Below are 57,671 nucleotides of genomic sequence, written 5' to 3'. Positions count from 1 at the left end.
CGATAGTCGCGGATTCGTCTCTGAGTTCCTTCTCGATCGCCGACACACCGAAATCCTGATTACCGGCTATGACGTGAAACGCCGCGCCGCCGTTATCGACCGCTGGTTTACTCTTGAAACCGGTAACACTCAGGCAGTAGCCGCAATTCCCGACCTCAGTCGCTTGGATATCTTGCAGATGGCTCTCGATTCCGAGCAAGGCCGCATTGCTGAAAAGCAACGTGCTGATACGGCCATTCGTGCCAAAGGACAGATTAGCCGGAAACGTGAAGCCTCAGCCATGGGAAAACTCAGCGCAGCAACACGCCGCTGCCGTGAGCTGGAGGAACGTCTGGGTGAAAGCACCAAGGATGCCACGATCACTAAAGTTGAGAACGCGACAGGTCTTAAGAAAACATTCAAATACGCAGCGCTTCGCAAATGGTGTCGGGATAACGGCACGGAGGCCAGAAGTGTCGCTGATGAACGTTATGGCAGCGTGAAGTCTTGGCCTGCGGGTGCATGGCTAACAGTTTATGGGATCGACCTTACTTTACTTTTCGGGGAGAAGAAATAATGCAAAAAATTAACTATATCGTGACTTTCACTGGTGATTACCCTTGTGGCGGCCGTCACCCACTCATTATTAAAACAGCGGCATCAGACGTTGATTCTGCAATCTCTGCCGCGCGCAATGCCATTGAAGATGATCGCATTGAAGCGACTAATTTGATGCTGCTTTCCGTTGTGCCTGAATCATGTCCAGCCGCCACTGAGGACGTGAACGTTAACGGCGCACTGAAGCCCTGCCCGTTTTGCGGCAATCCTCACATCAGTCTGGTTGAGACAATCCCCTACCTCGGCGGTGAAAACATGCATTTCGTGAACTGCGGATGCTGTAACGCCTCACAACTGCCAGACACCAAAGAGGGGGCAATCTACAACTGGAACCAGCGCGACGAGGTGCTGAATGAAGAAGGTATTTGAGCTGATTATGTGGACGTTGTTCTTCTCCACCCTCGGCGGTATTGGGCTTGTTTCTGGCTTTGTTGTGTGGTTTGGCATGGTGATTTGGTTACGGGAGGTGCTGGCATGAAACACGATTATTCAGATGTTGTTCCTGAGAATTTCTATACACCAGAAGGTCATATTAATTTTGAGACACTGGTTACTCGTGAGGATCACCTTTGCGCTCTGTCAGTTGCAACGCGCGCACTGGACAATATTGAAGAATATATCAGTGGGAACCCAAACGGCAGTGAAGAATGGCGGCAAAAGGCAGATGCAGCCCACAAACGCTGGACTTGGTTACTCGCACGTATCAGAGAGAGGTTGTCTGTTTTTAAGTCCAGAGAGAAGAATGTCAAACTGTCTCGTAGCGTCCTGATCAGAAAGTATCTGGTGCAAGAACTGAAAAAGCATGTTCCCCACTCTGTTTATAAAGAATGTGAACGCACCGCCAGAAACCTTGCACGTGAAGAAGCAAATAGGCAGCACTCAATCAAGGAGTCTACTAATGGGTAAGCAAGCCGATATCCATGATACCCAAGTGCGAGCCACTGTGATTGTTGACGATGGGTGCGACTGGACGAAATACCTTAACTGGTCAGCCAAAGCAAAGTACCGCATCCGAAACGGGATAAATGAAGCGCCACCAGCCAGGCCAAAGGTAGCACCGGTAAGTTTCAAGTCGATTAATCAGCCCCGTAAAAAGGGCTTTCGAGTGGTTCAGAAAGCGATAGGGGCGGTGTGAAAATGGAAATGATTAAAACCAATAATCCAACGATGCTACAGCTCAAAAGTTTAATGACTGTCACATACGGATTTTCTCGGTGGCATGTTGCCTGCGCTGTTGAAGCGTACCGCGATGAGCCATCGATTAACCCCACATCAGCCTCGTATATCTATGCTGGACGGGCCATGAAGCAAGGCATCAAAGATGGTGAGATTGATAAATTGCATAACGGTGGCCGCTATTATTGCTTCGTGGAGGTGAAGCCGTGAAATTTAAATGTACAGGCAAGTGGAACGGTGAACCATTCGAGCGGGTTACTGAGGCAGAAGACGAAGCTGATTGCTACGGGCATTGGCACTGGTGGGCGGCAATGGGTGAAGCCACTATCACTGATTTTGTTATGGAGGTATGCGCAGATGAGCAACCGTCAGCAGTTTGAAAAACGTTGTCACTACGTAGGCGGTCTTGATTTAACCCGCCTCGGCAACGGTTACGCCAGTTATAGAACAGACTTAGGCTGGACGTGGTGGCAAGCGGCAATAAAAACGCCGGTTAAGCTCCCTCCCATGATAGATATCGAAGGGCTTGAGGGTGAGGATCTGAACGCCGCGAACCATTTCAACGCCGCCATTGCTATGTGCTCTATAGCGATCCGGCAGGCGGGCTATACGTCAGAGTGTTCACCAGTGTTTTACCCTGCAGATAAGCAAGGCGGCTAATTATGATTACATGTGAATTATTAACAATTGAACGGGTAGAAAAGGCTGTAGGGTATGACCGCACAACCATCTACCTGCGCATCAAAGAAGGGACATTCCCAAAACCAGTTAAAGACGGGCGCAACTCTCGTTGGCCGTCAACGGTGATTCAGGAATGGATTGATAACCTTATTGTGGAGAATCAGAAGCAAGCAGGCCAGTAACCCACTGGCCCCACTCTTCCATTAACTGCCGTCTCTCTGGCATGTACTCGGCGTGATTGTATGCGGCTGACACACGGTTTTTTTCAACGTGTGCTAGCTGCCGCTCGATAACTTCATGCCGATATCCCATTTCATGCAACCTGGTTGAAGCTGTAGCGCGGAAATCGTGAGTTGTTATCACCGTACGAGCGTATCCCAACTGCACAATAGCCCTATTTAAAGTGGATGCTCCCATGTAAGTGTTGTTTAGCCTGGTATTGGGGAACAACCAACGCCTATTACCCGTAATTTTCTTCAATTCATTTAGCAGGGATATTACTGGGGCCGACAATGGCACCCTATGCATTCGCCCCATTTTCATTAGTTCCGGGGGAATAACCCATTCCGCATTATCAAAATCAATATGTGACCATTCAGCCGAACGTAATTCAGCTTGTCTAACAAATACTAGCGGTAAGATTCTTAGCGCTATAATAGTCGCTTGGTTACCGGTGGAGCTATCAAGACGCAAATAATAATCACGTAACTCATCACCAGTGAGCGGTCTAGAATGTTCGGTTTTAGGGACTATAATAGCCCCCCTTAATGCCGCGGCCGGATCGGAGTCTGCGCGTAATGTCGCTACGCCATAGCAAAAAACAGCAGAGCACCACTGCCGTACTTTAACCGCTACGGATTTAGCGCCCCGACTCTCAAGGTCTCTAATTATTTTTAATATATGAGAGGCGTTAATTTCCCGCATAGGCATAGCGCCAATAGCGGGGAAAATATCGTTATACATAAAACCAGTGATCTGATTTTTTGAATTTTTGGCCCAATGCTCCCCTTTTTTATCCAACCATTCTTTTGCCACTATTTCGAATGTATTGGCGTTCTCAGCTTTTGCGATATCCCGCTCAACTGCCTTGGCTTCCTTGGGGGCGATGCCGTTTTTTACCTGCTCCCTAGCCCACTCACGCAATCGACGAGCTTCGGCCAACGATACGGCAGGGTAACTCCCGATAGTGTAGCGTCCGTCCTTTGTAGGCGTGATCCAGTAGCGATAACGCCATGTCTTTACACCCGAGGGGCGCACATCCAAGTACAGGCCGTTACCATCCTGCAATTGATAGGCTTTTTCTTGAGGTTTAGCGTTGCGGGCTTTGGTATCAGTTAACTTCATGAGGCCACCGGATAACCGTTTATTTATCCGGTAGCTTGTCCGGTTTATTATTCGCTGTCAATCAATGTTGTTAGATGCCAATAAACACAAAGCCCCGCAATAGCGAGGCCTTGACAGATTTATTCGATGTTAACGGATTCTATTAAACATCAAAGTTTATTCCGCAGCAAAATGGTTATCCAACAAAGCCTGACATGAAGGCGGCAATGGTGGGGGTAAGGTTTTACCCGGTTTAGCACTCGGTTGATGGGGCTGGAACCAGCTTTCCAGTTCTGCACCACAACCATCCCCCGCAGGAGGCGTGTCTTGATCCAAACACTCCAGGCTATCTGCCGGGCAGCGCAATCTTACATGCATATGTGCACGATGGCCGAACCACGGGCGCACTTTATGCAACCAATTACGATCCGTTCCGGCATCCAGACACAGTTGCTTTTTAATCGCCGGATTGACGAAAATACGCGTCACTTCGTTATCGTTAGCCGCTAACTTGATAAGGCTCTCGACCTGAGGTTGCCACAGTGCGGGGACGACCCGTTTGCCGTCGGCTGCCACCAAATCAACAGGTTGCGGTTTCAGCAATTGCTGTTGGCTCCAGCGCTGTACTGGCAGTTGTAACCAGATATCCACATCCAGACCAGATTGATGGCTGGCATGCCCACTACTAAAGCGCCCACCGGCGGGCATTGCCATATCGCCAATCAATACCGTTCCCAAGCGATGTTGCTCAGCCTGCGCACTCAGACGGTGGATAAAGTTCAGTAAATCAGGATGACCGAAATAACGGCGCTGATCCGGGCGCATCACCTGATAATCTGCCGATTGGAGCGGCAAAGGCATTGCACCAATAACGCAGCCGTTGGCAAAACCACCAATCGACTGTGGAGAACCTGCAACCGGGTTGGCTATCTGTTGCCATGGCGTCGCCGCCATGACCGGGGCTATAGCGGTGAGTGCTACGGTAGCGGCAAGTGCCACTGCACCCACAATCCATTTGTTCATTGTGCCTACCAGCGCGGAACGTCGGAAACCACATCACCGCACTGTGCACGCTGGCGCAGCAAGTGATCCATTAACACAATAGCCATCATGGCCTCAGCAATAGGGACGGCGCGAATACCGACACAAGGGTCATGGCGACCACGGGTAACCATCTCAACCGCCTCACCCTGCCGGTTAATGGTTTGCCCTGGTACCATAATGCTGGATGTCGGTTTCAAGGCGATATGGGCCACAACCGGTTGCCCGCTGCTGATGCCGCCTAAAATGCCCCCGGCATGATTGCTCTGGAAACCTTGTGGGGTAATCTCATCACGGTTTTCACTACCACGCTTAGTAACAACAGCAAAACCATCACCGATTTCCACCCCTTTCACCGCATTGATACTCATCAGCGCATGGGCCAAATCTGCATCTAAACGGTCAAATACTGGCTCACCCAAACCAACCGGCACGTGTTCAGCGACCACGGTAATTTTGGCTCCAATAGAGTCACCGGCTTTTTTCAGTTCACGCATCAGCGCATCCAGCGGCTCCAACTTACTGGCATCTGGACAGAAGAACGGATTTTGTTCAACCAAATCCCAATCAATCAAATCACAACTAATATCGCCAATTTGTGCCAGATAGCCACGCACCTGCACCCCGAATTTCTGCGCCAGATACTTTTTAGCAATGGCACCGGCGGCAACACGCATCGCGGTTTCACGGGCTGAAGAACGGCCCCCTCCCCGATAGTCACGCACGCCGTATTTTTGTTCGTAGGTATAGTCAGCATGGCCTGGGCGGAAGACATCTTTAATCGTGCTGTAATCCTGTGACCGCTGGTCAGTATTCTCAATCATCAACCCGATGCTGGTACCGGTGGTTACTCCCTCAAACACGCCAGATAAAATACGCACCTGATCCGGCTCGCGGCGTTGAGTGGTATAGCGTGAGGTACCCGGGCGACGCCGGTCGAGATCCAACTGAATGTCAGCTTCAGTGATTGGAATGCCCGGCGGGACGCCATCAATAATACACCCCAAGGCGATGCCGTGAGATTCACCAAAAGTGGTGACGCGGAAAAACTGCCCAATACTGTTGCCAGCCATCACGGCTCCTTACCATTTAGTCATAAACAATCTGCCAGCATGATATTTATCACACTGACAGACTTTATAAGCAGAGATCGATTAATCGCGGTACATACTAAAATGCGGAGCGCAGTCAATCAGTTGCTGTTTGGTCAGCATAAATACGCCATCACCGCCGTTGTCGAACTCCAGCCAGGTGAAAGGCACATCAGGATATATGTCCATCAAATGCACCATGCTGTTGCCCACTTCGCAAATCAACACGCCATCATCTTGCAAGAAGTCCGGGGCGCAAGCCAGAATACGGCGAGCCAGTTTCAAGCCATCGCTGCCAGCAGCCAACCCAAGTTCAGGCTCGAAGCGGAACTCCTGCGGTAAGTCGGCCATATCTTCGGCATCAACATACGGTGGATTAGTGACAATCAAGTCATATTTGATTGGCGGTAAATCACGGAACAGGTCAGAGCGAATCGGTGTGACCTGATGTTCCATCTCATGCTGTTGAATATTATGTTCAGTTACTGCCAGAACATCATTAGAGATATCAACAGCATCCACTTCAGCGTCTGGGAAGGCATAGGCACAAGCAATAGCAATACAACCACTACCGGTACACATATCCAGAATATGCTTAGGCTGGTGTCTGATCAGACCATCAAAGCTGTTATTAATCAATTCAGCTATCGGTGAACGTGGCACCAATACACGCTCATCAACATAATATTCCATACCGCAGAACCAAGCTTTATTGGTCAGATAAGCAACCGGAATTCGCTCGTTAACCCGGCGGATCACCCGTTCGACAATACGGTGCCGCTCGCTCGACGTCAGGCGCGCACTGCGCATATCCTCAGGGATATCTATCGGTAAAAATAGGCTTGGGAAAACCAGTTGTACTGCTTCGTCCCACGGATTATCAGTACCGTGACCATAAAAAATATTGGCCGCATTAAACCGGCTAACTGCCCAGCGCAGCATATCCTGAATGGTGTGCAGCTCATTTACTGCTTCATCGACGAAAATCTTGTCCAAGGTATTCTCCAACAACGGTGCGAAAAATCATTATCTATCCCCTAGTTTGCCATGAAGCCCGCGACAAATCAGCAGCAATACATCAGTTGAATGATAACCGAATAATGAAAAGCACATTAACATTGAAAATTGTATGGATAACCGCTTGATTGCGAGAACAGCCAATACACCTACACCTTGAAATATGACGACATACCTATACCCAATAGATTTCGAGGCGTAGGAAGGCGGCAACCGAGATAATCCCGATGAGCTTACACAAGTAAGTGATTCGGGTAAGCGAGGGCAGCCAACACACCTACACCTTGAAATATGACGGGTATAGACATTTATTTAGACAGATGACGTTCAACAGGTAAACTGGAGGTAATCAAATAAGTACAACGAACTGATGATGAAAAATAAATATCACCTCACGACTGATGATTTACAGCTATTTAAGGAGTCAATAGTTGGGGCGAAGAAGCTGAAACAAGATACGATTGTTCTGCATACACCGCCCAAGTTGGGCAAAAGAATCGCACCGGAAAAATTACTGCAAGAGCAGGTTGATGCCAGTTATTATTTTTCCGATGAATTCCAACCGCAGTTGGATTACGACGGTCCCACCCGCTATGTGCGGCCTGGCGTTGATCATTTTGAAGTTAAAAAGCTGCGGCGCGGTGATTACTCGCCCGATATGTTTTTGGATTTACACGGATTAACCCAGAAACAGGCCAAACAGGAGTTGGGCGCACTGATTGCTGCCTGTAAGCGGGAGCATGTGCATTGTGCCTGCGTGATGCATGGCCACGGCAAACATGTTCTGAAGCAGCAAACCCCTTTGTGGCTGGCGCAGCACCCTGATGTGCTGGCATTCCATCAAGCCCCTAAAGATTGGGGTGGGACTGCGGCATTACTGGTCTTAATTGAGTTAGAAGAATAGACGCGAAATACGGTTTGACAGAAAAACAAAGGCGCGACAGAGATGCCGCGCCGATTGAATATTCACTAACACTGTTTTAACCGTGGCAAGTCTTTGCCAACAGTTGTGACGGGCTGACCTGCCAATCAAGTGTCCCCTTCCCGGTATCACCATTAAGATCAACACAGGCGATTGCCGAGGTGGCAAACATTGGTGGGCATTGCCCTGGACAAAGCTCAGAAACCAGATACCCGACCAGCGGCAAGTGCGAAATGACCAGCACTGCGGCACAATCTTCTTTTGCCAATGCCTGCAAATAGCAGCAGACAAAAGCGGCATCCCCACCCGGCGTTAATTCTGGCATCACTTCCTGCTCTGCCGGTAGCGTAATCACCTCACGCGCGACGTCTAATGTTTGCGCTGCGCGTAGATAAGGGCTAACCAAAATCTGATCGATATCAACAGACTGCTCGCTTAGCCAGCTTGCTATCTGACGTGACTCATCCTGACCACACAGAGTAAGAGGCCGTTGTGCATCACTTGCTGCATCAAGGGCCGCGTCACCGTGACGCATAATGAAAACTTGCATATTGCACCGTTTTTGTTAACAAAATAACGCTATACAGAAACGCTTTGCGTGCTGTACCGCCGAAACCTTTGCCATGGGCAAAGAAACTTCATAACGATAACGCGCCGTCTCTCTATGGCGGCCGGGCATTTTGCCTGAAACTTAAGGTAAAGAAAATGGCTGCTTTTTACACCGAGCATACCGGCAGCCAACCTTGAATGGTTACATAATAACCATATCAACAGCTTAATCTAAACTTTATCACCTGCGCAATAAGTGCCTATTAATACATTTTGGCACGAATAGTCACTTAACGTGATTCTGGTTAAGGTAGCGCGGGTTGCCCCCGGTGTACAGCCACCTAATCCCTTAGAATTGCAGGTGGTGATCCTGCTCACACTCTTAAGAATAGGTGTTAGTCGGCCGCCTGTTTAGTGGAAAAATGCGACCAAGCCCCGTGAGCAATACCCTTTTGCAAACTCAGCGCTCTTCGCCAGGCACCTCATCTGGATTACGTTCCTGCGGGTAAAACGTCTGTTGCTGTTCGGCCATGCTCACCAGCAGTTGGCAAGGTTCAAAACGTTCGCCGTATTGTTGTGCCAACAATCTGAGTGTTTTCACGACCTTCTCCACCCCCAGACTATCCAGATAGCGGAAAGGCCCCCCGAGGAATGGCGGGAAGCCGATGCCAAACACAGCACCAATATCACCATCGCGTGGGTTACGAATTATCGATTCATCCAGACAACGTGCTGCTTCATTCAACATCATCATGGTACAACGCTGTGCTATCACCGAGGACTCGATATGGGCTTTCGGCGTCACACCCAGCAAGACATAAACACTGGTATCGACTTGTTTATCCTGTTTTTTCTTCCAGTTAATACCTTTGGTTGCTGCCGGATAGAGATAAAAGCCACGGCCATTTTTACGCCCTTTCCGTCCATCCTTCAAGATGACATCAAATGATGGAGGTGCAGCAAAACGCGGCCCTAGTTGCTCAACCAGAATCGGCATGATTTTGGTACCTACATCAATACCAACTTCATCCAACAGTGTGATCGGCCCAACCGGGAAGCCAAAATTCACCAACGCTTTGTCAACAGAATCGATAGGTTCACCGTCCAGTACACAGCGAGCAGCTTCGTTGATATATGGAGCCAGAATTCGGTTTACATAAAACCCAGCGCAATCAGCCACGACAATAGCTGTTTTACCTTGTTTACGCGCCAAAGCTACTGTGGTTGCGATAGTTTCTTCGCTGGTTTTTGCATGAGGAATCACTTCAACCAGCGGCATTTTATCTACCGGGCTAAAGTAGTGCAGGCCGATCACCTGTTCTGGTCGCTGTGCCTGCGCAGCAATTTGGCTTATCGGCAATGAGGAGGTATTGGAGGCAAAAATGGTATGTGCTGCGCCAAAACGTTCGATATCAGCAACCATTTGCTGCTTCAATGATAAATCTTCAAATACAGCTTCAACTACGATATCAACCGAGTCAAAACCGCAATAATCTGTGCTGCCGGAAATCAGCATCATCTGGCGCTGCCGTTCAGCCGGGCGCATACGCTTACTGCGAACCCGCTTGCCTAAGGCATCCCAAGTGTATTTTAGCGCCTGATTAATCCCTTGCGGATTAATATCTTTGATACGTACCGGCAAGCCTGCGCGAGTGGCCGTTACATTGGCAATTCCGCCCCCCATCAAACCGCCACCCAAGACCCCAACACGATGAATAGCACGAGGCTGCGCTGTACCACCGGTCTCCTTTTTCAGTGATGTTGTGGCAAAGAACAAGCTACGCAAAGCAGATGACTGGGGAGACATGGCCAGATCACCAAAGGCTCTGGCTTCCGCTTCATAACCACTGGGGCCACCGTAGTCCAATCCTTTACGCACCACATCAATAATGCGCTCCGCCGCCGGATAATGGCCCTTGGTCTGCGCCAGCGTTTTTTTACGCACAATCTTAAACAGTAATGCTTTACCCAATGGGCCGCTAAGTAGACGTTCCTGCCAAGGTAAAACTGGCCTATCGAGCCAACCCGCTTTGGCCCGTTTGACCGCCACATCTAACAAGATATCGAGGGGCACCGCATCGTCCACCAGCCCCATCTTAAGCGCCTGGCGCGCACGGACTTGTCTGCCGGTAAGAATCATATCCAGTGCTTTGCTGACACCAATCAACCGCGGCAAGCGTTGTGTACCACCCGATCCGGGCAACAGACCCAGTTGAACCTCTGGCAAACCGAGTACCGTTTTGTCATCTAGCGAACAGATGCGACTATGGCACGCTAGCGCCAGCTCCAAACCACCGCCCAGGCAAGCACCATGGATAGCAGCCACCACCGGTATGGGGAATGCAGCGATCTGCGCTAGAACAGATTGCCCTTTCTGTGCCAATACACGCGCATCGTGCGCGGTACGGCAAGCGGCAATCATGGTGATATCAGCACCTGCAATAAAAGAGTCTGGCTTGCCAGAAATAATAACCAGCCCCTGCAATTGTGATAAAGCCTGCGCTTGTTGCAGTATCTCGGCAATTTGCTCTGCAAATTCAGCCTTTAAGGTATTCACTTTGTCACCAATAACATCAATGGTGATCACACCGATATTGTCTGGCCGCACATTGAGGGTAAAGACCGAATCGGTTGGGGTACGGCTATCCCCTGAGGCTGTTTCACTACCGCTGTTAAGTAAATTTTCCTGACCCATTACTCCACCTCCAAAATCATCGCGGCACCCAACCCACCGGCAGCACATGCCGTCGTTAGCCCTAATCCTCCGCCACGGCGACGCAATTCATTTAATGTTTGGGTAATCATCCGGGCGCCTGTGGCCGCAAAGGGGTGACCGTAGGCAATCGAACCACCCAATACGTTGAATTTGCTCATATCAACTTCACCAATAGCCTGGCTACGACCCAATTTTTCACGCGCGAAAGTATCACTGGCAAACATTTTCAGGTTAGCCAGTGTTTGTGCCGCAAATGCTTCATGCATATCGATAAGGGTCAAATCAGCCAGCGTGATGCCGGCACGGTCTAGTGCCAGTGGCGTGGCATAAGATGGGCCTAGCAGCATATCTTGCCAGACATCGATGGCGGAAAAGGCGAAACTGCGCAGATAACCCAACGGTTGCAAACCTAACTCTTTTGCTTTCGCTTCACTCATCATCATCACGGCTGCGGCACCGTCCGTCAAAGGGGTGCTGTTGGCCGCCGTGACACTGCCATGTTGGCGATCGAATGCGGGGCGTAACTTGGCATATTGCGCCATAGTGGAATCTTTGCGGATATTGTTATCTTCGGTAATAGCATCACGGTAAGGCGGGATATAAGCCGTCATCACCTCATCGTGTAATAACCCTTGCTGCCAGGCAATCGCTGCCATTTGGTGCGATCGTAGCGCCAGAGCATCCTGATCTTCACGGCTGATACCATAGGTTTTTGCCATCTGCTCTGCGGTATCCCCCATGCGCAAGCCGGTAGAGTATTCAGCCACTGCCGGGGCAACAGGAAGCAAATCGCGTAACTTTAAGCGGCTGAACAACTTCAGGCGCTGGGAGAGGGTTCGCGCTTTATTAACATCAACCAAGGTTCGCGCCAGTGCTTTACTGACACCAATTGGCAGCACGGAAGAGGAATCGGCACCACCGGCTATCGCCACCGTGACTGAGCCTGCAATAATACTTTCTGCCACATTGGCTACCGCCTGAAAACTGGTGGCGCACGCGCGTGAGACACTGTAAGCATCGGTATGCACACTCATGCCGGTACCCAACACGATTTCACGGGCAATATTTGGCGCTTCAGGCATCTGCACCACTTGACCGAATACGAGTTGATCAATTAACTCAGGAGCAACGCCACTTCTGGCCAGCAACTCACTGACCACAATTTTGCCTAAGTCGACGGCCGGTACGCCATGATAAGCAGTTGCTTGCTTGGCAAAAGGGGTCCGCAGGCCGCTGACGATTGCAATGCGATCGCCCTGGCGCGTCACTAGCGGTAATGGCTTACTCATAAACGCTCCTGATAAATAGAGTGGCTTTTAGTTAAGCATAACAAATAACAGGTCTGACCTGATCTAATTATTTTTAACCAAAAATTTACATTTGGTAAACCTACAGAACAGGAAAGTGAGAGCAGGAGCAACTTTTAGCGACAAAATCGTGGGAAAGATGAATTGGGGATGGGGAAGAATGATGAATCTAACGCAATAAATTTACAGAGGAAATTAGACAAAAATAAACGCGAAGCAAAAGGCTTCGCGTTAGAGATCGGTTCAACTTACCTGAGTTGCGGTGACTACCGGCATGAATTAACGCAGACCCAGCTGGAAAATCATGGTTTCTGCCTGGCAGGCAAAAGTAAAGTCGATGGTTAAACAAACACCGCCGTCCTTCTCTTCCAATTTATGCTCAATCAAGCAAGGTTCTGACTCAACAGCACGCGCTTTTTCGGTCAGCGATTTCAGCATCGCTTCAGCTTCAGTACGGTTGTCAAACACACAACTGTAAGAGGCCGTGCAATCAGTATTATCCATTATAGTACCAACATCTATACAGCAGCAGGCAGCAGTTTCTTCCGCACTACAGCGATTAATTGCATCTGACATCTTCAATTCTCCTCAACGGACATTTCAAAATAGGTGCAAATTGCCAATTCGTTAGTGCAAATAGCACAAAAAGGCATGGCGCAAAAAAAATATTTTCTCTGTCATTATTTTACTACCGTCGGTCACTTGGCACTAGGACTTACTGTTTATAGGCTTATTAAGTGATAAAGGTCACAGTCAAATTGTATGCTCATTCATTGATAATGTAATAATTGATACTAAATTGTGAGTTTTTTGTTAACTGCGTCTATTTTTTGCAATCAAAACTGAACAAATCCCAAAACATACTTGCAACACTGACACAGGTCGGACCTATACTTCAGCCACTGGTCTGCTTTGTCTGACCGATAACGGACCCTACAATCCCGCATTCTCTTGTTACGGTGTGTAACATTAATTAAAACAATGAGGTTTTGGTCATGAACCAGAAAAACCTGTTTACCCGATCAGCTCTGGCAGCTGCAGTGGCAATCATATCGTCGAACGTTTCTGCGGCTGGCTTCCAGTTGAATGAATATTCAGCCGCTGCATTGGGGCGTTCTTTCTCTGGTGAAGGCGCCGTTGCCGACAACGCATCAGTTGGTAGCCGTAACCCCGCAGCAATGACTTTGTTCGACCGCCCTTCTTTCTCTGGCGGCTTTGTTTATGTTGATCCTGACGTCAATATTAGTGGGACATCCCCCATTTCAGGCAGAAGTACCGATGCCAATAACATCGCGCCTTCAGAGTGGATCCCAAATATCCACTTTATTATGCCACTGAATGAGCAATGGGCAATTGGTGCCTCTGGTACCTCAAACTACGGTTTGGCTACTGAATTCAATGACGACTATCCTGCGGGTTCCCTTGGCGGTCAGACTGATCTGAAAACCGCCAACCTGAACCTGAGTACCGCGTATCGCCTGAATGAAAACTTCAGTTTCGGCCTGGGCTTTAATGCAGTGTACGCCGATGCGAAGATTGTACGCCATCTCGGTGAAGTTGGTCCGTTATCGGGTCGCCCTGCTAATACCGAAGTTACCCGTATGGAAGGTAAAGAGTGGGGGTATGGTTGGAATGCGGGCGTGCTGTATGAAGTTGATAAGGAAAACCGTTATAGCTTCACTTACCGCTCAAAAGTGAAAATCGACTTTGATGGCGATTTCAGCAACCAACTGCCACCACCAAGAGGCACTGGCGGTAATACGATCCCGGGTGCTTTAACTCTGAACCTACCAGAAGTCTGGGAAGTGTCCGGCTATAACAAAGTGGCACCACAGTGGGCCATTCACTACAGCATGGCCTACACCAGTTGGAGTCAGTTCCAAGAACTGAAAGCAACCGGCACTAATGGCCAGACACTGTTTGAAAAACATGAAGGCTTCCATGATGCTTACCGTATCGCGCTGGGTACCACTTATTATCACGATGATAATTGGACCTTCCGTACCGGTATTGCCTTCGATGACAGCCCGGTTCCGGCAGATAACCGCACTATCTCAATTCCAGACCAAGACCGTTTCTGGATCAGTGCGGGTACTACCTACGCCTTCAACAAAGATGCCTCAGTGGATGTTGGTATTTCCTATATGCATGGCCAAAGCGTGCATATTACTGAAAAAACACCAGCGGCAGTGGGCGGCACTACTTATCAGTTCGACTCTAAAGGTACGGCACTGCTGTACGGCGTGAACTTTAACTACGCGTTCTAATCAGCGGATACTGGCAATTCCTTTGCCCATAAAAAAGCGCCTTTCGGCGCTTTTTTATTATTCGAATCAGGTATCAGAATCAGTTGGCTGAATCGATACTGTCCAAATCACCCTGAATAGCTTGTGCATTCGAATTGACTTCCGGTTTCAACTGCCCGCCGTTCGCCAGGAAATCATGACGTTGGAAGTAGGCATCGCGCACCATCAGATAAGGATCTGACGAGTTACGCAGCAACCCATCGGAATCCAATAGCTGAGCACGGGTTTCAATCCCTTCTACCATCCATTTACCTGCCGACATCCAGAACGTGAGATAGCTCAACACCGGATAAACGTAATCAGCCGCATTCCCCCCATCCTCACGAATGGTGAAGCTGCCATAGCCCGGTAACACTACATACGGGCCGTAACCAACATTATAATGGCCCAGTGTACTGCCAAAGCGGTGAGGGACTTGTTTAGCCAGCTTAGGGTTAGCCATACTCGCCACATCTATCAAGCCACCCATGCCCAAAATAGTATTCAGGAAGAAGCGGTTAAAGTGCTTCATGCCATTATACGGGTCACCCACCAAGAAGCTGTTGACCATACTGGCTGGCTCTTCAAGGTTACTCAGGAAGTTACTTGTGCCGTTACGTGCAGGTTGTGGCACGTAATCACGCCAAACTACGGCTACCGGGCGCACCACGTAAGGATCAAGAACCTCATAGTTAAAATTGAACATTGCCCGGTTAAAACCTTCCAGCGGATCTGAGCGGCCCTGCTCCATATGATCCGGCGAGCTACTGGCACACCCTACTAATAGCACGGTGGCAAAAGCCAGCACAGTCAGGCGGTAGTTCATAATCTTCTCCATGAAATTCTGTCCAGCCCCTTACGCTTAAGGGATCTGTTTGTTTATCTGTACATTAATTGTTTGTGGCTTTGCTGTCCCACCGAAACTCTGCACGCTGCTCTCACCAAACCAGTCACCCGATTGCGGATTGGCCGTACCATCTTGCGAGAGACGTGCCCGCACTTTCACCTGAGACAACGAAGAGAGCAAACGCTCTGGCATCATTGCATTACTGTCATCCAACGTTACTAATAACGGGAATCGGCTCACAGGCAGTTGTTTGACGGCAACCGGTACCGGGTTTGCTCCATCGGTTACCGATATAATCAGGGTTCCCTGCTGAGGTAATTTCTGAGCGGCATCAGAGGAGATTGAAACCTCTATTCCCAGTGTAGCTGTTTCCTGCCCAGCCTGTGATTTGGCTTGCTGGATACTGCGTTTTATCACTTCTATGCGGGAATCGCCAGCAGGCAGCAATTTTAGCATAACTTCCCATGCACCAATGGCTTGTTTAAAGTCACCCTGCTCAAAAGCATTAAAAGCTAATAAACTCATGGCGCGCAGATTGGTATGATCCTGTCCAACCATCGTTCGCAACATCTGAGTTGCCAGCTGATTATCTTGTGGATCGTTGGAACGTGTCAGCACCTCAGCATAACCGAGTCTGACATCTTCATTATCGGGCGCAAGCTGATAAGCTTTAGCAAAAGCTTGGGTTGCGGTAGTGGCATTATTCAGTGCCATCCCCACCCGGCCAAGCATCATCCAATCATTGACGTTAGCAATATCTTGCTGCAAAGAAGTACGCAAGCCCAGCCCTAAACGTGCGACCTCTTCCATACTCAAAGGCTCCGCCCGCTCATTGGCAACTCTGGCACGTAATTCAGGCATTTGTGCAACAACCTGATGCCATGCCTGCACCTGAGCCAAACCACCGGTTTTTAGGTATAACCCCACGGCGACCACCACCAGTATCACCACCCCGGGCAGTAACACCCAGCGGTTAATCGGGCTTATCTCCTCATCCGGTTGTTGGGGGATATCTGTCAGCAGGTTTTGTTGCAGTTCCTGAATCAGTTCAGGTCGCTGTTCTACCACGCCTTGCGCTTCATCTTCAGCCAGTTCAGATAACCGATCCTGATAAATAGCCTTGTTCAATTCATCCCGGGTGGTCGTCGGTGAATCCGTGTCTTGCCGCATGGCAGGTATAACCAACAAAGCACCCGCGACCGCCAGCAAAATGATCACTATCAGCCAAAAAGCCATTATGGTTGTTTCCTGTTTGTCTTCGCGTGTTTAGTCGGGATGCTGTGTTGCACCACCGTCGATTTTTCCACACCGCGAGCATGTTCGGCGAGCAGATGGTGTAACCGTTGCTGTTCCTGCGCCGACAGTGGGGTCTCTTTCTCCACTCGTCGCCGTGCACGTAATATCACCACTACGGCCCCAAATAGCACAAACAGAGCCGGCCCCACCCACAGAATCAGCGTTGCAGCCGTCACCGGCGGCTCGTAAGTGACGAAGTTGCCGTAGCGGGCCACCATATAGTCAATGACTTGCTGTTTGGAATTACCCTGCTGCATCAGTTCATACACTTTGGCGCGCATATCAGCAGCAATAATCGCATTGGAGTCGGCAATGCTGTTGTTCTGACATTTAGGGCAGCGCAGTTGTTCGGTCAGTTCACGATACTGCTGCTCTTGTGCCTCAGATTTAAAGGTGTAGGTATCGATGGCGGCAAACAGACTCCAACTCAGCATAAGGCCGAAGATCAGGCTTAGTAATCTCATGCGCCCCCCTGATACTTCTTATACAACGGCAGAATTTCTTGCAGCCAGACGCGATCGTTCAGATCACCGGCATGGCGATAACGGATAATTCCCTGCCCGTCGATCAGAAAAGTTTCCGGCGCACCATAAACCCCCAGATCCAGCCCTAACATGCCATCACCATCATACAAACTCAGCGCGTAAGGATTACCCAGCGCATTGAGCCACTGCACCGCTTTGACACGATCATCTTTATAGTTCAAACCCACCACACGGATGCCTTGTGCCGCCAGCTTATTCAGATATTGATGCTCAGCGCGGCAGGTCGGACACCAGGTTGCCCAGACATTAAGTAACATCGGCTTACCATCATGTAATACTGCCTGATCAAAGGTTTTCCCCGGTTGCTCAAGCGATTCAAGCTTGAACGTTGGCACCGGTTTACCAATCAGCGCAGACTCCAACATCGTCGGATCCTCGCCATTAGCATTGCGAGTCAATTGCACTAAAAAGGCCACAACTAGCAGTAAAAACAGTACCAGCGGAATAAACATCAGCTTATTGAATGAAAAGTGAGATTTCATTATTCAGCCTCCGATGCAGCACTGCGCTTTAACTTTTTGCTCATCCGATAGCGCGGATCAAGCATGCAGAAGATGCCGCCGATAGCCATAAATACCCCACCGAACCAGATCCAGCGGACAAAGGGTTTGTAATACAAGCGCACCGCCCATGACCCGTCATCCAGTTCTTCACCCAGTGCGGCGTAGAGATCACGGCTGAAGCCACCATCAATAGCGGCTTCAGTCATCATAGAACGGGCCACACTGTAATAACGTTTCTCCGCATGTAAGGTGGCTTCAGGTTTACCATGACGGGTGACATCAATAATGCCAACACCGCCGGTATAGTTCGATCCTTTGATATCGTGAACATCGCGGAACACGAAGTGATAATCGTGAATATCGATGCTATCACCAGCCTTCATGCGCACATCACGCTCAACACTGTAATTTTGGCTAAAGGCAATACCGATCACCGTCACCGCCACACCCAAATGCCCCAACACCATGCCCCAATGACTGCGAGATAAGTGCGTTAAACCACGCCAAAAACCATGGCGGTGAGTTGCTCGCTCATGCAACTCCATCAATGTCAGGATAATGACCCAGATAGACATCATCAAACCGACCACGGTCATACCGGCAATAGTGTCTTGCAGCAGCCAGGGTATCAATATCGACAGCAGCAAGGTGATGACCAGAGCCACACTGAGGCGTTTCCAGAGTTTACTCGGCTCATCACGACGCCAACGCACTAACGGCCCAATCCCCATCAGCAGTGCCATTGGGGCCATCAACCAGGTAAACATGGTATTAAAGAACGGTTCGCCGATTGAAATACTGCCCAGTCCCAGTTGCTTGTGTACCAATGGCAACAAAGTACCCAGAAGCACCACCAACATTGCGGCAATCAGCAGCACATTATTACCGAGCAGGAAAGTCTCGCGTGAGAACACCTCATGCTGAGTACGGCTGCGCACTTGTGCACCTTTAACTGCATACAGTAGCAATGAGCCACCGATAACAATCACCAGATAAGCCAGAATAAACATGCCACGAGCCGGATCAGAGGCAAAAGAGTGTACCGAAACCAATACGCCGGAACGCACCAGGAAGGTGCCCATTAGGCATAGAGAGAATGCCGTAATCGCCAGCAATACCGTCCACGCTTTGAATGTGCCACGTTTTTCGGTCACCGCCAGTGAGTGAATTAACGCCGTACCTGCCAGCCAAGGCATAAACGAGGCATTCTCAACCGGATCCCAGAACCACCAGCCGCCCCAGCCTAATTCATAATAGGCCCACGCCGAACCGAGCACGATCCCCATGGTCAGGAACACCCATGCCGCTTGAGTCCACGGCCGTGACCAGCGCGCCCAAGCACTATCAAGTCGGCCAGCCATTAAGGAAGCTATCGCGAAAGCAAAAGCTACCGAGAACCCCACATAACCCATATAAAGCAGTGGCGGATGGAAAATCAACCCGACATCCTGCAACAACGGATTTAAATCATTACCGTCAATTGGGAAGTCCGGCAAGGTGCGGGTAAACGGATTTGACGTCAGAATAATAAACAGCAGGAAACCGCCGGTAATCATCCCCAGCACCGACAGCACTCGGGCTACCGCATCATCCGGCATTGAACGGCTAAAGAGCGCAACGGCCAGCGACCAGCAACTTAGCAGCAACACCCACAGCAGCAGCGATCCCTCATGTGCGCCCCAGGTCGCCGCAATACGATAATAAACTGGCAGGTGTGAATTTGAGTTCGCCGCCACATAGGAGACAGTGAAATCATTCACCACAAACGCATACACCAGACATATAAATGACAGCGCGATGGTAGCGAACATACCGTACGTCAAGGGTCTGCCAACCGCCATCATACGGGCATCTTGACGCGCAGCGCCCCATTGCGGATACAAACTCAGCAATAGCGAGATAGCCAGTGCCAGGCATAACAGAAAACTCCCCATTTCAGGCATCATGAGGCATTACCCTCACGCTTAGTGCTACTGTAAGCCTCCGCTGGGCGGGTGTGGTTTTCCTTCATCGCCTCTTTCACTTCTGGTGGTGTGTATTTTTCATCATGCTTTGCCAGCACTTCTTTCGCATTTACCTTATTGCCCTCAGCGAATACACCTTGCGCTACCACCCCCTGCCCCTCGCGGAACAGGTCCGGTAAAATGCCGGTATAAGTGACGGTGATTGCGCCGCGCGCATCATAAACCTTGAAACTCATTTCCAGCGTCTTATCATCACGTTTCACCGACCCCGGCATCACCATGCCGCCGATACGTAAACGCTGACCTATTTCCGGCTTCTCGTGGCGCTCCCCTTTACCCTGCAAGATTTCGCCAGGGGTATAGAACAGATCGATATTGGCACGCAGTGCGTACAACACCAGAGTGGTGGTCAGACCGATACCGATCAAAACCACCATCGCCAGATAGAGCCGACTTTTTCTACGTGGGTTCACTGCTGTTTCTCCTGCGAACGGGCGGAATGCTGAGTCTGATTTGCCTGCCGAATGCGCAGCTCCCGCGCCTGACGACGCTGAATATCCGCTAATAATTGTTTGTGCTGCCACAGCGTATGTCCCCACAAACTAAGCAGAGACAGCAAAGTAACCGCCGCCGCCAGCCAGACATAAAAGGCATAGCCGCCCATGGCGAAAAATGCCGCCCAAGAGTTAAAGGCCGGATTCATAGACGTGGCTCCTTACGCAATAAGGCGCTTACCCAAGGGCGATGGCGCTCTTGCTGCAAAATCAAGTTGCGCAGGCGCATTAATGTCAGAGTAATAAAGCACAACAAATAGCCAAAAATCGCCCAACGCAACGGCGAACGCATACTTGGATCAATGCTTTGCTGCATGTTGGTGGAACCTTGATGCAAGGTGTTCCACCACACCACGGAGAAATGAATGATTGGAATATTGACCACACCGACCAGCACCAAAATACCCGCAGCCCGCCCAGCCAACTTGCGGTCGTCAAATGCGTTATACAGCGCAATCACGCCAAGATAGAGGAATAGCAACACTAACTCAGAGGTCAATCGCGCATCCCAAATCCACCAGGTTCCCCACATCGGTTTACCCCAAGTAGAACCGGTGACCAAGGCAATAAAGGTAAACACCGCGCCGACCGGCGCCATGGCGGCGACGACGTTATCAGACATTTTCATTTGCCAGACCAGGCCGACAAGTGCCGCAATCGCCATCGACATATAGATCCCCATCGACCAGATCGCCGCCGGGACATGCAAGTAAATGATACGGAAACTGTTGCCTTGCTGATAATCAGAGGGGGCGAAACCAAATCCCCACACCCAGCCCACCATCAAACAGACCACAGCGGCAATACCCAGCCACGGGACAAACCGACCACACAGCGTATAGAGCCGCTCGGGTTTAGCGAATTGATGAAACCATTTCCACATTTTTCATTGCTCACAGTAAAATTGGACAGGCATCACTCAGTGGCAATGCCGGCGCAGGGTACGGCGCACAATCTGCTCTGACTGCGTTGGCTACCGCGCTTAAGCTTCTGAAAATTATTATATTTTAACTACAGATTTCTTTTAAGAAATTGTTACCTTCTGAGTGGCATTCAACTGCTAGTGCACACTCACTCTCAATGCAGCGGCGGTGGCAAAAGGCGCAAGTGTTACACTCCCCGCGAGCATTGCCCCCAAAATCGCCAGATACCCATCAATCGGCAGTGACATAGAAGCCGCATCAATGGCCGCAGTAGCAAATATCAGCACCGGGATATACAGCGGCAACACCAATAAACTCAGCAGCACCCCTCCCTTGCGTAACCCCACCGTCAGTGCCACACCAATAGCCCCGATAAAACTTAAGGTTGGCGTCCCCAACAGCAGCGTGAGCGCCATGGCAATCGCGGTATTACTATCAAGAGACAGCAAGAGAGCGACCAGCGGAGATAAAATAAGCAAGGGTAATCCGGTAACGACCCAGTGAGCACACACTTTGCCTAACACCGTGAGTGCCAGTGGCGCGGGTAACAACAACAACTGTTCAAGGGAACCATCGTAGAAATCATCGCGAAATAGCCGCTCCAAAGAGAGTAACGATGCAAGCAATGCCGCCACCCAGACAATCCCCGGAGCAATACGCGCCAATAATTGCGGTTCTGGGCCTATCCCTAACGGAAACAGCGTGATGACAATCAGAAAAAACCAGAGCGGGTTAACTATCTCTGCCCCTTTTCTAAAGGCTATTTTTAATTCACGACGCAACACGCTGATAAACATTAATTCTCCTGCGTGTTGGTTAAACGGATTTTACGCACACTCTGACCAACACCGTTCAGATCCTGATGTGTGGTAAGCAGTACCATGCCACCGTTAGCTGCATGTTCAACAAACAGATCTAACAGGGTAGCAACCCCCTGCTTATCAATCGCGGTCAACGGTTCATCCAGAATCCATAGTGGAGCCTTGCTCAACCACAAACGGGCCAAGGCCACGCGCCGTTGCTGCCCAGCCGATAATTGAGATACCGGTAAATCCTCATAACCCACCAACCCGACCTGAGACAAAGCCTGCCAGATTGCGGCGCTATCGACCTTTTGTAACACCGACTGATAAAACGCCAGATTTTCAAAAGGCGTCAGTACCGACTTAACCCCCGGTTGATGGCCTAAAAACAATAAATCCTGATGATACTTAGCGCGATCTCGGCGAATATTCGCCCCCAACCAGCTCACCTGCCCTTCATCTGCATCGGCCAGTCCGGCTAAAATCCGCAACAGACTGGTTTTACCTGCACCATTTTGCCCCTCGACCTGCACTATCTCCCCAGCAGCCACACAAAAGCTTAACTGTTGGAACAAGCTTCGCTCATCTCGGATGCAGGTCAGGTTTTTAGCTTCCAACATGAAGGATTGGTTTCCACCGTAGGATTGTTGTTTCAGGAAAACTGAATGATAACATAAGGCTTAATCCTTACGTAGCGTGGGCCTAACCCTGACCCTACCCTTATAGAGGTATTATTCGGTATAAGATCAAATTTCTGTAGAAAAAACCAACAACATTAACGTTGGGTTACTTTTCTCCCTCTTCTGATGGCTATTTTACTCCGCCCAACAAAGACACACTAACAACTCACCATTAGCCCGCGAATAATAAATAGCGACTACGCTTATTATGTCGACTTTCCCTTATTTTTTGTGTTCCAACCACCACAATTATTTATCTACCAACTGGGAAATCCCTATGAATGATGAAAAACTGTCGCAGAATAAGGGTGAATTGAAAGTGGAAAGTGAGGAACAAAAGCAGGGAAAAGAGATAGAAATAAATGAGAAGGAACTTCCCTCAAAAGCAGCCGCAATCCATGAATTGATCCGCCTCGAGGGGCAAAAAGAGTTAGAGCGCGACAGCTTTGCACTGCTGTGGTCCGCCATTGCTGCCGGCCTTTCAATGGGGGCATCGCTTATTGCCAAAGGCATTTTTCACGCAAAACTACCTGACTCACCGGCAAGTTTTCTGCTGGAGAATGTCGGTTATACCTTTGGTTTTATTATTGTCATTATGGCCCGCCAACAGCTATTTACCGAAAATACCGTGACCGCGGTACTGCCCATCATGCAAAAACCGAGTGGGCAAAACTTTCTTCTGTTATTTCGCCTATGGGGGTTGGTACTACTGGGCAACCTTATCGGTACAGGAATTGCGGCCTATTCCTTCATCCATATGCCGGTGTTTGATGAGTCGACCCGCGCATCATTTGTCACTCTGGCACAAGGGGTGATGGAGAATTCGCCATCTGAGATGTTTGCTAACGGCATATTTTCCGGTTGGATCATTGCCACTATGGTATGGATGATGCCATCAGCAGGAGGCGCTAAGATCTGGGTCATTTTCCTGATGACCTATTTAGTGGCGCTATGCGACCTTACCCATATTGTGGTTGGTTCGGTCGAAATCTTCTATCTGGTATTTAATGGCTCATTACCCTGGCAGCAATTTATTTATCCATTCGCGATTCCAACATTGGCAGGCAACATTATCGGCGGTACTTTTATTTTTGCCCTGATAAGCCATGCGCAGATCCGCAGTGATATGACCCATCAACCGAAAAATGGTGATAAGGCAGCCAAAGACACTCCGCCCCCCTCTGAATAGCACCAACTTAACCACTGTGTTAACGTGATAATTTCGTACTAGCAAAGAGGTACAACTAATGCATTTCTCTTCGATCGAGGATATCAGAGCGGCTATTGATGGCATAGATTCGCAAATTGTCGCGTTAATCGCGCAACGGAGCCAATGTGTAAAAGCGGCCGCCGCATTTAAGCAGGATCAGAACGCAGTACGGGCGCCAGATCGGGTGCAGATGGTAATAGATCGTGTCACAGCAGAAGCCAGCAAAGCGGGATTAGCAGAAGAGATCATAGAGAAAGTTTACCGGACGATGATCAATGCTTTTATCGACTATGAACTTGAACAACATCGGCGCTTAGGGCAAAAGTAAGCGGGATTCAGTTATCACTGTTCCACTAACAGGTGGTAACAGGGTATACCGACAATTTTTAATAAAATCCCCTTAGTTCAGCCAATCATCCTTATATCATCTAAACCATAAAAAATACCATGACGTGGCAGGATTCAAAGATAGCTACACCGATACACCCGTAATTATTTACCTGAGTTACTGGCCACTTGGCTATTCTTTAATGCGGTAAAAAGTGTAAAATATGTGAACATCAATATAGCAGACTGTTATTTGTCACTTTTTTATATTTATTCAATTTAATTTCAAGAGGTTAACGTGCAGGATTTACCAAACTGTCCAAAATGTAGTTCTGAATTTACATGGCAAGAAGGTGAACAACTGAATTGCCCGGAATGTGGTCATGAGTGGTCGGAAAATAGCCCTTCAGCCACCGGCCAAGACGACCTGGTGGTGCGCGATGCCAACGGTAATTTGTTGGCTGACGGTGACTCAGTAACTGTTGTTAAAGACCTAAAAGTAAAAGGCAGTTCTTCAACGCTGAAAATTGGCACCAAAGTGAAAGGCATCCGCCTGGTTGAAGGGGATCACAATATCGATTGTAAAATTGATGGGTTTGGTCCAATGAAGTTGAAATCAGAGTTCGTTAAGAAGAGTTGATATTTTAATCAATGAGTTACCCCCAAATAGAAATGTAGCCTCTGGGGGGATTGCCGTTGGTTGCTGAGTTTACTGGACACGAGTGGCGACAGCCTCGTGTCCTTAATTAACCTATTCAAATTAACTTATTCACTTCTCACGTCAGCCTGATACTCGATGTTGTTAATGGCTTACGGCAAAAAAACAGTTATAAGGCTAGATAGCTACAACTGTGCCGATAAACATCGTTTTTCGGTTATTACTATCACTTAATCACTCTAAGTTGGTGACAGAGTAACCAAACAGCCAGCTAACCGCTTATTATCTGGATAAAAATGCGTATAATGCTCGGCAGTACACTTCAGCGGCAGTCACTCTGCCAATGTCCGGGTCCCCGTAGTTAAACGGATATAACAAGCCCCTCCTAAGGGCTAGTTACTGGTTCGATTCCAGTCGGGGACACCATTAGCACTTCTTAGCACATCCCGCCAAGTCTATAAAACCCTGTTAAAACAACGATATCGACAAAGACTAAACAATATGGATTTTCCAGAGAATCGAACTGGGTAGACTGCTTACGCTCCCTACTTTGAAGCTCAGTACAAAGAATGAACAATCAAGGTTGAAACACTAAAACAAAAATTGCCTAACGACTACCAGCAGTGGAAACACACAGAGTTTTTAGCTCATTTACTCCAGATAAAACATCACCAGCCAACCCATTCCCCTCACTATATGGACTTTGTCTTCACTTTATTCCTCGCTGGCATATAATAAATATTTATCATATATATCAATAAATAGAGTACAAATCTCCTCTATTTTTACCCATAAAACTCACTATTTATCACTCTCTGCTTGTCAATTTAGATATATCGATCTAAATTAGATATATCTAAATTGTTTAGATATATCTAAAGGAGAGTCATTATGTTTGGTTTTTCAAAACGTGGTCATCATCAGGGCGGCGAACACCATGAAGGGCAGCGCCACTGTGGCGAAAGGATGCATCGCGGAGGTCGTCATCATATAACCGCTGAAGCAGTAAGGGGCAGCAGGCGTGGTCGCGGTGATAAAATGCATCGCTTGTTCGAACATGGGGATTTGCGCATCGTCCTCTTAGCGCTGGTTGATAAAAAACCGAGCCACGGTTACGAGCTGATTAAGGCAATTGAAGAGGCGTCCTCCGGGCTCTATGTTCCAAGCCCTGGGGTTATCTACCCAACGCTAACCCTGCTAGAAGAGCAAGATTTTGTCACGCCAGTGGCAACCGGTAATGGCCGTAAAAGCTACCAAATCACTGATGCCGGTAAAGTTGAATTACAACAAAATCAACAGATGGTGGATGTGATTTTCTCCCGCTTGGCACAGGTAAATCGCCGGCCAGAAGGGAATCTGGCAGAAGGTATTTCTGATGCTATGCATCGCTTACGCCACATTCTACGTAGCAGTATGATGCGTTCTGATGTCGCACCAGAGCAGGTTTTGCGCATTAACGCCGCACTACTGGCGGCGGTAGAAGTGATTGAAAAAGAGTTAGCACCGCCTTCGGCTACAACTGATGAAAAAGATCAGGAGAAAAGCTGATGCCGGGATATCGTTATCGCATCACCATTGAGCCGCTGACCGACCGCAAAGGTGACGCTATTGAGAAAACCCCGCTAACGTTCGAAGCCGAGAATCATGACGAGATCCTCGGCATCATCGAACGGTTACAAATGCGGGAAGATATAGACTTCGGCAAAGAGAAAACCGCAGCATTTGCTCTCGGGCTGAAACTGTTTTCAGAAACGATGCTGGAGAACCGTAAACACCCGCTGTTTGCACCGCTGCGCACCGCATTTACCGATTTCATGATTCATCTGAAGAAAGGCCCGCACGATAGTAATGATAGTGCCGGGTAATACGTCATAAGGAGAAAATGGACCCGCTCCCGACTATATTTATCCACTGGGGATATCGGCTATAGACGATATCCCGGCAGATGACTTAATCCAAATCGGCACCGTTACTGGCAATAACTTTTTTGTACCAATAAAAGGATTTCTTTCTCTTACGGGCTAAAGAGCCCTTGCCCTGATCATCACGGTCAACATAAACAAAACCATAGCGCTTGCTCATTTCACCGGTAGAAGCAGAAACCAGATCAATACAACCCCATGAGGTATAACCCATTACCGGAATGCCATCAACAATGGCCTCCCCCATAGCTTTGATATGCTCACGCAAATAACTGATGCGATAATCATCTTCAATCTCGCCTTGCGGGTTAATTTCATCCTTGGCACCTAACCCATTCTCAACCAAAAATAGTGGTTTCTGATAGCGGTCGTACATCATATTCATGGTGATGCGTAAACCTAAAGGATCAATACCCCACCCCCATTCACTGGCCTCAATGTGAGGATTTTTCAGCGATTTTACGATATTCGCCGCACTGCTGTTATGGTCGTTCATATCGGCCGACGCACAGCGGGAGGCATAATAACTAAAGGAGACAAAATCCACTGTATGCTTGAGTATCTCGTCGTCACCCGTTTCAGTAACAATTGAAATCCCTTTCTCCCTGAAAAGCCGTTTGGTATAAGCCGGATAAGCACCTCGGGCCTGTACATCAATGAAAAACAGATTTTCACGGTCTTTCTCCAGCGCGGCCCACACATCCTCGGGTTTACAAGTGCGCGGATAAAAGTTCCCCCCCGCCAGCATGCACCCCACCTGATTATTCGGATTAACCTCATGGGCAATTTTTGTCGCCAAGGCACTGGCAAGCAACTCATGATGAGCAGCCTGATACTTTACTTGCTCCTGATTTTCCTGTTGCTCAAACACCAGCCCGGCGCCAGAGAACGGACTGTGCAGCAGGATATTAATTTCGTTAAAAGTGAGCCAGTACTTAACTAATCCATCAAACGCCGTAAAACATGTGCGCGCATAACGAGCGAAGAAATCAACCATCTTCCGGTTACGCCACGAGCCGTATTCTGTGACCAGATGCATGGGAACATCAAAGTGGCACAGCGTCACCAGTGGCTCAATATTGTACTTTTTACACTCGGCGAAAAGGTCGCGGTAAAATGCAATGCCCTGTGCATTCGGGGTTAACTCATCACCGTTAGGGTAAATCCGACTCCATGCGATTGAGGTACGAAATACGGTGAACCCCATTTCAGCCATTAACGCGATATCATCTTTATAACGATGATAGAAATCGATCGCTTGATGACTGGGATAAAACTCATCATCTCTTAGGGTAAAACGCTTCTCCTGCCCCAGCTTTACTGCCAAACGGTGTGGTCCATGAGGGATCATATCAACCGTCGTCAGCCCTTTTCCACCTTCAAAGCAAGCACCTTCGGCCTGGTTTGCGGCTAATGCGCCGCCCCATAAGAAACCGTCGGGAAATGTTGATACTGGCATTACATACCTCGTATTTAGTTAATTTTTACTGCGCTTGGCGCAACAGCAGAATGGGCGGTATCACTTTCGCTATTTTCAACCGGGATATCTTCAAAACCCAGCAACAGCGTGGTAATAAACGAAATCACGATGGCCAGAATCATCACACCAAACACCCATACGATACTCATTGGATTGGCCGGATCGAAGAACTGGACACTGGTAAATAATCCAGGGGACGCCATCGAATGACTTGCCAGCCCACCGATTCCGGCGACTGCACCACAAATAAAACCACTAATAAGACTGGCGATCAGCGGGCGTTTAAGACGCAATGCCACCCCATAAAGGGCCGGTTCAGAGATACCCGCGACAATCGCTGATGCGGCAGCAGCCAGCGCCGTTTGGCGCAATTCCGGGTTTTTGGTTCGCCATGCGACAGCCAACGATGAGCCACCCAGTGAAAGATTAGCGCCAATCTCTGATGGCATAACCATGCCCTCTTTGCCGGTCTCCGCAATGGTCTGAATAATGGTTGGGGTAAAGACACGGTGCATGCCGGTCATAACCAATAAAGGCCAGAGTGCCCCCATAATCGCTACCGAGAGCCAGCCCAGATAGTCATGAACGGTGTACACTAACGAAGAAATACCGCTGCCGATCCAAATTCCCAGAGGGCCAATAAACATGATGGCAATAGGCGCGGAAATCAGCACAATTAACATTGGTTTAAGGAAGTTTTTGGTCACCGCCGGTGTAATGCGATCCACCCATCTTTCAATATAAGACAGCAGCCAGGTCATACATAATGCCGGAATAACGGTATAGGTATACTTCACCGCCGTGACCGAAATGCCCATAAACTCAACTTGTTGGCCTTGTGCAGCTTTGGCCATTAAATCAATAAAGGCGGGATGAACCAACACCCCGGCAATGGCGATAGCCAGTGACATATTGGTTTTAAATTTGAGTGCGGCAGAAGCAGCAACCATAACCGGAAGGAAGAAGAACGCCCCGTCACCAATGACATTGAGAATAATCAGTGTCGATGAGCCTTTGCCAAAAACACCGGTCATATCCAGAATCATGGCCAACAGTTTGACCATTGAACCACCGATAATGGCAGGAATCAGAGGTGACATGGTGCCAATCAGCGCATCAAGGATCCCCGCGCCGATGCGTTTCAAGGTTATTTTATTTTTTTGCGGCAGCGTATTTTCAGCTACCAGGCCTTCCGGCAGCAGTTTTAGCACTTCAGCATAGGCATATGAAACGTTATTACCAATAATGACCTGACACTGGTTTTCATTGCGCACCACACCCAGCACACCGGTGATGGACTTCAACTTCGCCAGATCAACCGCACTATCATCGTTAAGCACAAAGCGTAAACGCGTCATACAGTGGGTCACCGCCGCGATGTTATTCGCCCCACCAATGGCATCGACTATCGATGCAGATACTGCGGCATAATTCTTTGACATGAGTAGCAACTCCCCGTAATGACGCACGCCGAGCTAAGCAAACCATTTGCCATCGAAGAGGGACTATCCTCACCAGCATGAATGGTAATTAGCTATTATATTCATAGTGTTATTTAAATATTACCTGCCGATACACCCTTGCTTTTAGTTATTATCAGGCAACTAGGTAACCGGTTCCACACGAGAATCTTAAATTACTGACTGCAATTCAATAGATGGAGTAATTAAATTCTTATTTTGTGATAACGATCAGCATTAATTAGGCGTGTTATTGTGCACGACAGTAGTTGTGAGCCTAAAGAACTGAGTATTGCCAGTCAGCCGCCAGTCTATAGCGCATGGGCCAGAACCCAATTGGAACAGCATGTCTACCCGCCCATAGGGTAAGTGAATATTGCTAACAGCCGTGCAGTTTCGAGGGCGAAAGGTATAGAATGACAATAATTTTCAACGGGTAGGAAAGACCTATGTCTACAATGCTAGAAGTGGCAAAAAAAGCAGGTGTCTCGAAAGCCACTGTTTCGCGTGTTCTGTCAGGCAAAGGCTATGTCAGTGAAGTGACTAAAGCGCAGGTATATAAAGCGATTGAAGAGAGCGGATATCGACCAAACTTGCTGGCAAGAAATCTGGCGACCAATAAATCACAATGCATTGGTTTGGTGGTGACCAATACTCTTTATAATGGTAACTACTTTAATGAAATACTGTCTCAAGCGGCCAAAAAATTAGAGAATAATGGCCGTCAACTGGTGCTGGTTGACGGGAAACACAGCGCGGAAGAGGAACAAGAAGCAATCCAATTCCTGCTCGACTTACGTTGCGACGCAATAATAATTTATCCCCGATTTTTAACTGTGGATGATATGGATCTTATTATTGATAAATATAAGCAGCCCATTATGGTGGTCAACAGAAAATTAAGAAAAAACCACAGCCACTGTACTTTCTGCGATCATAAAGGGTCCAGTTATAATGCGACAAAATATCTCATTGAGCGGGGCCATCAGGATATTGCATTTATCACCGGCTCACTGGATTCACCAACAGCGATTGAGCGCCTTTCTGGATATAAAGAAGCATTAAATGCATTTTCTCTTCCGCTGCGCGATAACCTTATTATTCAAGGAAAATGGACCCCGCTCAGTGGTGCAACTGCGGTAGAATCGTTATTAGCCAGCCAACAACCATTTAGTGCGATTATCGCCAGCAATGATGATATGGCAATTGGTGCCATGAAAAGATTAAATCAGGCAGGGATCAGCGTACCTGAAGCGGTCTCTCTTATTGGCTTCGACAATATCCCCATTGCACCTTTTCTAAGTCCATCGTTATCCAGTATTAAAGACCCCGTCAGCGGTATGATAAATGACGTCATTAATCGGCTAATTTCAATGCTGGACGGAGGATATTTATCAACTGAAAATATATTTCAGTCCGAACTGATTATCAGGGATTCAATCAGTGACGGGCCATATTTAAGCCAATTAGCGCTCAACCATCAATAAAGCGCCCAGTTCACTGGGCGTATATTGGGCATAGCAAGGAACAGCTGGTGTTTATAGCCCATCCTCTCGGCGATCACTGGCTATTGGTGGCACCGATGATGCTCTCTCAACCACAATACGGCGGACCTTATAGCCGGTGATACCCAGTATTAGCGTGACTATCGGCGCGGCAATATTAAATACCGCAAATGGCAGATAGCCCATGGTGGATACACCCAATACCGCCGCCATATAAGCACCGCAAGAATTCCAGGGAATCAACGGAGAGGTGACGATACCGGCATCCCCCACCAGGCGTGAGAGATTTTCAGGTGCTAACCCGCGTTTGGCAAATTCACCGTGGAATAACCGTGTTGGCAGCAATAAAGCAATATATTGATCACCCGCGACGATATTAAGCCCAATGGCCGTAGCAACCGCCGAAGCAAAAAGTTGCCCAACAGTTTTAGCCCGCAACAAAATCGGGGTTACCAGTTTATTAAGCAGGCCAAAGTCATCCACCATAATACCGAATGTCACTGCACCGATAATCAACCAGATAGTCAGCAGCATGCTGTCCATTCCCCCACGCGACAACAATGCATCCATCTGTGGAATACCGGAGTTCTCCTGAAAACCATTAGCCATCGCCAACCAAACGCCCTTCACCGCAGCAATGGGTAACGCGGTATCAGGTTCAGCAATAAAGCGCGCAATGGCCTGCGGCTGAATAAATGCTGCCATCACACCAGCCAATAACGCCGCGCTAATAATGGCCAACGGTGCCGGGACTTTACCGACGGATAATCCAAGTAAGAATACCAGTGGCAGTAAATTCCAAGGCGTAATGTTGAATAACTCATCAAATCGGGCTAATTCGGCGTGCGTAATTGTGGCATCAAAGCTGGCTTGTTGATTGATACCCAATATGATGAATGCTACCAAAGCAACCAATGCGGCAGGAATTGTGGTCCAAAGTTGTGCCTGTATATGGCGATACAATTCAACACCATTCAACTGTGCGGCCAACACAGTACTTTCGGATAATGGCGAGATTTTATCACCCACATAGGCACCAGAAATCACGGCACCTGCGGTTATCTCTGGTGAGACACCAATCATATTGGATAACCCAACCAACCCTACCCCAATGGTTCCCGCCGTTGTCCAGGAGCTGCCAATACTTAGAGAAACCCCGACACAAACAAGAAATGTAATGGGGAAAAACCAATTTGGTGTAATCAGAATAATGCCGTAATAAACTAAAGTCGGTATCGTCCCCGACATGTTCCAGGTCCCAATTAATGCACCAACAGCAAGTAAGATAAATATCGCGCCAACCACTGTTGATATTCCCTTACGCGTGGATTGGGCAATATCCTCCCATACATGACCATTCTTCATAATGATTACAGCGGTAATCATGGTGCAAAGAATAAGCGCGACCTGTAATGGTCCATTGACGGCATTTAGGCCAAACAGAGCGACAGATGCGCCGACGAGTAACACCAACGACAACATCGGAATAATGGCATCTAAATAGGAGGGAGGCTTGATAGTGCGCGTTTTTTTGGGAACATTGGCCATATATACCCCACAAACAATTAAATACGACTAGTGAGTCAGATCAATCTTTTAATGATGCTTGCACGCTACGGCTCGTTTTTTTAAGTATAGTCATTGGAAAGATATCTGATTAATTAGTTTAGCATTTAACGCCAGAAGTCAGCGCGAAGTAGCACCCAAAGAAAAGGAGCACAAGGCTCCTTTAGGTCAAACAACGACGGTATTGGTATCGCTCTGACTATTTGGCGCGAACACCTTCGACTGACAAAATCAGTTCGACTTCCTGTGATGCCGGGCCTAAATCAGTGGTGATATTAAAGTCTTTCAGCTTGATAGTACCATTTGCTTCAAAGCCAGCACGATAACCGCCCCAAGGATCACTACCTTGACCAGTCAACTTGCTTTCCAATGTCACCGGCTTAGTGACACCATTTAATGTCAGGTTACCCACGACCGAATAGCCTTCTGCATTTTTCTTAACGTCAGTCGACTCAAACGTTGCCTGTGGGAATTTACCGACATTCAGGAAATCTTTACTACGCAGATGTTTGTCACGCTCTGCATGGTTGGTATCAACACTATTGGTATTGATCACCACATTAACTTTATCAGCGGCCGGATTTTTCTCATCAAAAGTGAAAGAACCGTCAAAATCATTAAAACTGCCGTATAACCAGCTATATCCTAAATGTTTAATCCTGAATTCGATAAAGGCATGCTGCCCTTCTTTATCGATTTTATATTCGGCGGCTACGGCACTGCCTGCGGTAAACATCAGTGCACCTACAGCCAGGCCCAACAGGGTCTTATTAAACATATTTAATTCTCCATAATACAGTTGGTTAATCGGTGCTACGTCCCAGCATCCGCTTAAGGGTTACATCACCATCAATAAAGTGGTGCTTAATCGCGGCCAGTCCATGCAACAGTGAAAGCACGACGACTGCCCAAGCCAAATAGAGATGTACAGTTCCGGCAGTATCTGCCTGGTCAGGTAGATTGGTCAGTGTTGCAGGGACATTGAACCAACCAAATATATTGATTGGTTGCCCATCTGCTGTTGAGATCAAATAACCGCTGAACATGATACAAAATAGGACAATATATAAAATCAAATGCGCCAATATCGCGCTTACCCGAGTTAAACGGCTATAACTCAATAAGGGTTTGGGGGGCGGCGAAATAAAGCGCCAAATCACCCGAAATAACATCACCGCAAACAGTATGCTTCCGATGCTTTTATGTATTTCAGGTGCCTGATGATACCAGCCATCGTAGTAGCCCAGAGTTACCATCCATAAACCCAGGGCAAACAACGCATACACCGTAAATGCCACTAACCAGTGGATAGCAATAGTCATGCGCCCGAACTGCTCCCTGGTATTTTTCCAAAGCATAATGATTCCCTTTTGCTCAATTTACAGAACAATAGTCAAACATTTCGAAACATAAAATCAACACTTATTTTATATAAGATATATTTTTCCAATCGCCGTCAGTTATTTTGCGGGAGTCGATAATTACTCGGTCAGTTTAATTGTTGGACTTTACTTAACCTGACATAAGCACAGTAAGCAAGCAGGTAAATACAGCAGAAATAAAAGCGGTGAATTCATTAAATTAAGCATTCCCAGCGGGAAATAGCAGGAGTTAAAAGCAGAAATAATGCCATTACAAATATTTATAATGGCATTATTTGGAGGGGTATCCGTTGATCATTCTTATCTAACAGTAAGATAGAAGGCCATCAGGTTATACCGTAAAACCGAGATAGAGATAGATTGCCAAAACAATACTTGCAGTTGCAATGGCATAGGGCATTTGTGTTCGAATATGCTCAATATGGTCACAATCCGTCGCCATAGACGCCACAATGGCATCACCAGAGATAGGCGATGTCATGTCACCAAAAATAGAACCTGCAATGGCCGCACCAATCATATATTCCACTGGCATCCCCAAAGAAACCCCAAGCTGAACACCTATGGGGATCATAATGGCAAACGTGCCCCATGATGTCCCCGTCGCTAGCGACATAATTGCACTGATAATAAAAATAAAGCCAATTGAGAATCCAGGAGAAATAACACCGGAGGTGATAGTAGCAATATATTGCCCGGTATTGAGATCAGCAGAGACATTCCCCATCAAAAATGCCAATACCATTATTGAGCTGATTTTCACCATACTGGCGTAACCGATATACAACTCTTTAAAAAAGGATTCTATATTCAGGATCCGTCGCCCACAGAACCAAACAAAAGAAACCGTTGTCCCAAACATCACGGCGCTATATACCGACATAGAGCCGCTACCTTTAGTGAAATCACCGTCCCCTGTAACATAAAGGGCAACCGGCACCGCAATAACTGTCGATAAGATAGGGATGAGGAAGTTAAGCAATGAATTACACGCCGGATGATCAATGACTTCATCTTTTTCTTTCTCAACGTGCAGATCCTGCTTGCTGGTGAAATTCACCTCAGCTTTTCTCATCGGTCCCCAAGATGCCCCGGAGAAAATATAGAACAGCACTGACGCCAACGAGAACCATGCCATCAGATTCCATACCATCGATCTGGCCAGAATCTCAAAAGGCTGTCCATCAATGTACCCTTTGGCGATCTGGACACCGATAACCCCCATCATTGCCGCCCCCCAACCATTAATCATTGCTGAAGAACAGACCGATACACAGGAGGTTTGGACAATATAAGACATTTTCTCTGGTGATAGACCGTATCTTTTTGCCAGATCTTTGGTCGATGCACCGGCAATAAGTTGGTTGATCGAACTTTCAATGAAAATAATTGACGTAATCACCATCGCCAACAACTGCACTGCTTTTTTATTGGTAACAAACTGAGTTTTTTCTGTTAAGGCGCGAACTAAACTTCGAACGCCCCCGGTCACGACAATTAAGCGCATGATCCCGCCAATCATCACCATAAAAATAACGGTACGAGTATTACCTGGAGAAGAGAATGTATCAATAATTCCATTTAAAGTGCCACTGATCCCCTGAAGTAGATTGTGATCATTAATAACCGTAAATCCAACAACTATCCCCATTAATAACGACAATATTACCTGCCGAGTAAAAATCGCCAAACAAATAGTTACCAGTGGAGTTATAATTGTCCACACGCCATAATCATGCATATGACTACCCTATTAATTATTGTATAAAGGAAAGGGCTTGCTCTGTGTCTGCTATTAAATCATTAATATCTTCGATACCGATTGAAAGCCGTAGTGTTGTATCGTATATGCCTATATTTTCCCTCTCGTTTTGAGACATAGAACCATGCGACATTGAAGCAGAATGGTTAACCATACTTTCAACGCCCCCCAGTGATTCGGCTAAAACAAAATAATTTAGCTTGGCAATAAAGGTTTTCACCGCTGTTATATCGCCTTTTAATCGGATACTGACTACCGCCCCGCCAGAACGCATCTGTTTTTTACACAATTGATATTGAGGATGTGATTCCAGACCAGGGTAATGGACATCTAGTACCTTAGAATGTTGTGCTAAAAACTGCGCGATTTTTAAAGCATTACTGCATTGACGTTCCATACGAACATCAAGTGTTTTCATGCCGCGTAATGCCAAATAGGCATCAAACGGCGAAGCAATAGCCCCAACGGTGGTTTTACAAAAATCCAGTTGGTCAGCAATATTCTGCACATTGGTAATAACTGCACCACCAATTAAATCTGAATGCCCACCAATATATTTACTGGTAGAGAGCATAACAATATCAGCACCTAAAGTGAGCGGCCGTTGGTTCCAGGCACTGGCAAAGGTATTATCCACGCAGCTCATTATTCCCCTGCTTTTGGCAACCTGGCATACCACTTCAATATCAACTAATTCCAACAGTGGGTTAGTGGGCGTTTCAATCCAGATTAAAGCTGTATTCTTCTGAATATGGCTATTTACTGACGCCAGATCGTTAAGATCGACATAACTGAATGTGGTGCCTGAAGTGTGTTTACGCAGACGTTCAAACAACCGATAAGTACCGCCATAGACCCCTTTCATTACTAATACATGGGAATCTTTAGGTAGCAACTCCAATATAAGTGCAGTTGCTGCCATACCGGAAGCGGTCGCTGTGGCATAGATACCACCTTCTAACTCAGCCAAGGCGGTTTCATACGCATATCTTGTCGGGTTACTGCAACGGGAATAACAAAACTCCCCTTCTTCGCCTAAATTGGGTTGAATGAAAGAACTGGCAGTAGTAATTGGTGGAAAAATAGCATTATTGCCCCGGTCAACTTGATCTCCGGCATGGATAACCAGAGTCGCGATCGATTTTGACTTATTCATTATTTGTCCCTTTAAATTTTTACGATAACCCACCGATCATTATTAATAATGACGTTAGGCCACGCAGTTAAACCGTAATATTTATTTACGTGTCATTATACTGATAATTTCTTTATCTGTTTGCCTCATCGGCGATAACACTAATTTACATAAATTGTTGATAGAACCTTCAACATTACAAGAAACAATGCCATCACGCTCCCCTGCAACGCTATTTTGTTGCGCCATCAACACCGACTTAAATGCGCAGGCGGTGGCAGTAGACACTTTCATCGCACAACTATTTGATGCACCATCACAAATAATCCCACTGATATCACTGATCATATTACTGACCGCGTAGGAGATAGTCTGAAAATCTTGGGTCAATAACCAACTCATACCTGCCGCTGCGCCCATTGCTGCCGTTGAAGCCGCACACAATGCAGACAATCGGGTATAACGCATATGAATTGAAATTGCAGCCAAATGAGCCAATGCTAATGCCCTGGCCAGGGTTTCATCATCGGTATTTAGATGTCTGGCAAGTGTCACTACCGGCATTGTCACGGTAATCCCTTGATTACCTGAGCCATAATTTGACATCGCGGGTAAGGGTGCGCCTCCCATACGGGCATCTGACGCCGCAGTGGTGTTGATCAACATTTGGCTCAGTAAGTCAGTGCTGATAAAGCCGTTTTTCCTGGCCTGCGACAGCGCCCCACTCACGTTCAAACCATAGCTCTTCCTTTGCCCCTCATCAGAAAGCGCAGTATTAATCTCAGCACTTTTCAACATAAACATAATATCTTTAGCACCAACATCGGTCACAAATTTAAATGCGTCGTTAAGTGAAAATTCGGGTAGTGCGCCCTTTTCATTGTCGGTGATTAAGTCTCGGGCTAATATTTGTTTTATATTATTAATATATACTTGCGTGACATTGGTATGGCCACCTTGAATCACAACCCGGCAGTGTTCATCAAGGCTATATAACGTAATATCAATAAAAATAAAGTCCGCAGCATCTACTGCGTTTAAACACACTTTACCTGATTCATTGAACATATAAGCTTGGGTAATTTGTGCCGCAGTAATGTCTTTCAATACTTCTAAATCGGCATCCGCGTTACCGCCAATAGCCCCTATCGCCGCCGCAAGAGTCACTCCGCAATAAGTTGTTCCCGGGATAGTGACCCCCATCGCATTTTTATACAGATTCTCCGATATCTCCCCCGTTATTTTTAATATCGGTGCGTTGAGATATTTGGCAGCCACCGCAGCAGCATACGCAATAGCAATAGGTTCAGTACAACCTAATGAAAGTTTTACTTCTTTTCTCAACCAATCGAGCAACTGTTGATGCGTAATTTTTTGCATTTGAAATAATTAATCAGTGATTTTATTTATTTTTATCTTATGGTTTTAATGGGAGAAATACTTTTCATATTTTCCTGTTGTTTTTAATAGCTGGAGAATATTATTCTCTTTAATGAAAAATTAAAATACAGATAAATTTAATTAAAAATACATGAAATACAACAAGTTAAATAATTTACTTACCATAAGTACCACACCCAATGAGATACTAGTCACAAAACAATAAAGAGAATATTTTCCCCCTTGGGCGAGATTCTTTCTCTGAATCCATAAACCGCCGATTAAAAAGGCGAGTTAGCTACTGCCAACTCGCCTAAAATAAAACCTAAGCTATCACGATATTCTCGCTTCAACCTGTCCTAGTTTGATAACCCGTGCTACTGAGGAGACTGCTGCATGGTCCAGTTGAGCACTTGGGTGGCTAACTGGTCACTGGCCAGGCCAAAGGCCTGAATCACCTCATTCATCTCGCTACCTGTTATCGGTTGGCGAATTTCAAACTGGCGGGTCGCAATAATCCTACGGTCCGAAATTCTTACCAGCCGGGCATCAAAGCGGATCAGCACTTCGCTGCTACCAACATGATATACCCCTTGGAACGCAGACAAATCACCACTCAACTCCACATCAGCCTGTAGGCTGTCATCATCGCTACTGACTGCGCGGATTCGTCCATCACTACGGAACGCCTGAATAAGACGATTGCGCACCAGAATCGGCGCTGAATCACTCCAACGAGAGTTTTTATAAACTGCAATCTCCTGGCCCTGAGGCTGCACCGCTATGCGTGAGCTATTAAGAAACTGGTTCGTCGCCGGTTGTGAAACCCGTAATGACCAGTTTACTGTCTGCGCGCGCGGCGCACTCACTGCTGGTGGCACCGGCAGAAGATAAACTTGTGATACGGGGGCCGAGGGTAAAATGGTACAGGCAGAGAGCAGTATCGCCCCGCCAGATATCATCAATAGCCACACACGGCGGCCTGCATAGCGCATTAGATTAAGAGAGAGCATTAAGGCGTAAACTCCTGTGTTCTTTCACGGCCGCGCAACAAGGCCGCTGGGTTTTCTTCCAAACGAGAAACGGCGGCACGTAATGTCGCTAATGTTCTGCGCAGCTCATCCACAGCCGGCCCCAGCTCATTCATCCCTTGCATCCCGTTATTGAGTGAGGTTTTATTTTCATTCACCAATTTATTGAGGATGGTACTGGTATTTTGCAACGATGCCATGGTCTTGGCGGCATCATTGACCAGTTGTTTCCCCTGCCCATCCATTAAGCCGTTAGCATTACGCAGCAGGCGATTAGTTTGGGCCAGTGTCTCATTAGCCTGTTTACTGGCCTGCGCCAACTGCTGTAACAGGGTACGAAGATCGCCACGTTGATCAGCCACGGTTTGAGTGACCAGCGCGAGATTATCCAGTGTCGTTATCAGGCGCTGCTGGTTATCCGGTGCCAGCAGCTGGTTCAAGCGCACCAACACTTCATTCGCATTGGTCATGAAATTCTCACCGTTAGCCAGTAACTGACTCATCGGCGAAGGGGTGGCAATAATGATAGGAACATCGCCATCTTTGCCTTCCAACAACGGGCTGTCCTGGCTGCCACTGCTGAATTGAATATTTGAAGTGCCGGTAATACCCGCAACTGTCAGGCGGGCTTGAGTATCCTCGCGTATCGGAGTAGATGCAGAGACGCGGATACGTGCCCAAACCTTATTAGGATTCTCTCGGTCCAACCGCAATTGTGTCACCTCACCGACTCGAATCCCGCTGTACTGAACGGTGCTGCCCTGTGACAGGCCACTCACCGGTTCATTGAAAACGATATCGTACAATCTGAACTGGCGGTCAGAACCGGAATTTGTCAGCCATAGGCAAAACAGCAGCGCGGCACTCACCACAATAAGAGTGAACAAACCAATAACAACATGATGAGCACGGGTTTCCATATTACCACCTCTCTCCACTGTTAATTGCCGCTGCCTGATAAGCAGCCCGGCCTCGTGGGCCATGAAAATACGCCTGAATCCAGGCATCATCAGTCGCCGCAACTTTATCCAGAGTATCAACCACCAGCACTTTTTTCTGCGAAAGCACCGCCACACGATCACACAACGTATACAGCGTATCCAGATCGTGAGTTACCAAAAATACCGTCAGATTGAGGGCATCCCGCAGGGTGCGGATCAAACTGTCGAACGCCGCCGCACCGATGGGATCAAGGCCCGCTGTCGGTTCATCAAGAAACAGAATATCTGGGTCCAGCGCCAAGGCACGGGCTAACGCAACACGTTTGACCATGCCACCCGACAGTGATGCCGGATACTTACTGCCAGTGCCCGGCGGTAACCCGGCCAGTGCCAGTTTAACCTGAGCCAGACGCTCAGCCTCAGCCCGGGGTAACCCGGCGTTTTCTATTAATGGCAACGCCACGTTTTCGGTCACGGTTAGAGAGCTGAACAGTGCGCCTCGTTGAAATAATACGCCAAATCGGCGCTCGACCATGGAGCGGGATTGACCTGACAGTGTCATTAAATCTTCACCAAAAACATGAATTTGCCCGTCAGTCGGACGACGTAGCCCAACAATACTGCGTAACAGAACCGATTTACCGGTACCCGAGCCGCCAACCACGCCCAAAACCTCGCCGCGCTTAACATCAAGATTTAACCCTTGATGCACGCACTGTGCGCCAAAGCAGTTAACCAGAGAGCGAATTTGAATAATTGCATCTTGCGTCATTTGGCTCACCACCCCATTTCCATGAAAAATAGCGCTGCCACGGCATCAAGCAAAATCACCACAAAGATCGAATGCACCACACTGGTGGTGGTATGGACCCCGACAGATTCAGCGCTACCCGTCACTTTGAACCCCTCCAGACAGCCAATAATAGCAATCAGGAAAGCAAAAATAGGGGCTTTGCTTATACCCACCAGAAAATGCTGCAACCCATTACTGTTTTGCATAATCGACAAAAACATGGTTGGAGAGATATCCAGTGTTAAGGCGCACACCACCATGCCACCAAAAATACCACAAACCATACCAATAAAGGTCAGCATCGGCAGAGAAATCAATAGTGCCAAGACGCGCGGTAGCACCAGCAATTCGACCGGATTCAAGCCCAGCGTCTGGATAGCATCAATCTCTTCATTGGCTTTCATCAAGCCAATTTCAGCGGTAAAAGCACTGGCTGTCCGCCCTGCCATCAGGATAGCGGTAAGCAGTACCGCAAATTCACGTAAAAAAGAAAATACCACCAAATCGACGGTAAAAATGCCCGCGCCGAAGGTAGTGAGTACGGTGGCACCGAGAAAAGCGATAACTGCCCCCACCAAAAAGGTGAGCAACATAATGATCGGTACAGCATTGAGGCCAATCTGTTGAATATTGGCAATTAATGAGGTAATGCGCCAGCGTGAGGGCCGAAAGAGTGTTCCCAGCAAGGTTTCCAGCGTCAGGCCAATAAAGCCCAATAGTGACTTAATATCTTGCCATAAGTTATCTACCGAACGGCCGGTGTTAGCCAGCATCTCCAGCCAAAATCGTGCGGGTTTTTCTGACGGCTCAGGCGCTAAGTCAGGCAATACATGGCTTACCGTTTCAAGTAAGGTTCGCCGTTCTTCTGGCAATTTAGGCGCAAGTTCGCGTAAATTTGCCACACGATTCTCACCCAGAAGTAGAGCTAGCAACGTTGCACCGGCGGTATCTAACGCCCCGAGTTGGTTGAGGTCAAATACCACGCCACTGGGCATATTCGCGCGCAACTGCGCCACTTGGGGTTCCAAAAAGCGATAATGCGCCAGTACCCAATCCCCCCTGATATACACTATGGGAGGCTGAGCCGCGCTATCGAGATCAAGTTGTACGGAGGACGTTTGCTCAGTCATTGCTCAGACCTTACCTATTTCAAACCCTAATGTTTCAAACCCTAAATAGGTATATCACACAGTTAAGTAAGAGTAATGACTGTTTAATTAATGAAGTGTTAACCACCCGCTAATCAGTGAGGTGTGGCACTCTGTTTGCCCAATTGCCGTATTTTCTTCCCCGGCAGGGTAAACCACACCACCACCGCCAGCAGAATTAACAGTGCGCTGGCAGTACCTAATACCAAACTATGCGAGGCAGAAAAGGCAAGTTTGGCGCTGGTCAGTAGATGCTCATTCCCACCAAGGCTATTGACCACCTGAATAGTTTCACTGATAGAAGCACTGGCCTGCTCAACCAGATCAGCAGGTAAATCTGCTGGTAATTCAATAGACGCGGTATAGGCCCGCGATAACATCAAACCAAATATTGCCACCCCGAATCCCGCCCCCAGCTCATAAGCCATACCCTCAACCGCCCCTGCCGCACTGGCTTTTTCCGGGGGAGCCGCACTCATAATCGCCGCAGTAGAAGCTAATAACGAGGCTTCAATACTGAACCCCAGCACTATCATCCATCCCCATGCCAGATAAACTTGCGTGGCAAAATCGGTCCAGGCCAGGCCGAGAAAACTCAATGAGCTAAATGCAATACCCGCGCTTGCGACGGTACGTAACCCCAATTTAGCCACCAGCCAACCGGATATCGGCCCGCTAACACCACTGGCAATCATCAATGGCATTAGAAATATACCCGCTTCGAGTGGGCTTTTACCTAACACAAACTGCAATTCCTGTGTCAGCAGCAATTCAAAACCAACCAGCGTTATCATTGCCGTCATGGCCATTGCCATACCAACAGCGATCACCCGCTGGCTTATCAGGCGAAAATCGATCATTGGAGCTGTCGTTGATAACTGGTGACGAACAAAAGCAAACAGCATCGCGCCCCCGATACACGCGGTTAGGAAAGTTACCCTCATATCTCCCCCGCCGCGCAGCCCGGTTTTCGCCGCATAGACCAGCAATAGGATCGCAGTAATCAATACCAGTGCCGGAGCCAATCTCCATGACTGTTCCACCCGCACTGGCTGGCTCGGTATAACCAGCAGCGTGGCAATAACCACTGCAATAATAATAGGGATATTGATCAGGAAGACTGAACCCCAGTAGAAATATTCCATCAATAATCCACCAACCAGTGGCCCCATCGCGGCACCCGTCGTTCCGATGGCAACCCATATCCCCAGCGCCAATGCCCTTTCTCGTTCATCGGTAAAGATATGGCGCACCGCCGACAAGGTTGCCGGCAGGATCATCGCCGCACCTATCGCCAAGAAAGCGCGTGCCGCAATGAGCGCGGCAACCGATGGTGCAAAAGCCGCCGCCAGTGAAGCAAGCCCGAACAGTACCGACCCCAACAACGCCAACCGTTTGAAACCGATGCGATCCCCCAGCGCCCCCATTGGCAGCAGCAAACAGGCCATAACCAGTGAGTAAATATCAATAATCCACAGCAATTCACTGCCCGTGGCTGACAGTGCAATACCCAGCCGTGGGGCGGCCACATGTAATACAGTTGCATCAATAGAAACTGGGAGATACATCAGAATAATAACGTAGAAAATCATCCACTTTTTAGACATACAAAACGCTCAAATAAGGCATATATTAATGTTGAACACCTGTTCAATATGTCAATAATAGCGGAAAGTTGAACTAGCGTCCAATTCATCACATAATGGCTGAAACACTAATAAGTCAGATAAGGAGTCTCTTTGGCCTATTTGAACCGTGAGGAACGCCACGACACCCTTTTGCAGGCTGCGATGCGTGTCGCGATAAGTGAAGGGATGGCGGCAACCACTGTACGTCGTGTTGCCAGCGAAGCCGGCGTGGCTGTTGGGCAAGTTCATCACCATTTCACATCAGTCTCACGACTACGCGCAGATGCTTTTCTACTCTTAGTTAAACAGTCGTTATCTGCTTTTGCGCTAAACAGTCAAAACTTACCTGCCGTTGAACGGATACAGCAAGTGTTGGGCTATCCACAAGATGAAGCCGGCCGAAGAGAAACCCGGTTGTGGAATGAAATTTCAATGCTAGCCGAGCGCGATGAACTTATTAAGGAAGCCTATGCGGCGTCGATGTCAGACTGGCATGCGGCTACCGTGGCGGTGATCCATACCGGCATTACCTGCGATGAATTTCGCTCAGATATCAATGCCAGTGATGTTGCCTGGCGGCTGATCGGGCTGGTGTGCGGTCTGGATGGTCTAACCCAGTTTACCGAGTTAGGTTTTTCAGAAGCAGAAATCTTGCGCCATCTGGCCGCAATGATGAGAAGCGAGTTATTGAAAAACCATTAATAGATTCTCACCTTGGCCGGTACTTAACTCAGAGAGTTTTCCCTGATAGGACAGGCTATAATGATTATCTGATTCCTCAAATCCCCAACGTCATTGGCGTGGCAGCACAGCAACCAATCCCGATGAGCTGACAGAGGTTAGCAATTCAGGTGATAAACATGCCGGGAGCAGCTAACGTCAAGGAAGAAGGGACATATTATAAAGTACATAACATGACTAAACAGACTCCTGTCGCCGACAGTATTTATTACAACGGCACAATTTATACGGCAGATGCTGATAATACGGTTTGCAGTGCCATCGCCATCGGCCAGGGCTATATTCTGGCCACGGGCGGTGAGGAGATCAAACAGCAATTCGCTAGCGCGCATACTCAACTTATCGATCTGGCGGGTAAGTTTATGATGCCCGGCCTGATTGACAGCCATATGCACCCGTTTTGGGGCGGGAAACAACTGATTGGTTGTAACCTCAATTACGCTGCGCTAAGTGTTGAACAGACACTGGATATTATCCAGCAACACCTCGATAGCGATCCTTTTAACGGTGAAAATGACTGGCTGACCGTGCGCGCCTGGCAGCGTCAGGCGATGACACCCGTCGGCGCTGATATGAGCCGAAAGGCCTTGGATTCGCTCAATACCTGCCGTCCAATCGCATTGTTCTCCAATGACTGCCACACGCTGGCGGCCAACAGCCGCGCGCTGGAATTGCTGGGTATTGATGAACACACCCCAGTACCGCCAGATGGCAAAATTGCCCGCGATACCCACGGTAAATTGACCGGTATTTTGGAAGATGCGCCCGCCATGCGCGCCTTTGACAGTATCCCCTCCGCCACAGCGGAAAAGAATGTGCAAATTGCGGCCCATGTGCAGCAAGTACTTAATGCGCAAGGTGTCACTACCGTGATGGATACTCGTGTTTTTGCCGAACAGTTACTGGCTTTCCGTCGCTTGCATGAACGTGACGCATTAACCTTACGGGTACTGGGTGCTAAAGAAGTGACCCCTGATAGCCTGCAAGGCCCACAGGACGCCGCTCGCGTGGTACAAGAGGTGCTAGAGTTCGCCCACCAATGGGGAAGCCACGCATGGACACCCGCACCGAGTTTCGCCGTCGATCACCTGAAATTGTTTATCGACGGGGTATTGCAACCCCCAACCATGACCGCTGCATTACTGGAGCCGTATCGTGCCAACCAGGGTTCAGCACAACAACCTGACTGGCAAGATACCGAGCGCTATGGCGACCTCTATTTTAGCGCGCCAGTAGTCAATGCCGTGATTCTGGAGTGCGCCCGCGCAGGTCTTCATCCACACACTCATACCGTGGGTGATGGGGCCATCGAGATGGTGCTGGATGCAGTGGAACAGATGCGCGCCGCCTTGCCGGGCAAAGATATCCGCCCAGGATTAGCACATAACGAGCTGGTTGCCCCCCATCAATATGATCGTTTTGCCAAACTGGGAGCAACAGCAGTGCTTTCCTTCCAGTGGGCCGGCTTACCGGGGGTACTAATTGATGAAGAGCGTGAGATGTTGGGCGAGGCCCGTTTCCTGCATATGGAGCCAGCAGCACGCTTCCTTGATGCTGGCGCACGTATTGCGTATGGCAGTGACTGGCCCATTGACCGGCTAGATGAATGGTACAACCTGCAAGTGGGTATGACCCGTCGTGCATGGGATCTCGACGGTCATCCGGCTGGCCCACGGCTGGATAATGATCGTGACCTGACGCTGATTGAAACATTACGTTCTGCCACTATTGATGCCGCTTATATGATTGCCAAAGAGCAATATATCGGCTCACTGGAAGCAGGGAAGTTCGCCGATATTATCATTCTGAAAAATAACCTGTTTGAGCAGTCGCCAAACGCTATTTACCAGACACAGGTGGACTCTACGCTGATCGGCGGTAATGTGGTTTATCAAGCCTAGTGAATGCCCCGCATCATTGATTCACGTCGGTGATGCGGGGGGCAAATCTGTCAGGAGCAGAGTTGAGCACGACAACATAGGCTAAGAAGGAAGTCATTGGCGTTACAGCGACCCTTATGTCAAAATCCGCTCCTTTATGTTCTATAGCTGCATAAAAATGCAGCGTAACGGTGCTTTTTCTCACCAGGAGATGATACGGTAATGCCACAAAACATTCAGTTGCGCAGAGTGCTTAAAACCCCCGCGCTGGTCGCTTTCGGGCTTGCCTATATGGTGCCTTTAGGCGTATTCACTACCTATGGACAGGTGACCGTATTAAGTCAGGGGCATTTGCCCGTTGCCTATCTGGTGACTGTTGCCACCATTCTGTTTACCGCCCTCAGTTATTGCCGGATGACCAGCGCCATGCCGCTGTCTGGCTCCGCCTATTCCTATGTTCAGCGTAGTTTTGGCGGGAAAACCGGTTTTCTGGTGGGTTGGGCGCAAATTTTGGATTATCTGTTCCTGCCAATCCTTAATTATTTAGTTTTAGGCATTTTCTTGCATGAGGCATTTCCGGCTATTCCCGCTCCGGTATTTATTATTGCGTCTATCATCAGTGTCAGTCTGCTTAATATTCTGGGCGTGCGTTTACTCACCTCAGTTAATTTCTCGCTGATCGCAGCACAGATGGTCTTTATCATATTATTTATTGCGCTCTCTTTCAGTCAGGCCGATTTAAGCCCGGAAGCGTTAATGAAGCCGCTGCTGGTGAATGCCGGTGACCTATCCGGGTTACTCTCTGGTGCGGCAGTGCTCTGTTTGGCCTTCCTCGGTTTTGATGCCATCGCGACCATGGCCGAAGAGGCGCACGACGCCAAACGCACTCTGCCACGGGCCATTCTCTTTACGGTGATCAGCGCCGGTGCTATTTTTATCGCCGTTTCCTATGCTGCCCATTTGGCCTATCCCGATTGGAAATTGTTGATTCCACATCAGGATACCGCCAGCCTGATTATCTCCGAGCATGTCGGTGGTAAGTGGATGTATAACTTCTTTATGGCCACCTATTTGACCGGCGTTTATGCCTCCGCAATGACCGCGCAGACCAGTGTGTCGCGTATTTTCTATGCCATGGGGCGTGAAGGCGTACTACCACGCAAAGTGTTCTTCCATCTGCATCGCAAATTCCACACACCGTGGCGGGCCATTTTATTCGTTGCCACCATCTCGCTGCTGGCCCTGTTCCTTGACCTGAACTTAGTGGTATCGATGATAAGCTTTGGTGCCCTCGGTGCCTTCACCTTTGTTAATTTGAGTGTGATAAAGCATTTTATTATCAATGAGAAACGCCGCGGTACTGCGGCTATGTTTAAGTACGGGCTATTACCCATGATGGGATTCGTCATGTCGGTGTGGCTGTGGGTTCACCTTGAGCAACGGGCGCTTGAAGTCGGCTTATTGTGGCTATTGGCAGGCTTTATCTACTTGCTGTGGCTGACTCGCGGCTGGCGTAAATCGCCGCCATCCGTTAATCCAGATGATATTTCACACCTGTTGTAAGAAGCACCAACCACTAATAGAAAAGGGCCACATCGTAACATGTGGCCCTTTTACTACTTGCCATAACGACGCTAACCGTCGGCAACGCCTTTCACTCACCATTTACTGTATTGAACGTGCCCTGCCTACTGCCTCACCTAGCTGCCATACCGCCATCGCGTAATGGGTGCTGTGGTTGTAGCGGGTAATCGTGTAGAAATTGGGTAACCCGTACCAATACTGATAACCGGTGCCGACATCCAGACGCAGTAAGCTGGCCTCTTGATAACCCTCTAGCGAACCAGACGGGCTTAGCCCTGCGGCAGATAACATCGAGATAGGGTATTTCGTCTTAAAGCCATTATCAAGGTACGGCGCTTGCCCATTAGCGGGCACCGCGACCATCGCACCTTTGGTCCAGCCATGGGATTTGAAGTAGTTAGCGACACTGCCGATGGCATCTTCCGGATCCCATAAATTGATGTGGCCGTTACCATTAAAATCAACAGCATAGCTTTTGAATGATGATGGCATAAATTGGCCGTACCCCATCGCGCCCGCATAAGACCCCCGCAAGCTGAGCGGATCATTACCCTCCGCACGAGCCATCAACAGGAAGGTTTCCAGCTCGCCAGAAAAGTACTCAGCACGGCGTGGATAAGCAAAGGAGAGTGTTGCCAGGGCATCAATGATGCGCGTTTTACCCATCACCCGGCCCCAGCGAGTCTCAACCCCAATGATTCCGACGATAATCTCTGGTGGCACGCCGTAAACCTCATAGGCGCGTTGCAACGCCTCTTGATGTTGGTTCCAGAAGTTAACACCGTTTTGCACATTATCCGGGGTAATAAACTGTTTGCGATAGCGGTTCCACGCACCATTAGGGCCGGAAGGACGGCCTGCCGATGGCGCTTGTTTATCCATCAAGCGGATAACAAAATCCAGTTTTTTAGTTTGGGCTAATACATCATGCAGTTGTTGAGGCTCAAAACCGTGTTCACGCACCATTTTGTCAACAAATCGGGCTGTGTCGGCGTTATAAGCAAAATCACCGTTTTGCAAATGCCCCACATGTTGCGGCTCAAGCAAGAAACCGCTCTGTATCAGGCCCGCCGATGGCTCGGCAGCAACAGGAGGTGTCGGTTTGCTACTACAGGCAGAGAGCAACGTAAGTAAGGGAACAATAATAGCCAAGTAGCGCATCGAATACCCATAAACCATACAAAAAAGTGATAGCTATGTTAAGTCATTGTCTGCCACGAACAAACAGGAAAATTCGAACAATAAAGGAGGTACGATGCATTTATAAATCAGAACCCACGGCCACAACTGGCGATTAAGGAAAGATGACTGGAGCCGCTCAGATTTACCACCAGGCAGAAGATCGAAGTGATCACAGAACTGGGTCAGTTGATCATACAACAGGTACTATGGCTAAGCGTGATTGTAAGTCAGAACAGGCAGCAACTGAAGAAAAAGAACATAAGCCAATGATTATACAGTGTATTATTCACCTAGTGGCGGTAAAAAGCACCCTCAGCCTAAACTTATCCTGAGCGGTAAGTGGCTGGAAGCATTGGGATTTACTACCGGCTAGCACGTTACTGTTACCCCCGAACACGGCCAGTTGATTATCCGCACCGCGCCCGCCACGGAGGGGAATGTATGAACATCACTTTTACCCCTGAGCCGATCCCTGAACTGACGATCGAAAGCGTGACGTTGGCCAAACTCGGTTTTACCGCTGCAACTGACGCTCCAACATCACCAGCTCTGGATCACTGTCGTCACCGACGCCACCACCTGGGACGCGCTGTGCGAAGCCAGCCAAGACCGGCAAGATTTGGGGGCGGATTGGGTGCGGGAGAACGGCGAGGTGATTATCGGCAGGGATTGGATCACCGATTCTGGGATCACTGACGCGGAACAACTGGAGGTGACCGCCGCGCCCGGTGTTATTCGGTTGTGGCGGCGGGAAGTGTGGGGATTTAGGGCTTAGAAGTAGTAACCCCCAGCCAAGGCTGGGGTTGCTACTTTTAGTTGTAGTAGCTTAGACCTGATCTAACAGTCACCACCATTTAGGATAATCATTAAACGCTGCATATATTGCAGATTTCGCATCGTCCGTTAACTTTTCTCTGCCTTTTGATACTGTGGTATATCCATGCAGTTCTTCTTTAGCACATGACCATTCAAGCCATCCTAAAACTGGATTTACAATCAACTCAAAACATCCATTCATATCTTTAAGATGGGCTATATCATCATTCCGTATATTGTCGATAAATTCATCAAAGCATTGGCATTCAAGCCATACCTGGGAACTGACATTCAAACTATAACTAAATTTATCTACTTGAATCGCCAGATTAAACTTCAATGATGGAATATGTTCATCAAGTTCTATTACGTCCAATGTGATATTGATCGGACTTGTAATTTCTATATCCATTTAATTTGCCCCTAGATAACGAGCATGAATGACTGTTGGCAACTCACCAGCAGCACGCGGAGGTTTGATTTCCAGTTGCCAACCATCGACTGTTATACGCCCATATGACATACCGTTCTTTGTCGCGGTATCTAACGCAGCTTGAAAACTTCTGAGTTCTGTCTGGCTGGCAAGTCTGACCGCCTCTGGCGTATTAGTTACGGCTTTAGATGCCGCATATTCTGCCATGTGTTCTGTAGCATTGCCATGTACCCACACTTTTTGACCGTTAGGTAGTGTCATTTCAAAAGATTTCGGTATAACAGAACCAGGGTAAACAGGCTGGGTCCCTTTTATAGAATCAAATACAGTACCAGTTTTGCCTATATCAGCAGCAATAGACTCGGCCTTACCAGCAACACCATCAGGTAGTTTCTTGCCTGGTAGAAGAATACCTGCCAGCATTCCACCTGTGGCTTCCAGAGCAAGCTGGTTACCTTGAGCCGCTTCTTTCACCTGTCCTGCAACCGCTGACCAGGTTTCACTCTTCATCAGGGCTTTCAGCGTATCTGCCGCTGCCTGATTTTTACCCGCCAGATCGTTCAATGCCTGAGTGCAGTAACTGTCTCCCATGGCGCATGAGGTGAGCGCCATCGCCGCATCAGCACCGTAATCCGCTCCACCTAATAACGCATCACCGCTATCTGCCGCCGCACCGATAATGCTGTTAACAATAGCAGACAATGTCCCTTCACCAAGTTTATCCCTGACCTGATCTTTCAGGTTGGCCGTCACCTGTTTAACTGTTTCACGCGCCGCATCACCACTCAGCGAGTTATTCTCCACCGCGTTCTTCCCAGCCTGCGCGCCGATGAGAAGGCCGGTGCTGCTATCAGTACTTAAGCCACCCAGGATACCGGCAGTTAAGGTACTAATCGCACTAATAATTCTCTTATCAGGTTCGGACAAATCAGCGATTTTCTTGCCTGGATGCACCTCATCCATATAGATGTTGGCTGCCCACACTACCAGTGGCGGAAATTATACAGACACTGCGCAAAACCTGTAAGTTACCGAACCGTAAGCAGCAGTCCACTGATTTTATTGAGATGATGCTGGCTAAGAAACCGCCTGGCAGGAAGTGGACTTGATGAGTTGACTGGCAGGTAAAAAAATCCCGGCTTGCATTTGTCTGGGATTTTTTATTATGAACCGAGTTACCCATACAAAAAATAGTACTGAAAATGAAACATTTGGTAGCAAATAACGCGAATGATTTTCACTATCATTGTTAATTTCTTTCTATACAATTGCTCTGTTTTGCGGTTGCCTGACAATCTCGTTTTCTTCTTTGAGCTTTTAAAAGGATCTCAGTTTATGAAGTTACGTTTCCCCTCTTTCGGCCCTGTCGCCCTACTGGCTTCCTCAATGATGCTGGCGTTCTCCGTCAATGCCGCATCAAATGATGAAGGTATCGTGATTTATAATGCTCAACACGAAAATCTGGTGAAATCCTGGGTTGACGGTTTTACCAAAGATACCGGCATCAAAGTGACTCTGCGTAATGGCGGCGACAGCGAGTTAGGTAATCAACTGGTTCAGGAAGGCAACTCATCTCCCGCCGACGTTTTCCTGACTGAAAACTCGCCGGCAATGGTGCTGGTCGATAACGCCAAATTGTTCGCACCACTGGATGCCGCCACACAAGCACAGGTTGCGAAAGAGTATCGCCCTGAACATGGTCGTTGGACCGGTATTGCGGCTCGTAGCACCGTGTTTGTCTATAACCCGGATAAAATCAGCGAAGCCGAATTACCTAAATCCATTATGGATTTGGCAAAACCTGAATGGAAAGGCCGTTGGGCTGCCTCACCATCGGGTGCCGACTTCCAGGCCATTGTCAGTGCCATGCTGGAATTGAAAGGCGAAAAAGCCACGTTGGAATGGCTAAAAGCCATGAAAACCAACTTCACTGCTTACAAAGGTAATAGCACCGTGATGAAAGCGGTGAATGCGGGCCAAATCGATGGCGGAGTTATCTATCACTATTACCGTTTCGTCGATCAAGCCAAAACAGGTGAGAACAGCGGTAAAACCAAACTGCATTATTTCAAACATCAAGACCCTGGCGCATTTGTGAGTATCTCCGGCGGCGGTGTTCTGGCATCCAGTAAGCACCAGAAACAAGCGCAGGAATTCGTCAAATGGATCACCAGCAAATCAGGCCAGGATATCTTGCGTACCAACACCGCATTTGAGTATGCCGTTGGTGTCGATGCCGCTTCAAACCCTAAATTGGTGCCACTGAAAGACCTGCAAGCACCGAACGTTGAGCCGTCTAAACTCAACAGTAAAAAAGTGGTTGAGTTAATGACTGAAGCCGGTCTGCTGTAATAAGGACAACCGACTGATAGAATGCATTTTTAGCCCGTCACATCACTATGGCGACGGGTATTTAACAAGCCGAGCGCCTTGACTATTATGGCTAATATAAGCACCGATATTGTATCGGTTCCACTGCATAAGGCAGCCCAACGGCAGTATAACCATCGCCCGGGGTTTGGGATTGTGGCTATTGCGATTCTGTTGTCACTGCTATCCCTGCTGCCATTAGGGTTTGTTATTGGTATCGCTATTGATACCGGTTGGCCAACAGTCAAAGCCCTGGTTTTTCGCCCCCGCGTGGGCGAACTACTGATTAACACCGCGCTCCTGGTGCTCTTTACCTTACCGCTTTGTGCCATTATTGGCGTTGCACTGGCATGGCTGACCGAGCGTACGGCCCTGCCCGGCAGGCGGATTTGGTCACTATTGGCTATTGCACCGCTAGCCGTACCTGCTTTTGTACAAAGTTATGCATGGATTAGTCTGGTGCCATCAATGCATGGCCTTGCCGCTGGCGTGTTTATCTCAGTAATTGCCTATTTCCCCTTTATTTATCTGCCCGCATCCGCTGTATTACGCCGCCTTGATCCCGGCCTTGAAGACGCAGCATCATCATTGGGTAGTCCCCCAACAGTGGTCTTCTTTCGCGTGGTTCTGCCGCAACTAAAATTAGCCGTATGGGGCGGTTCGATACTGATTGCGCTGCATCTATTAGCGGAATATGGCTTGTATGCCATGATCCGTTTCGATACTTTTACCACCGCTATTTTTGACCAATTTCAATCCACGTTTAATGGTCCGGCGGCCAATATGTTGGCAGGGGTTCTGGCGTTATGTTGCCTGGGGCTATTGTTAATCGAAGCCACCAGCCGTGGCTACAACCGCTATGCTCGGGTCGGCTCCGGTAGCGCCAGGCGCCAAACTGCATATTCAATGGGTACAACCATCACACTACTGTGTCTGTTATTGCCATTGGTACTCACTGCACTCTCGCTGGGCGTGCCCTTTATCACGCTGGCCCGCTGGCTCTATATTGGTGGAATTGATGTGTGGCTGAATCCTGAACTGCTACCAGCCTTGAAGCAAACACTGGCATTAGCACTGAGCGGTGCGGTTATTATTACATTGTGTGCCGTCCCCATGGCATGGCTATCGGTGCGCTATCCGGGGCGCTTGCACCGTGTGATGGAAGGCTGTAATTATGTCACCAGCTCGCTGCCCGGTATCGTGGTCGCGCTGGCGCTGGTGACCATCACTATCCGTGTTGCTCGCCCGCTGTATCAAACAGAATTCACTATTTTGCTGGCTTATTTATTGATGTTTACCCCACGCGCTTTAATCAGTTTACGGGCCGGGATTGCGACCGCCCCGGTCGAATTGGAAAACGTGGCCCGCAGCTTGGGCAAAACACCCACTCAAGCCGTATGGAGCACCACCATGCGCCTTGCTGCTCCTGGCGCCGCTGCCGGGGCGGCACTGGTGTTCCTCGCTATCTCCAATGAGCTGACCGCCACACTATTACTGGCCCCGAACGGCACCCGAACACTGGCGACTGGTTTTTGGGCGTTGACCAGTGAAATTGATTATGTCGCGGCATCACCCTATGCACTGCTGATGGTGGCACTATCTCTGCCGCTAACCTGGCTTCTTTATTCTCAATCGCAACGTACGGCAGGATTATGAGCACGCTTGAACTTCAGCAAATCGGTAAGTCTTTCCAGTCTGTTACCGTATTAGACCGAATTGACTTGCAGGTTTCCGCCGGCAGTCGCACCGCAATTGTTGGGCCATCCGGCTCAGGCAAAACCACGTTGTTGCGGATTATTGCCGGGTTCGAAACCCCCGATCACGGTAAAGTTATTCTGCAAGGTCATCCGGTATTCGACAATTCAACCCACGTGCCAGCGCACAAAAGAGGGATTGGTTTTGTACCGCAAGATGGTGCGCTGTTCCCCCACTTTACCGTCGCGGGCAATATTGGTTATGGACTAACAGGGACCAAGCAGGACAAAGCCCGCCGAATTGATGAACTGATGGAGATGGTCGCACTGGATCGGCGGTTATCACAACTTTGGCCCCATGAGATTTCGGGTGGGCAACAGCAGCGGGTCGCTCTCGCCAGAGCGTTAGCACAGCGGCCGGTACTGATGCTGTTGGATGAACCTTTTTCAGCTCTGGATACCGCCTTACGCGCCTCAACGCGCAAAGCGGTGGCTGAACTGTTGGCACAGGCAAATATTGCCTCCATTTTAGTGACGCATGATCAAACCGAAGCATTATCATTTGCCTCGCAAGTCGCGGTAATGCGGGCGGGTAAACTGGCGCATGTTGGCCCGCCGCAAGAACTCTATTTGCGACCGATTGATGAACCTACAGCGACTTTCCTTGGCGAAACATTGATTCTTTCCGCCAATATTGATACCGGATGGGCTGATTGTGCACTGGGCAGTGTCAGGGTTGATGATGAGCAACGCCATGGATTGAGCCGGATTATGTTACGGCCAGAACAGATTACTATCACCCCTTTGCCCGCAGATCATCACTACACCACTCATTGTCTGGCTAAGGTTATCAATATTGATTTTGCGGGTTTTATCTCAACACTCACCCTATATCTGGTTGAAAGTAATGAAACGGTAGAGGTTAAAACCATCAGCCGCGAAGGTATAAGTATCGGTTTAATGGTTGACCTGACAATTATTGGCCAAGCGCATATTTTTGCTAACTGAGTAACCTCACAGGGCATTATAACCTTGGTTTTTGGTTCGCATTGCTCAGTATGGCCTTCATCTGGCTAAGGGGTTTTATGCTGCTGGCGTAATCTTCGATACTCCAGCAACGTCAACACAATAACCACCACATCCAGCGCAGTTATTACGATCAATAACACCGAGTGAGTGAAGGTATAACGATAGAGTTGATAGATAATGAATAAGCTGAATATGACTATTGCCGCCGGATAATAACCCAGCTTTTTGCGCCATAATCCAATAATGACCCACAACTTAACCACGCCGTGGATGAGCAGATAAAATGCGGCAAAATGCAGACTGCTGATTGAGAGATTTTGTGCCGCATGCAGTAAATAATGGGCTACCACATCGCCACGGTCTTCAATAAATTCAACTTGCGTGATGCGATGCAGAATATTTAGCAAAAACTGCGGCGTCACAAAATAGGTTAAAATACCGCTGATAATCTCCATCACGGCTAAGATTGCTTTCAGTAATAAGCTCAGTTCAAAAACTGCGTGAATATTCCTTTCACCTAAGATGTTGTTACCATCGAATCTGTTTTTCATATTCAACATCACGCTGATTCTCTACAATATAATACTCGATGGAGAATAGCGTAACAGTTTACGTGGTGCCAGTTAAAGCACCACGTCATAGCCGTATTATCTGCAATACAGGCGAAATTTAGAATGTAATAACTGTTTTTAATTCGGTTCCCCATACATCTTGCGTTTGGCTTACCCCTGCTGGTGAGTGCCAATATTGTAGATCAGGTTGTAATTCCAGCCATGAAGTGACACGGAAACGATAATACAGTTCGGCAGCAACCGAATACCCAGCTATTGGAGAGTAACGTGGATTATTATAATCAGAAACATTATTGATTTGATTCAGATAGCGTTGATTATCTTTATAATAATCACTCAGTTTAACCATTGATACGCCGAATCCCAACCAATCTTGTGGGCGGCTATCAAATAAGCCGCGATAACGGATGCCTGCGGAGGTAGCGTAATGCATGTAATTGGTCCGTTGGTCCGCCAACGACATGCTGTAAAACACACTTAAACCACGGTTGGCGTCATCCTGATGTTTTGTTACCTGCTGATTGAATCCACTGTAAAAGAACCAAGTATTATTATGGTAACGATAGCCACCTGGATCAGTCGCTCCGGGAGCACCAGAGACCCCGTTATAAAGATCCCGTTGGTTTCATTATTTTCCATTTTTAGAATAACCCGCACATCTAATAATAAATACTCGGTACTTCCCCAAAAATAAGTCGTGTTGCAGTGAGGCAAAACAGTTGAGAGCTGCTTATATCACTGCAACATACAAACGTCGCTATTAGCGTTTCAATGCCTCGCCATTACTCTGAATCACATCGCGATACCAATAGAAGCTCTTCTTACGACGGCGTTCCAATGTGCCATTACCACTGTCATCGCGATCGACATAAATAAAACCATAACGTTTGGATAATTCAGCTTTTGAGGCGCTAACCAAATCAATCGGCCCCCAACTGGTATATCCCATCACCTCAACGCCATCTTCGATAGCCTCACCGACCTGGACCAGATGGTCATTGAGATATTCAATGCGATAGTCATCTTCAATATGGCCATTAACATCCGGCTTATCTTTCGCTCCCAGCCCATTCTCAACAATAAACAGGGGTTTTTGATAACGATCCCATAATTCATTGAGCAAGATACGCAGCCCGTCAGGATCGATCTGCCACCCCCATTCCGAGCTGGCCAGATGCGGGTTCTGCACCATGCTAAGAATATTACCTCGGGCTTTACGGTT

Annotated in this window: 59 protein-coding genes, 1 tRNA gene and 3 pseudogenes (2 of these 63 running past the window's edge); 26 read left to right on the top strand and 37 right to left on the bottom strand. The window is 48.3% G+C overall.

Features of this window, described 5'->3' with window-relative positions:
- The 9 genes in view from V2A84_RS03270 to V2A84_RS03230 are tightly spaced (at most 2 nt apart) and all read left to right on the top strand, a layout consistent with a single transcriptional unit that may run on beyond the window.
- Window positions 1–556 carry the 3' portion of a Rha family transcriptional regulator gene (locus V2A84_RS03270; RefSeq protein WP_442848585.1) on the top strand. The gene continues 209 nt to the left of window position 1, outside the view, so the window shows 556 of its 765 coding nt (coding positions 210–765); its start codon lies beyond the left edge, outside the window; it ends in the stop codon at window positions 554–556.
- Window positions 556–966 (top strand): Lar family restriction alleviation protein, encoded by a 411-nt coding sequence (locus V2A84_RS03265; RefSeq protein ID WP_442848584.1) that lies wholly within the window; start codon window positions 556–558, stop codon window positions 964–966. Before V2A84_RS03270 ends, V2A84_RS03265 begins: the two co-directional genes overlap by 1 nt.
- Complete coding sequence (locus tag V2A84_RS03260) at window positions 950–1,075, top strand: sodium:solute symporter (RefSeq protein ID WP_442848583.1); 126 nt, start codon at window positions 950–952, stop codon at window positions 1,073–1,075. The genes V2A84_RS03265 and V2A84_RS03260 overlap by 17 nt, the downstream gene beginning before the upstream one ends.
- Window positions 1,072–1,503: a hypothetical protein gene (locus V2A84_RS03255; protein WP_442848582.1), complete on the top strand. Its 432-nt coding sequence runs from the start codon at window positions 1,072–1,074 to the stop codon at window positions 1,501–1,503. Before V2A84_RS03260 ends, V2A84_RS03255 begins: the two co-directional genes overlap by 4 nt.
- A complete protein-coding gene (locus V2A84_RS03250) occupies window positions 1,496–1,732 on the top strand; it encodes a hypothetical protein (RefSeq protein WP_442848581.1) in 237 nt (78 codons plus the stop codon). The genes V2A84_RS03255 and V2A84_RS03250 overlap by 8 nt, the downstream gene beginning before the upstream one ends.
- A 2-nt stretch (window positions 1,733–1,734) precedes the next feature.
- Window positions 1,735–1,983, top strand: a complete 249-nt coding sequence (locus V2A84_RS03245; RefSeq protein ID WP_174634856.1) for a hypothetical protein — start codon at window positions 1,735–1,737, stop codon at window positions 1,981–1,983.
- Entirely contained in the window at window positions 1,980–2,153 is a 174-nt protein-coding gene (locus tag V2A84_RS03240; protein WP_442820655.1) for a hypothetical protein, read from the top strand. Before V2A84_RS03245 ends, V2A84_RS03240 begins: the two co-directional genes overlap by 4 nt.
- On the top strand, window positions 2,131–2,433 hold the full coding sequence (locus tag V2A84_RS03235; protein ID WP_442820654.1) for a hypothetical protein: 303 nt from the start codon (window positions 2,131–2,133) through the stop codon (window positions 2,431–2,433). Before V2A84_RS03240 ends, V2A84_RS03235 begins: the two co-directional genes overlap by 23 nt.
- Before the next feature lie 2 nt (window positions 2,434–2,435).
- Window positions 2,436–2,636 carry a helix-turn-helix transcriptional regulator gene (locus V2A84_RS03230; protein WP_025377636.1) on the top strand — a complete coding sequence of 67 codons (201 nt, stop codon included), beginning with the start codon at window positions 2,436–2,438 and terminating at the stop codon, window positions 2,634–2,636.
- Here the strand turns inward: V2A84_RS03230 and V2A84_RS03225 are convergent.
- The 4 genes from V2A84_RS03225 to prmB all read right to left on the bottom strand — a co-directional run bounded on the left by V2A84_RS03225 (window position 2,602) and on the right by prmB (window position 6,905).
- A complete protein-coding gene (locus V2A84_RS03225) occupies window positions 2,602–3,798 on the bottom strand; it encodes a tyrosine-type recombinase/integrase (RefSeq protein ID WP_442820653.1) in 1,197 nt (398 codons plus the stop codon). The two genes, V2A84_RS03230 and V2A84_RS03225, sit on opposite strands and share 35 nt — an antisense overlap.
- Before the next feature lie 156 nt (window positions 3,799–3,954).
- Complete coding sequence (gene mepA / locus V2A84_RS03220) at window positions 3,955–4,800, bottom strand: penicillin-insensitive murein endopeptidase (protein ID WP_420072863.1); 846 nt, start codon at window positions 4,798–4,800, stop codon at window positions 3,955–3,957.
- 5 nt (window positions 4,801–4,805) lie between these two features.
- Window positions 4,806–5,891, bottom strand: coding sequence for a chorismate synthase (gene aroC, locus V2A84_RS03215; protein ID WP_005183428.1), 1,086 nt, complete (start codon window positions 5,889–5,891; stop codon window positions 4,806–4,808).
- Window positions 5,892–5,972: 81 nt separating this feature from the next.
- Entirely contained in the window at window positions 5,973–6,905 is a 933-nt protein-coding gene (gene prmB / locus V2A84_RS03210; protein ID WP_050084895.1) for a 50S ribosomal protein L3 N(5)-glutamine methyltransferase, read from the bottom strand.
- 394 nt (window positions 6,906–7,299) lie between these two features.
- Between prmB and smrB the strand changes: the two genes are divergently transcribed.
- Window positions 7,300–7,830, top strand: a complete 531-nt coding sequence (gene smrB, locus V2A84_RS03205) for an endonuclease SmrB (RefSeq protein ID WP_083163530.1) — start codon at window positions 7,300–7,302, stop codon at window positions 7,828–7,830.
- A 76-nt stretch (window positions 7,831–7,906) separates the two neighbouring features.
- Here the strand turns inward: smrB and sixA are convergent, their stop codons facing one another.
- From sixA to V2A84_RS03185, 4 genes are all read right to left on the bottom strand, one after another.
- Entirely contained in the window at window positions 7,907–8,398 is a 492-nt protein-coding gene (sixA, locus tag V2A84_RS03200; RefSeq protein ID WP_083158212.1) for a phosphohistidine phosphatase SixA, read from the bottom strand.
- 459 nt (window positions 8,399–8,857) lie between these two features.
- Window positions 8,858–11,092, bottom strand: coding sequence for a fatty acid oxidation complex subunit alpha FadJ (gene fadJ / locus V2A84_RS03195; RefSeq protein ID WP_083158211.1), 2,235 nt, complete (start codon window positions 11,090–11,092; stop codon window positions 8,858–8,860).
- A complete protein-coding gene (gene fadI / locus V2A84_RS03190) occupies window positions 11,092–12,402 on the bottom strand; it encodes an acetyl-CoA C-acyltransferase FadI (protein WP_083158210.1) in 1,311 nt (436 codons plus the stop codon). The genes fadJ and fadI overlap by 1 nt, the downstream gene beginning before the upstream one ends.
- Before the next feature lie 297 nt (window positions 12,403–12,699).
- The gene (locus V2A84_RS03185) at window positions 12,700–12,996 is read right to left on the bottom strand and encodes a YfcZ/YiiS family protein (RefSeq protein ID WP_083158209.1); all 297 of its coding nucleotides are present in this window, start codon (window positions 12,994–12,996) and stop codon (window positions 12,700–12,702) included.
- Between the two features lie 419 nt (window positions 12,997–13,415).
- On the opposite strand from V2A84_RS03185, the gene fadL reads away from it, so the two are divergent.
- Window positions 13,416–14,687: a long-chain fatty acid transporter FadL gene (gene fadL, locus V2A84_RS03180; protein ID WP_193784622.1), complete on the top strand. Its 1,272-nt coding sequence runs from the start codon at window positions 13,416–13,418 to the stop codon at window positions 14,685–14,687.
- Window positions 14,688–14,766: 79 nt separating this feature from the next.
- On the opposite strand, the gene mlaA is transcribed toward fadL, so the two are convergent.
- The 10 genes from mlaA to ccmA form a co-directional block, all read right to left on the bottom strand.
- Window positions 14,767–15,531 (bottom strand): phospholipid-binding lipoprotein MlaA, encoded by a 765-nt coding sequence (gene mlaA / locus V2A84_RS03175; RefSeq protein WP_083158207.1) that lies wholly within the window; start codon window positions 15,529–15,531, stop codon window positions 14,767–14,769.
- Between the two features lie 36 nt (window positions 15,532–15,567).
- Window positions 15,568–16,788 (bottom strand): c-type cytochrome biogenesis protein CcmI, encoded by a 1,221-nt coding sequence (gene ccmI / locus V2A84_RS03170; RefSeq protein ID WP_083158206.1) that lies wholly within the window; start codon window positions 16,786–16,788, stop codon window positions 15,568–15,570.
- Entirely contained in the window at window positions 16,788–17,312 is a 525-nt protein-coding gene (locus V2A84_RS03165) for a cytochrome c-type biogenesis protein (protein WP_372569404.1), read from the bottom strand. Before V2A84_RS03165 ends, ccmI begins: the two co-directional genes overlap by 1 nt.
- Entirely contained in the window at window positions 17,309–17,875 is a 567-nt protein-coding gene (locus tag V2A84_RS03160) for a DsbE family thiol:disulfide interchange protein (RefSeq protein ID WP_083158204.1), read from the bottom strand. Before V2A84_RS03160 ends, V2A84_RS03165 begins: the two co-directional genes overlap by 4 nt.
- The gene (locus V2A84_RS03155) at window positions 17,875–19,842 is read right to left on the bottom strand and encodes a heme lyase CcmF/NrfE family subunit (protein WP_083158203.1); all 1,968 of its coding nucleotides are present in this window, start codon (window positions 19,840–19,842) and stop codon (window positions 17,875–17,877) included. Before V2A84_RS03155 ends, V2A84_RS03160 begins: the two co-directional genes overlap by 1 nt.
- A complete protein-coding gene (gene ccmE, locus V2A84_RS03150) occupies window positions 19,839–20,333 on the bottom strand; it encodes a cytochrome c maturation protein CcmE (protein ID WP_083158202.1) in 495 nt (164 codons plus the stop codon). The genes V2A84_RS03155 and ccmE overlap by 4 nt, the downstream gene beginning before the upstream one ends.
- Window positions 20,330–20,563, bottom strand: coding sequence for a heme exporter protein CcmD (gene ccmD / locus V2A84_RS03145; RefSeq protein ID WP_083158201.1), 234 nt, complete (start codon window positions 20,561–20,563; stop codon window positions 20,330–20,332). The genes ccmE and ccmD overlap by 4 nt, the downstream gene beginning before the upstream one ends.
- A complete protein-coding gene (locus V2A84_RS03140; protein WP_083158200.1) occupies window positions 20,560–21,297 on the bottom strand; it encodes a heme ABC transporter permease in 738 nt (245 codons plus the stop codon). The genes ccmD and V2A84_RS03140 overlap by 4 nt, the downstream gene beginning before the upstream one ends.
- A 177-nt stretch (window positions 21,298–21,474) precedes the next feature.
- Window positions 21,475–22,134, bottom strand: coding sequence for a heme exporter protein CcmB (gene ccmB / locus V2A84_RS03135; protein WP_083158199.1), 660 nt, complete (start codon window positions 22,132–22,134; stop codon window positions 21,475–21,477).
- Window positions 22,134–22,760: a cytochrome c biogenesis heme-transporting ATPase CcmA gene (gene ccmA, locus V2A84_RS03130; RefSeq protein WP_083158198.1), complete on the bottom strand. Its 627-nt coding sequence runs from the start codon at window positions 22,758–22,760 to the stop codon at window positions 22,134–22,136. Before ccmA ends, ccmB begins: the two co-directional genes overlap by 1 nt.
- A 337-nt stretch (window positions 22,761–23,097) precedes the next feature.
- Between ccmA and V2A84_RS03125 the strand changes: the two genes are divergently transcribed.
- The 6 genes from V2A84_RS03125 to V2A84_RS03100 all read left to right on the top strand — a co-directional run bounded on the left by V2A84_RS03125 (window position 23,098) and on the right by V2A84_RS03100 (window position 26,880).
- Window positions 23,098–24,009 (top strand): formate/nitrite transporter family protein, encoded by a 912-nt coding sequence (locus V2A84_RS03125; RefSeq protein WP_083158197.1) that lies wholly within the window; start codon window positions 23,098–23,100, stop codon window positions 24,007–24,009.
- A 58-nt stretch (window positions 24,010–24,067) separates the two neighbouring features.
- On the top strand, window positions 24,068–24,358 hold the full coding sequence (locus tag V2A84_RS03120) for a chorismate mutase (protein WP_083158196.1): 291 nt from the start codon (window positions 24,068–24,070) through the stop codon (window positions 24,356–24,358).
- Between the two features lie 297 nt (window positions 24,359–24,655).
- The gene (locus V2A84_RS03115; RefSeq protein ID WP_083158195.1) at window positions 24,656–24,997 is read left to right on the top strand and encodes a zinc ribbon domain-containing protein YjdM; all 342 of its coding nucleotides are present in this window, start codon (window positions 24,656–24,658) and stop codon (window positions 24,995–24,997) included.
- A 369-nt stretch (window positions 24,998–25,366) separates the two neighbouring features.
- Window positions 25,367–25,441, top strand: a tRNA-Arg gene (locus V2A84_RS03110).
- Window positions 25,442–25,906: 465 nt separating this feature from the next.
- Window positions 25,907–26,563 carry a PadR family transcriptional regulator gene (locus tag V2A84_RS03105; protein ID WP_442848580.1) on the top strand — a complete coding sequence of 219 codons (657 nt, stop codon included), beginning with the start codon at window positions 25,907–25,909 and terminating at the stop codon, window positions 26,561–26,563.
- Window positions 26,563–26,880 (top strand): DUF3861 domain-containing protein, encoded by a 318-nt coding sequence (locus tag V2A84_RS03100; protein ID WP_083158193.1) that lies wholly within the window; start codon window positions 26,563–26,565, stop codon window positions 26,878–26,880. Before V2A84_RS03105 ends, V2A84_RS03100 begins: the two co-directional genes overlap by 1 nt.
- 85 nt (window positions 26,881–26,965) lie before the next feature.
- Here the strand turns inward: V2A84_RS03100 and V2A84_RS03095 are convergent, their stop codons facing one another.
- On the bottom strand, window positions 26,966–28,396 hold the full coding sequence (locus tag V2A84_RS03095; RefSeq protein ID WP_083158192.1) for a 6-phospho-beta-glucosidase: 1,431 nt from the start codon (window positions 28,394–28,396) through the stop codon (window positions 26,966–26,968).
- Window positions 28,397–28,410: 14 nt separating this feature from the next.
- Window positions 28,411–29,859 carry a PTS cellobiose/arbutin/salicin transporter subunit IIBC gene (gene ascF / locus V2A84_RS03090; protein ID WP_193784621.1) on the bottom strand — a complete coding sequence of 483 codons (1,449 nt, stop codon included), beginning with the start codon at window positions 29,857–29,859 and terminating at the stop codon, window positions 28,411–28,413.
- A 467-nt stretch (window positions 29,860–30,326) separates the two neighbouring features.
- On the opposite strand from ascF, the gene V2A84_RS03085 reads away from it, so the two are divergent.
- The gene (locus V2A84_RS03085) at window positions 30,327–31,364 is read left to right on the top strand and encodes a LacI family DNA-binding transcriptional regulator (protein ID WP_083158190.1); all 1,038 of its coding nucleotides are present in this window, start codon (window positions 30,327–30,329) and stop codon (window positions 31,362–31,364) included.
- A 51-nt stretch (window positions 31,365–31,415) separates the two neighbouring features.
- Here the strand turns inward: V2A84_RS03085 and V2A84_RS03080 are convergent, their stop codons facing one another.
- The 11 genes from V2A84_RS03080 to V2A84_RS03030 all read right to left on the bottom strand — a co-directional run bounded on the left by V2A84_RS03080 (window position 31,416) and on the right by V2A84_RS03030 (window position 44,127).
- Window positions 31,416–32,930, bottom strand: a complete 1,515-nt coding sequence (locus V2A84_RS03080) for a Na+/H+ antiporter NhaC family protein (protein WP_083158189.1) — start codon at window positions 32,928–32,930, stop codon at window positions 31,416–31,418.
- Window positions 32,931–33,147: 217 nt separating this feature from the next.
- Window positions 33,148–33,726 carry a YceI family protein gene (locus tag V2A84_RS03075; RefSeq protein ID WP_083158188.1) on the bottom strand — a complete coding sequence of 193 codons (579 nt, stop codon included), beginning with the start codon at window positions 33,724–33,726 and terminating at the stop codon, window positions 33,148–33,150.
- Window positions 33,727–33,751: 25 nt separating this feature from the next.
- On the bottom strand, window positions 33,752–34,306 hold the full coding sequence (locus V2A84_RS03070; protein WP_083158187.1) for a cytochrome b: 555 nt from the start codon (window positions 34,304–34,306) through the stop codon (window positions 33,752–33,754).
- 355 nt (window positions 34,307–34,661) lie between these two features.
- Window positions 34,662–36,071 (bottom strand): Na+/H+ antiporter NhaC family protein, encoded by a 1,410-nt coding sequence (locus tag V2A84_RS03065; protein WP_442820644.1) that lies wholly within the window; start codon window positions 36,069–36,071, stop codon window positions 34,662–34,664.
- Between the two features lie 16 nt (window positions 36,072–36,087).
- Window positions 36,088–37,248 (bottom strand): trans-sulfuration enzyme family protein, encoded by a 1,161-nt coding sequence (locus V2A84_RS03060; protein ID WP_083158185.1) that lies wholly within the window; start codon window positions 37,246–37,248, stop codon window positions 36,088–36,090.
- 81 nt (window positions 37,249–37,329) lie between these two features.
- Window positions 37,330–38,607, bottom strand: a complete 1,278-nt coding sequence (locus V2A84_RS03055) for an L-cysteine desulfidase family protein (RefSeq protein ID WP_083158184.1) — start codon at window positions 38,605–38,607, stop codon at window positions 37,330–37,332.
- A 377-nt stretch (window positions 38,608–38,984) separates the two neighbouring features.
- Window positions 38,985–39,602, bottom strand: coding sequence for an ABC-type transport auxiliary lipoprotein family protein (locus V2A84_RS03050; RefSeq protein WP_442821424.1), 618 nt, complete (start codon window positions 39,600–39,602; stop codon window positions 38,985–38,987).
- Window positions 39,603–39,619: 17 nt separating this feature from the next.
- Complete coding sequence (locus tag V2A84_RS03045) at window positions 39,620–40,558, bottom strand: MlaD family protein (RefSeq protein WP_083158182.1); 939 nt, start codon at window positions 40,556–40,558, stop codon at window positions 39,620–39,622.
- A 1-nt stretch (window position 40,559) separates the two neighbouring features.
- Window positions 40,560–41,351 carry an ABC transporter ATP-binding protein gene (locus V2A84_RS03040; RefSeq protein ID WP_193784620.1) on the bottom strand — a complete coding sequence of 264 codons (792 nt, stop codon included), beginning with the start codon at window positions 41,349–41,351 and terminating at the stop codon, window positions 40,560–40,562.
- A 5-nt stretch (window positions 41,352–41,356) separates the two neighbouring features.
- Complete coding sequence (locus V2A84_RS03035) at window positions 41,357–42,502, bottom strand: MlaE family ABC transporter permease (RefSeq protein WP_083158181.1); 1,146 nt, start codon at window positions 42,500–42,502, stop codon at window positions 41,357–41,359.
- A 113-nt stretch (window positions 42,503–42,615) separates the two neighbouring features.
- Window positions 42,616–44,127, bottom strand: coding sequence for a SmvA family efflux MFS transporter (locus tag V2A84_RS03030; RefSeq protein WP_083158180.1), 1,512 nt, complete (start codon window positions 44,125–44,127; stop codon window positions 42,616–42,618).
- A gap of 132 nt (window positions 44,128–44,259) precedes the next feature.
- On the opposite strand from V2A84_RS03030, the gene V2A84_RS03025 reads away from it, so the two are divergent.
- The 3 genes from V2A84_RS03025 (at window position 44,260) to V2A84_RS03015 (ending at window position 48,332) form a co-directional block, all read left to right on the top strand.
- Window positions 44,260–44,850: a TetR family transcriptional regulator gene (locus V2A84_RS03025; protein ID WP_083158179.1), complete on the top strand. Its 591-nt coding sequence runs from the start codon at window positions 44,260–44,262 to the stop codon at window positions 44,848–44,850.
- Between the two features lie 212 nt (window positions 44,851–45,062).
- The gene (locus V2A84_RS03020) at window positions 45,063–46,790 is read left to right on the top strand and encodes an amidohydrolase (RefSeq protein WP_420073282.1); all 1,728 of its coding nucleotides are present in this window, start codon (window positions 45,063–45,065) and stop codon (window positions 46,788–46,790) included.
- 201 nt (window positions 46,791–46,991) lie between these two features.
- A complete protein-coding gene (locus V2A84_RS03015; protein WP_083163522.1) occupies window positions 46,992–48,332 on the top strand; it encodes an APC family permease in 1,341 nt (446 codons plus the stop codon).
- Window positions 48,333–48,434: 102 nt separating this feature from the next.
- On the opposite strand, the gene mltB is transcribed toward V2A84_RS03015, so the two are convergent.
- A complete protein-coding gene (mltB, locus tag V2A84_RS03010; protein WP_193784804.1) occupies window positions 48,435–49,514 on the bottom strand; it encodes a lytic murein transglycosylase B in 1,080 nt (359 codons plus the stop codon).
- A 298-nt stretch (window positions 49,515–49,812) separates the two neighbouring features.
- On the opposite strand from mltB, the gene V2A84_RS03005 reads away from it, so the two are divergent.
- Both V2A84_RS03005 and V2A84_RS03000 read left to right on the top strand, forming a co-directional pair.
- Entirely contained in the window at window positions 49,813–49,908 is a 96-nt protein-coding gene (locus tag V2A84_RS03005) for a SymE family type I addiction module toxin (RefSeq protein WP_193784803.1), read from the top strand.
- A 68-nt stretch (window positions 49,909–49,976) separates the two neighbouring features.
- Window positions 49,977–50,310 (top strand): annotated as a pseudogene (locus tag V2A84_RS03000) (hypothetical protein).
- Between the two features lie 69 nt (window positions 50,311–50,379).
- Here the strand turns inward: V2A84_RS03000 and V2A84_RS02995 are convergent.
- Together V2A84_RS02995 and V2A84_RS02990 are read right to left on the bottom strand one after the other, a co-directional pair.
- Complete coding sequence (locus V2A84_RS02995) at window positions 50,380–50,763, bottom strand: hypothetical protein (RefSeq protein ID WP_083163518.1); 384 nt, start codon at window positions 50,761–50,763, stop codon at window positions 50,380–50,382.
- A pseudogene (locus V2A84_RS02990) lies at window positions 50,764–51,672 on the bottom strand (VENN motif pre-toxin domain-containing protein); the annotation flags it as partial.
- A 447-nt stretch (window positions 51,673–52,119) separates the two neighbouring features.
- On the opposite strand from V2A84_RS02990, the gene V2A84_RS02985 reads away from it, so the two are divergent.
- The 3 genes from V2A84_RS02985 (at window position 52,120) to V2A84_RS02975 (ending at window position 55,856) form a co-directional block, all read left to right on the top strand.
- Window positions 52,120–53,136, top strand: coding sequence for an iron ABC transporter substrate-binding protein (locus tag V2A84_RS02985; protein WP_083163516.1), 1,017 nt, complete (start codon window positions 52,120–52,122; stop codon window positions 53,134–53,136).
- Window positions 53,137–53,223: 87 nt separating this feature from the next.
- Window positions 53,224–54,810 carry an ABC transporter permease gene (locus tag V2A84_RS02980; RefSeq protein ID WP_083163514.1) on the top strand — a complete coding sequence of 529 codons (1,587 nt, stop codon included), beginning with the start codon at window positions 53,224–53,226 and terminating at the stop codon, window positions 54,808–54,810.
- Complete coding sequence (locus V2A84_RS02975) at window positions 54,807–55,856, top strand: ABC transporter ATP-binding protein (protein WP_083163511.1); 1,050 nt, start codon at window positions 54,807–54,809, stop codon at window positions 55,854–55,856. Before V2A84_RS02980 ends, V2A84_RS02975 begins: the two co-directional genes overlap by 4 nt.
- A 65-nt stretch (window positions 55,857–55,921) precedes the next feature.
- Here V2A84_RS02975 and V2A84_RS02970 read toward each other — a convergent pair whose 3' ends face one another.
- The 3 genes and pseudogenes from V2A84_RS02970 to V2A84_RS02960 all read right to left on the bottom strand — a co-directional run.
- Window positions 55,922–56,437, bottom strand: coding sequence for a DUF2127 domain-containing protein (locus V2A84_RS02970; protein WP_083163509.1), 516 nt, complete (start codon window positions 56,435–56,437; stop codon window positions 55,922–55,924).
- 109 nt (window positions 56,438–56,546) lie between these two features.
- Window positions 56,547–57,071 (bottom strand): annotated as a pseudogene (locus V2A84_RS02965) (carbohydrate porin); the annotation flags it as partial.
- 138 nt (window positions 57,072–57,209) lie between these two features.
- Window positions 57,210–57,671, bottom strand: partial view of a glycoside hydrolase family 1 protein gene (locus V2A84_RS02960; protein WP_442848579.1) — the 3' portion only. It continues 936 nt past the right edge of the window; 462 of the gene's 1,398 nt are visible here — the last part of the coding sequence; its start codon lies beyond the right edge, outside the window; its stop codon occupies window positions 57,210–57,212.

Origin of the sequence: Yersinia sp. 2553 StPb PI (genome assembly GCF_052217105.1) — a bacterium.
Classification (GTDB): Bacteria; Pseudomonadota; Gammaproteobacteria; order Enterobacterales; family Enterobacteriaceae; genus Yersinia; species Yersinia enterocolitica_E.
This window is presented reverse-complemented; position numbering and strand designations above follow the sequence as displayed.

Bases quoted from the DNA above. Each gene is read 5' to 3' on its own strand.
- V2A84_RS03255 (WP_442848582.1), top strand. From the start codon at position 1,072: ATGAAACACGATTATTCAGATGTTGTTCCTGAGAATTTCTATACACCA.
- V2A84_RS03125 (WP_083158197.1), top strand. From the start codon at position 23,098: ATGAATGATGAAAAACTGTCGCAGAATAAGGGTGAATTGAAAGTGGAA.
- V2A84_RS03140 (WP_083158200.1), bottom strand. From the start codon at position 21,297: ATGTGGAAATGGTTTCATCAATTCGCTAAACCCGAGCGGCTCTATACG.
- V2A84_RS03060 (WP_083158185.1), bottom strand. From the start codon at position 37,248: ATGAATAAGTCAAAATCGATCGCGACTCTGGTTATCCATGCCGGAGAT.
- ccmD (WP_083158201.1), bottom strand. From the start codon at position 20,563: ATGAATCCGGCCTTTAACTCTTGGGCGGCATTTTTCGCCATGGGCGGC.
- V2A84_RS03070 (WP_083158187.1), bottom strand. From the start codon at position 34,306: ATGCTTTGGAAAAATACCAGGGAGCAGTTCGGGCGCATGACTATTGCT.
- V2A84_RS03250 (WP_442848581.1), top strand. From the start codon at position 1,496: ATGGGTAAGCAAGCCGATATCCATGATACCCAAGTGCGAGCCACTGTG.
- V2A84_RS03235 (WP_442820654.1), top strand. From the start codon at position 2,131: ATGAGCAACCGTCAGCAGTTTGAAAAACGTTGTCACTACGTAGGCGGT.
- fadI (WP_083158210.1), bottom strand. From the start codon at position 12,402: ATGAGTAAGCCATTACCGCTAGTGACGCGCCAGGGCGATCGCATTGCA.
- V2A84_RS03095 (WP_083158192.1), bottom strand. From the start codon at position 28,396: ATGCCAGTATCAACATTTCCCGACGGTTTCTTATGGGGCGGCGCATTA.
- V2A84_RS03045 (WP_083158182.1), bottom strand. From the start codon at position 40,558: ATGGAAACCCGTGCTCATCATGTTGTTATTGGTTTGTTCACTCTTATT.
- V2A84_RS03050 (WP_442821424.1), bottom strand. From the start codon at position 39,602: ATGCGCTATGCAGGCCGCCGTGTGTGGCTATTGATGATATCTGGCGGG.
- V2A84_RS03185 (WP_083158209.1), bottom strand. From the start codon at position 12,996: ATGTCAGATGCAATTAATCGCTGTAGTGCGGAAGAAACTGCTGCCTGC.
- V2A84_RS03015 (WP_083163522.1), top strand. From the start codon at position 46,992: ATGCCACAAAACATTCAGTTGCGCAGAGTGCTTAAAACCCCCGCGCTG.
- V2A84_RS03040 (WP_193784620.1), bottom strand. From the start codon at position 41,351: ATGACGCAAGATGCAATTATTCAAATTCGCTCTCTGGTTAACTGCTTT.
- V2A84_RS02985 (WP_083163516.1), top strand. From the start codon at position 52,120: ATGAAGTTACGTTTCCCCTCTTTCGGCCCTGTCGCCCTACTGGCTTCC.
- V2A84_RS02995 (WP_083163518.1), bottom strand. From the start codon at position 50,763: ATGGATATAGAAATTACAAGTCCGATCAATATCACATTGGACGTAATA.
- V2A84_RS03105 (WP_442848580.1), top strand. From the start codon at position 25,907: ATGTTTGGTTTTTCAAAACGTGGTCATCATCAGGGCGGCGAACACCAT.
- V2A84_RS03035 (WP_083158181.1), bottom strand. From the start codon at position 42,502: ATGACTGAGCAAACGTCCTCCGTACAACTTGATCTCGATAGCGCGGCT.
- V2A84_RS03030 (WP_083158180.1), bottom strand. From the start codon at position 44,127: ATGTCTAAAAAGTGGATGATTTTCTACGTTATTATTCTGATGTATCTC.
- V2A84_RS03260 (WP_442848583.1), top strand. From the start codon at position 950: ATGAAGAAGGTATTTGAGCTGATTATGTGGACGTTGTTCTTCTCCACC.
- V2A84_RS03055 (WP_083158184.1), bottom strand. From the start codon at position 38,607: ATGCAAAAAATTACGCATCAACAGTTGCTCGATTGGTTGAGAAAAGAA.
- ascF (WP_193784621.1), bottom strand. From the start codon at position 29,859: ATGTCAAAGAATTATGCCGCAGTATCTGCATCGATAGTCGATGCCATT.
- V2A84_RS03155 (WP_083158203.1), bottom strand. From the start codon at position 19,842: ATGATGCCTGAAATGGGGAGTTTTCTGTTATGCCTGGCACTGGCTATC.
- ccmA (WP_083158198.1), bottom strand. From the start codon at position 22,760: ATGTTGGAAGCTAAAAACCTGACCTGCATCCGAGATGAGCGAAGCTTG.
- smrB (WP_083163530.1), top strand. From the start codon at position 7,300: ATGAAAAATAAATATCACCTCACGACTGATGATTTACAGCTATTTAAG.
- fadJ (WP_083158211.1), bottom strand. From the start codon at position 11,092: ATGGGTCAGGAAAATTTACTTAACAGCGGTAGTGAAACAGCCTCAGGG.
- ccmB (WP_083158199.1), bottom strand. From the start codon at position 22,134: ATGTTTATCAGCGTGTTGCGTCGTGAATTAAAAATAGCCTTTAGAAAA.
- V2A84_RS03085 (WP_083158190.1), top strand. From the start codon at position 30,327: ATGTCTACAATGCTAGAAGTGGCAAAAAAAGCAGGTGTCTCGAAAGCC.
- V2A84_RS03065 (WP_442820644.1), bottom strand. From the start codon at position 36,071: ATGCATGATTATGGCGTGTGGACAATTATAACTCCACTGGTAACTATT.
- V2A84_RS02980 (WP_083163514.1), top strand. From the start codon at position 53,224: ATGGCTAATATAAGCACCGATATTGTATCGGTTCCACTGCATAAGGCA.
- ccmI (WP_083158206.1), bottom strand. From the start codon at position 16,788: ATGGCTTTTTGGCTGATAGTGATCATTTTGCTGGCGGTCGCGGGTGCT.
- sixA (WP_083158212.1), bottom strand. From the start codon at position 8,398: ATGCAAGTTTTCATTATGCGTCACGGTGACGCGGCCCTTGATGCAGCA.
- V2A84_RS03225 (WP_442820653.1), bottom strand. From the start codon at position 3,798: ATGAAGTTAACTGATACCAAAGCCCGCAACGCTAAACCTCAAGAAAAA.
- fadL (WP_193784622.1), top strand. From the start codon at position 13,416: ATGAACCAGAAAAACCTGTTTACCCGATCAGCTCTGGCAGCTGCAGTG.
- V2A84_RS03265 (WP_442848584.1), top strand. From the start codon at position 556: ATGCAAAAAATTAACTATATCGTGACTTTCACTGGTGATTACCCTTGT.
- V2A84_RS03020 (WP_420073282.1), top strand. From the start codon at position 45,063: ATGACTAAACAGACTCCTGTCGCCGACAGTATTTATTACAACGGCACA.
- V2A84_RS03100 (WP_083158193.1), top strand. From the start codon at position 26,563: ATGCCGGGATATCGTTATCGCATCACCATTGAGCCGCTGACCGACCGC.
- V2A84_RS02975 (WP_083163511.1), top strand. From the start codon at position 54,807: ATGAGCACGCTTGAACTTCAGCAAATCGGTAAGTCTTTCCAGTCTGTT.
- V2A84_RS03160 (WP_083158204.1), bottom strand. From the start codon at position 17,875: ATGAAATCTCACTTTTCATTCAATAAGCTGATGTTTATTCCGCTGGTA.
- V2A84_RS03245 (WP_174634856.1), top strand. From the start codon at position 1,735: ATGGAAATGATTAAAACCAATAATCCAACGATGCTACAGCTCAAAAGT.
- mepA (WP_420072863.1), bottom strand. From the start codon at position 4,800: ATGAACAAATGGATTGTGGGTGCAGTGGCACTTGCCGCTACCGTAGCA.
- V2A84_RS03075 (WP_083158188.1), bottom strand. From the start codon at position 33,726: ATGTTTAATAAGACCCTGTTGGGCCTGGCTGTAGGTGCACTGATGTTT.
- V2A84_RS02970 (WP_083163509.1), bottom strand. From the start codon at position 56,437: ATGTTGAATATGAAAAACAGATTCGATGGTAACAACATCTTAGGTGAA.
- V2A84_RS03165 (WP_372569404.1), bottom strand. From the start codon at position 17,312: ATGAGATTACTAAGCCTGATCTTCGGCCTTATGCTGAGTTGGAGTCTG.
- aroC (WP_005183428.1), bottom strand. From the start codon at position 5,891: ATGGCTGGCAACAGTATTGGGCAGTTTTTCCGCGTCACCACTTTTGGT.
- mltB (WP_193784804.1), bottom strand. From the start codon at position 49,514: ATGCGCTACTTGGCTATTATTGTTCCCTTACTTACGTTGCTCTCTGCC.
- mlaA (WP_083158207.1), bottom strand. From the start codon at position 15,531: ATGAACTACCGCCTGACTGTGCTGGCTTTTGCCACCGTGCTATTAGTA.
- V2A84_RS03120 (WP_083158196.1), top strand. From the start codon at position 24,068: ATGCATTTCTCTTCGATCGAGGATATCAGAGCGGCTATTGATGGCATA.
- V2A84_RS03230 (WP_025377636.1), top strand. From the start codon at position 2,436: ATGATTACATGTGAATTATTAACAATTGAACGGGTAGAAAAGGCTGTA.
- V2A84_RS03080 (WP_083158189.1), bottom strand. From the start codon at position 32,930: ATGGCCAATGTTCCCAAAAAAACGCGCACTATCAAGCCTCCCTCCTAT.